A 57,671-nucleotide genomic window follows, 5' to 3' on the forward strand; every position below is an offset into this window, starting at 1 on the left:
AAACGTCCCGTGCGCATTGACGAAGTGGTTGATGGTCAAGCGCGCATTCTGCCTTTCCAGTTGGACGCCTTCGACCGCAGCGACCGCTTCCCCGACATTCCCGTTGGCGAAGACCTTGGCTTCTCCGGCTTCCGCCTGCGCACGGAAATGACGGAACCCGGCAAGAAGAACGAATTTTGCGTGTTTCAGGGCGCCAGCTATTTCCGCGCCATCGGTTACGGCCAGATCTACGGCCAATCGGCGCGCGGCCTTGCGATCAACACGGCCGAGCCCGAGGGCGAGGAATTTCCCGACTTCATCCATTTCTGGCTGGAAGCGCCTGCGCCGGGACAGCGCAACATGGTCGTGCATGCGCTGATGGACAGCCCCAGCCTGTCGGGCGCCTATCGGTTCGACATCCGGCCCGGCCCATCCTGCGTGATGGATGTTGAGGCCGTGATCTTTACCCGTGAACAGGTGAACAATATCGGCCTTGGCGCGTTGACCAGCATGTTCCTCTTCGATTCCGCTGATCGCACCCGCTTTGACGATTTCCGGCCCGCCGTGCATGACACGGATGGGCTGATGGTGTGGAATGGCGCGGGCGAGGCGCTGTGGCGCCCGCTGGCCAATCCGCGCCGGTTGCAGGTGTCGTCTTTTGTGGATCATATGCCGCGCGGCTTCGGCCTGATGCAGCGGGCGCGGGACCTGGCCGATTTCGACGATTTCGAGGCCAAGTACCACCGCCGCCCCGGCACATGGATCGAACCAAAGGGCGATTGGGGGCCGGGGTCGGTCACGCTGGTGGAAATCCCGGCGGACAAGGAAATATACGACAATATCGTGGCCTATTGGCGCCCGCGCGATGGTGTGCCAGCGGGCGAGCGAACGGAATTCGCCTATCGCCTGACGTGGGGCGAAGCGGCCCCCGTGGATACCGGCGTGGCGCGGGTCATGAACACCTCGACCGGGAAGGCACACGCGTGGTCGGAACATGAAAACGGCCGCATCGTCGCCATCGAATTCGAGGATCACCCCATGCTGGCCGACCCGCTGGACGATCTGACGCAGCGCGTCAGCTCGGGGCAGGCGGTGACGACCGACGGCGTGATCGAACGCAACCCCGAAACCGGCGCGGTGCGTCTGGTGTTCCAATTCGATCCGGGCGAGGCGCCCGAGGTCGAATTGCGCGCCCAGATCCGTCGCGGCGATAGCGCCGCAACAGAGGTCTGGCTGTACCGGTGGACCGCATGAGCGACCTGTCGATGATGCCGCCCGAGGCGCCACGCGCCATGCCGCAACAGGATTTCGCGCGCGCCTATCGCGATGCGCTGGCCCCGGCAGAACCGGCGGCGCAGGGCCTTGTGGGGCTATGGCGTGTCCTGGCATTCGTTCCCGCGCTGGGCATCACGGGCTGGCTCGCCTTCATCATGGTCGGCTGGTTTTCTGACGGCGGCATCAGCGTGGTCGAAGGCATCCTGCTGGCTCTGATCTGTTTCAACTTCTTCTGGATCGCCTTCACCGTCACCACTGTCCTGCTGGGCATGTGGTCTCTGTCACGGCAAGCGCCTCGTGTTCGGGGCAGCGCGGCGCGCCCGCTGGACGTGGCGCTGCTGATGCCGATCTACAACGAGGTGCCCTGGTACGTTCTGGGCAACGCCCGTTCGATGCTGGAAGAACTGCGCGCGCGCGGGGGCGGGCACCGCTTTGCCATGTTTATCCTGTCCGACACCCGCGACGATGCCATCGCGGCACAGGAACGCGCCAGCGTGCAGGCGCTGCGCGATGCGATGGGCCCCGAGTACGAACTGTATTACCGCCGCCGAGTGCAGAACACCGACCGAAAGGTGGGCAACATCCACGAATGGGTCACCCGCTGGGGCGGCGCGTGGGAGGCGATGCTGGTGCTGGACGCCGACAGCCTGATGACTGGTCGCGCCATCGTGCGGCTGGCCGATGCGCTGGCCCGCGATGACTCGGCCGGGTTGATCCAAAGTTTTCCGCAGCTGATCGGCGCGCAGACTGTCTTTGCCCGGATGCAGCAATTCGCAAATGGCGTCTACGGCGTGGCGCTGGCCGAAGGTTTGGCCCGCTGGTGCGGGCGCGAGGGGAACTATTGGGGCCACAATGCGATCATCCGCACCGCCGCCTTTGCCGCCTGCGCCGGGCTGCCGCATCTGCGCGATTTTCGTGGGCGCGAGCATCTGATCATGAGCCACGATTTCGTCGAGGCCGGGCTGCTGCGCCGCGCCGGCTGGGCCGTGCGGTTCCTGCCGCGCATCCGGGGCAGTTTCGAGGAAACCCCGCAGACGCTGATCGATCATATCCTGCGCGACCGGCGCTGGTGTCAGGGCAACCTGCAACACCTGTCGCTGCTGGGCACGCGCGGCCTGCGTGGCATTTCGCGGTTCCACATGTTCCACGGCGCCATCGGATACCTGCTGTCGCCGATGTGGTTTGCCCTGCTGGTGATGTGGGCGCTGATCGGGCAGGGCCGCGATGCCAGTGTTCTGACCTATTTCAGCCCCGACAACCCGCTGATGCCCACATGGCCCGTGCTGACCGAAGGGCGGCATGTTCTGATCATCGTGCTGATGTATGCGATGCTGCTGCTGCCCAAGCTGCTGGGCGTCGCCGCCCTGCCGATGACGGGGGCGAAGTTTTCCGAATTCGGCGGCAAGCGCCGGTTCGCCCGCGCCTTCCTGATTGAGGTGGTCCTGTCGATTGCCTATGCGCCCATCCTGATGGTGCAGCAGATGATCGCCGTGTTCCGCACGGTGACGGGGCTGCAAGGCGGCTGGTCACCGCAGGCGCGCTCTGGCGGGCAATACGGGCTGGGCACGCTGCTGAAATGCCACGCGCTGGAAACCGTCAGCGGCGTTGCGCTGCTCAGCGGCATGGCGGCGGGTCTGGTGTCGCTCTGGCTGCTGCCCATCGCGATCAGCCTTGCGCTGGCGGTGCCGCTGTCGGCGCTTTCGGGGCGCACTCTGGGTGGAGCGGCGCAGCGCCTGCTGGGCACGCGCGAAGATTACCGCGCTCCGCCGATCACGCTGGCCGCGCGCCATTATCGGAACGAGTTGAAGGCAATGCTGGAAGGCGCGGCGCCCATACGCACGGCGGCCGAATAGCTAGGGCCGGGGCAGCGCCTCGTACCAGTCCAGCATCATGTCGGACCAGCCGTCAGGAATGATATGACCGCCGGGAAACAGTGCAAATTCCAGCGCGCTGCCCGGGGCGCAGCCGGGCCAGCCTCGGCGCAGGAAATCCCCGGTCTGCCCAAGGGTTTGTGGCGCGTGGCTGTCACAGCCGTTGGTGTCGCGCCACAATTCCAGCCCGGCGAAAATGTCACCCTGAACAAACGCGCCACCACGCAGCGGACGGCCTTCAAGTGGCACTGTGCGATCCGTCCATCCATGGGTGTGGAACAGTCGAACCGGGGCGGCGCATTCCGTGGGTTGCGGGCGCCAGAACCCGCCTGCCACCGGCGCATAGGCCGAGAACAGGCCTGGCGTCTCGCACGCCAGATAGGTTGTCATGAAGCCGCCGGCGGAAAACCCCGCCAGCACCATGCGCGACCGGTCCAACCCGAACCGCGCCGCGGCATCGTCGGCGACAGCATTCAGAAACGCCGTTTCATCGCGCCCAAGCCATTGCCGCAGAAAGCCCCAGCTGGACCCTCCATTGCCGAAGCTGCGCCCGCCTGTGGGGGCAATTACCGCATATCCGCGCGCCAGAAGCGCGTCGATCACGCGTGCCCGGCCCATCATGCCCGCGCCGCTGCCCCCCGCGCCATGCAGCATGAAAACCGCAGGCCCATGCTCCACCCCGGGCACCCGGATGTGGTATTCGCCCGTGTCAATCTGGCAGGGGCCGGACGCCTCGGCACAATCGGCGCGCACCATTCCCGGGCAGGCCACGCTGGCCGCCGCTAAGGCGACCAGGCGCAAAAATTGCAAAGAGTAAGACATCACGCCGTTCCGCATGGGCAAACCCTGCGCCGCACCCGGGCGCAAAAGCAAGCCGTATCAATGGCCTTGGCACCTCACTTCCGCGTCAGCCCGTGCCTGCGACATTTTGTAAAATAGCGCCGGAACCGGCCCCCCTGTCGCCGACAGGTGGTGTCAAGGGTTTGACAGGGTAAAAAAATTCCTTACGCACTGTTAAGAGGTTCGACACATTCATCAAAACGGAGTGCCAGACTTGTCCCTGTTCCTGATCGCGGCCTTGCCGTTCCTGGGCGCGGTGTTTCCCGCTCTTCTGATCCGCGCGGGGCGCAATGCCTGTTCCTGGTCGGCGGGGCTGACCACGGCGCTGGCGCTGGTGGGGGTTCTGCTGCACGCGCCGGCCGTGATGCGGGGCGAGGTGATCCAGGCGCGGGCCGACTGGCTGCCCGGCCTTGGGCTGAACGCCAATTTCTTCATGGACGGGCTGGGGATGCTGTTTGCCATCCTGATCCTTGGGATTGGCCTGCTGATCATCATCTACGCGCGCAACTACCTGTCGCGCGAGGATCCGATGGGCAATTTCTATGCCTACCTGCTGTTGTTTCAGGGCGCGATGGTGGGGATTGTCCTCTCCGACAACATCCTGCTGCTGGTGATCTTCTGGGAATTGACCTCGCTATCTTCCTTCCTGCTGATCGGATACTGGCGGCACCTGCCCGAAGGCCGCCAAGGCGCGCGCATGGCGCTGGCGGTGACCGGGGCAGGGGGGCTGGCGCTGATTGGGGGCGTGCTGCTGCTGGGCCATATCGCGGGGAGCTATGACCTGACGGTGATCCTGCAACAGAAAGACGTGGTGCAAGAGTCGCCGCTGTACCTGACCGCGCTGATCCTGATCCTGCTGGGCTGTTTTACGAAATCCGCGCAATTCCCGTTCCATTTCTGGCTGCCCCACGCGATGGCGGCCCCAACGCCGGTGTCGGCCTACCTGCATTCGGCCACGATGGTGAAGGCCGGGCTGTTCCTGATGGCGCGGCTGTGGCCGGTGCTGGCAGGTACGCCCGAGTGGTTCTACATCGTTGCGACCGCCGGGTTGATCACAATGGTGCTTGGCGCGGTCATCGCGCTGTTCAAGGACGACCTGAAGGCGCTTCTGGCCTTTTCCACGGTCAGCCACCTAGGCCTGATCACGATGCTTCTGGGCTTTGGCACCACGGCGGCGGCCACGGCGGCGGTGTTCCACATCATCAACCACGCGACATTCAAGGCGGCGCTGTTCATGACCGCCGGCATCGTCGATCACGAGGCGCATACCCGCGACATCAAGCGCCTTGGCGGCTTGCGCAAGCTGATGCCGGTGACTTTCCTGCTGGCAACGCTGGCCGCGCTGTCGATGGCGGGCATTCCGCCGTTGAACGGCTTCCTGTCGAAGGAAATGATGCTTGAGGAAGCCTCGCACACCTATTGGCTCGACAATCACTGGCTGATCCCAGTGATGGTGACAATTGGCGCGCTGTTCTCGGCGGCCTATTCCTTCCGCTATGTGGTGCACACCTTCCTGGGACCGGTGCGCGACGACTACCCCCACCGCCCGCACGATCCGGGCGCGGGCATGTGGCTGTCGCCCGCGATCCTTGTGGCGCTGGTGGTGGCCATCGGTCTGTTCCCGCAGGCGATTGCCGGGCCGCTGGTGCATACGGTCGCTGATGCGGTGACGGGCCAGCAGCTGGACCATCACAAGCTGAAGCTGTGGCACGGCGTCACGCCGGCGCTGTACATGTCGGCGATCGCGGTGATCGGTGGGGCCATCCTGCTGGCAATGCATCGTCCGATGGATCGCGCCTGGATCGCGGCACCCCGCCCCGAGGCCAAAGCCATCTTCGACCGCTTGGTGGGCGCGCTGACCGCGTTGTGCCGGGGCGTGACCGACCGGCTGCACGACGGGGCGCTGGGCCGCTATGCCGCGATCTTCCTGGCGGTGATGCTGGTGCTGGGCGGCTATGCCTATGCCACGGGCACCACCATCGGCGCGACTCGCAGCGGGATGCCGGTGACTCTGCTGCCGCTGATCGGCTGGATCTGCCTCATCGGGTCCACCATCTGCGTGGTCTGGTTCCATCGCAACCGTCTGCTGACGCTGGTGCTGATCGGTGTTGTCGGGCTGGTGGTGTCGCTGTCGTTCAACTACTTCTCGGCGCCCGACCTTGCGCTGACCCAGCTGTCGGTCGAGGTGGTGACCATCATCTTGATGCTGCTGGCGCTGAACTTCATGCCGAAAACCACCCCGGCGGAAAGCTCGGGCGGGCGCAAGCTGCGCGACGCGGTTCTGTCGGTGGGCGGGGGGCTTGGCGTGGGCGGCCTGATCTATGCACTGCTGCGCGGCGACTCGGCCTTTCCCAGCATTTCGGCCTTTCACCTTGAGAATTCCTATAAGGGTGGCGGCGGTGACAACGTTGTGAACGTGATCCTCGTCGACTTCCGCGGCTTTGACACCTTCGGCGAGATCATCGTGCTGGGGATTGCCGCCGTGGTGATCTATGCCATCACCGAGGCCGTGATGCAGACCGGCGTACGCGCCAAGCTGCTGAACCGGGTGCCGGATCAGCCGGTGGCGGGCGACGCGCATCCGATGATGATGGTGGTGGTAACGCGGGTGATGATGCCCGTGGCGCTGATGGTGGCGGCCTATATCTTCTTCCGGGGCCACAACCAGCCGGGCGGCGGGTTCATCGCCGGCCTGATCGCCGCCATCGCGATCATCATGCAGTACATGGCTTCGGGCTATGGCTGGGCGACAGAACGCCAGCGCTATCCCTATCACGCGATCATCGGCTCGGGCGTTCTGGTGGCGGCGGCGACGGGCATGGGCGCATGGTTGAATGACCTGCCGTTCCTCACCAGCGCCTTTGGTTACATCTATCCGCCGGGTCTGGAAAAGTTCGAATGGGCCACTGCCGCGCTGTTCGATCTGGGCGTGTTCCTTGCCGTGGTGGGCGCGGTGCTTCTGGCGCTGGACAGCCTGTCGCGCTACGCGTGGAAACCCCATACCGACACGCCATACCCGATGGACATCAACCCTGCCCGAGACGAAGCTTTGGCCGAGGAGGGGCGGAAGGCATGAATATGGAACTGCTTGTCGCCTCGGCCATCGGGGTCCTGACCGCCGGAGGCATCTACCTGCTGCTGCGCCAGCGCACTTTCCCGGTGATCGTGGGGCTGTCGCTGCTGTCCTACGCGGTGAACATCTTTCTGTTCGCCACCGGGCGCCTGACCGTGGGCGCGCCGCCGGTGCTGCGGGACGGGGTCACCATCTATACCGACCCGCTGCCACAGGCGCTGGTGCTGACCGCCATCGTGATTTCCTTTGGCATGACGGCGGTGATCGTAATGATCGCCCTCAGCGCCTACCTCAGCGAAAATGACGACCGTATCGACATGACCGACCGCGTGGAAGACGACGCATGAGCCACTGGATCATCCTGCCCATCGTGCTGCCGGCGCTGCTGGCGCCCTTCATCCTGATGGTGATCCGGCACCACCTGGATCTGCAACGCATCTTTTCCGTCGCGGGCACCGTGCTGCTGGTGGCGATCACCGGCGGGCTGATGGCCCATGCCGCGACCGGTGAAATCACTGTTTACGAACTGGGCGACTGGCCCGCGCCCTTTGGCATCGTGCTGGTGCTGGACCGGCTCTCGGGGCTGATGATCGCCATGACGGCGGTGCTGGCGTTGATGGTGCTGATGTACGCGATCTGGTCGGGCTGGGACAATCGCGGCCGCCATTTCCATGCGCTGTTCCAGTTTCAGCTGATGGGCGTGCTGGGCGCTTTCCTGACAGGCGACGCCTTCAACCTCTTCGTGTTCTTCGAAGTTTTGCTGATCGCCTCTTACGGGCTGATGATTCACGGCGGCGGTGGGCGGCGCCTGCGCGCGGGCACGCAATACGTGGTCTACAACCTTGTCGGCTCGACCCTGTTCCTGTTCGCGCTGGGCACGATCTATGCCACCACCGGTACACTGAACATGGCCGACCTGGCAGTGAAGGCGGCCGAGATGCCCGCCGACCAGACCGCGCTGCTGCGGGTTGGCGCGGTGCTTCTGCTGCTGGTGTTCTGTGTCAAGGCGGCGGTGCTGCCGTTGCATTTCTGGCTGCCTGCCTCCTATGCCAATGCACCCGCCCCGGTGGCGGCGTTGTTCGCGATCATGACCAAGGTCGGCGCCTATTCGATCCTGCGGGTTTACACGCTGGTGTTCGGGCCCGATCTGGAGCTGACACAGGGGCTGATCGGCGAATGGCTGGTCATTGCCGCGCTGCTGACCGTGGTGGTCGGCATGGTCGGTATCCTCGGCTCGGCCTATATCGGGCGCATGGTGGCCTTTGCCACCATCGGATCGACCGGCACACTGTTGATCGCGATTTCGCTGTTCACGGGCGAGGCGACGGCGGCGGCGATCTACTACATGATCCATTCGACCTTTGCCGCCGCGATGATGTTCCTTGTGGCCGATCTGATCATCGAACGGCGCGGCGACACGATTTCGGCCCGCCCCCCGATGACTCATGGCGGCGTAATCTCGATTCTGTTCTTCATCGCCGCCATCGCCATGGCGGGGATGCCGCCGCTGTCGGGCTTTATCGGCAAGCTGCTGGTGCTGAACGCCAGCCGGGGCGCCGACCATGCGGTGGCGATCTGGGCGGTGATCCTGATCACCTCGCTTGTCGCGATCATCGGGCTGGCCCGCGCCGGCAGCCTTGTGTTCTGGAAGGCCCACGATACGGGCACCAAAGATCTGCCCTCGCCCGAGGGCACGCCGGACGAACCGCCCGAGGCCGACACGCCGTCGCCCGCGCGCCTGCCGATGGTGCCGGTCTTTGCGCTGGCCGGTATACTCGTGGCGCTGACCGTCTTTGCCGGGCCTGTGATGACCTATGCCGAGGCCGTGTCGGGCCAGTTGTACACGCCGTCCGATTATATCGACGCCGTCCTGAACAGGAGCCCTGAATGACCCTGTTTCGCCGCATCTTTCCGCATCCGCTGCTGACCGTGCTGCTGACACTGGTCTGGCTGATGCTGGTCAACCGCTTCTCTTGGAACTCGGTGATCTTCGGGTTCTTCCTTGGGCTGCTGATCCCCTTCGTGATCCGGCCGTATTGGCCGAACATGAGCCGGATGCGCCACCCCGGCAAGATTGCCGAATATGTCGCCGTCGTTCTTTATGATATCATCGTCGCCAATATCACCGTGGCGTGGCTGATCCTGTTCAAGCGCCGCGATCAGCTGCGGCAGGCGTGGATTTCCATCCCGCTGGAGTTGCGCACCCCCGAGGCGATCACCACGCTGGCGGCAACGATCACGCTGACGCCCGGCACCGTGTCCTGCGATATTTCGGACAAGGGGCACTACCTGCTGGTGCATTGCCTTCATGCCCCCGACCCGGACGCGGTGCGCGACGAAATCATCAACCGTTACGAACGCCGCCTGGTGGAGATTTTCGAATGATCGACTATGCGCTTTATTTCGCTTTCGCCTGCTTCGGGTCGGCCCTGCTGATGAACCTGTGGAAGATCGTGACCGCCCATGGCGTGGGCGATCGGGTTCTGGCGCTGGATACGATGGTGGTGAATTCCATCGCGATCCTTGTGCTGATGGGCATCTTTCAGGGCACCGAGGTGTTCTTTGAAGCGACCATGATCATCGCCATGCTTGGCTTTGTCTCGACCGTGGCCTTCGCGCGCTTCATGCTGCGCGGCAACATCATCGAATAGGGGTGGGGATGGAACAGATTTTCGATATCCTCGCGGCCATTTTCCTGGTCATCGGTGGCTTCTTCGGCTTCGTGGGGTCCTTCGGCCTGCTGAAACTGGGCGATCCCATGTCGCGCCTGCACGCGCCGACCAAGGCAACCACGCTGGGCGTGGGGGGCGTGCTGATCGCATCCCTGCTGCATTCCTTCGGGGCCGAGGGCTATGTCTCGGTGCACGAACTGCTGATCACGCTGTTCCTGTTCCTGACCGCGCCAATCACCGCGCTGTTCATCGCCAAGGCGCATATCCACCGCCACGGCGACGATTACGAGCTGCCCCCGACCGGCGGCGATGCCAGCTGGGCCGTGCTCAGCGACAGCGAGGAAGAGCCGGTCAAGACCGACTGATCACACGAACTTGCGGAAAATCCGGGTGGAATCGAAGATCGCTTCCAGCTGGTCCATTCGGTCGCGCGTCGCCTCCCACCGCAGGTCCTGCACGGCGGCAATCAGCGTTTCAGTCAGCAGCATCATCGATACGGTGCTGTCCCAGGCACTCGGCACCTCGATTCGGGCCTCGAAGGTATACCGCGCATGACGCGCGATGGGCGATTGCCACTGATCGGTCACCAGCACCGTCACCGCGCCACGCTCGGCTGCGATCTCGGCCAGCTTCAGCGTCGAATTCTCATAGCGACGGATGTCGTAGATCAGCACCACGTCATCTGGCTCCAGGTCCAGCAGCGCATGCGGCCAGGCGTTCGAGGTTGACCGGATGTGATGCACGCCCTTGCGCACCACCTGCATGTGCAGGTGCAGATATTCCGACAAGGCGTGGGTGATGCGCCCACCGGCAATGAACAGCGCGCGGTTTTCATCGGCCAGCAGGCGCGACACCGCGTCGAATTCATCCGGGTCCACATGGGCCAGCGTCTGGCGGATATTGCTCATCACCGCGTCGGTGAATCGATTCAGCAGATGTTCCTGCGGCGCCGATTGCGACCAGCGGTCGCGTTTCGCGATGGGGTTCGACACCTGCGCCTCAAGCTCGTCGCGCAGGGCGGCCTGGAACTCGGCAAAGCCGGAAAACCCCAGCTTTTGCACCATCCGCGCCACCGTGGGGGTAGAGACTCCGGCCTTTTCCGCCAGCCGCGTGATCGACCCAAGCCCCGACATCGGATAGTTTTCAAGGATCACATCGGCCAATTGGCGTTCGGCCCGGGTCAGGCTGTCGCTGATCTGTCTCACCCGTTGCTGTGCGGTGTCGCTCACGTGGCGCTGCCTCCGATGCTGCCGGTATTGTAAGCATAGTTTCAGGCCGTCCCGAAAAGAAGAAAAACTTTCAGAATTCCGGTTGACAGTCCGCCCCCCGATCAAGAAACCTGACCGCGACTGGGGGACGCATGACACTACGCCTGACAAGCACACGCGCCGCGATCAGCGAAGGCCCGATGACCAAGGGGCCGCTGCTGCTGATCTGCGAACATGCCTCTTGCGCGTTTCCGCCGGAATTCGGGGATCTTGGGCTGGCCGAGGACGTGCGCCGTAGCCATGTCGCCTGGGATCCGGGCGCGCTGGCGCTGACGCGCTACCTGGGCGACGCGCTTGGCGCGCCGCTGGTGGCGGGCAACGTCTCGCGGCTGCTGTATGATTGCAACCGCCCGCCCGAGGCGCCCGACGCCACGCCCGCCAAAAGCGAAGTCTTTGATATTCCCGGCAACACTGGGCTGGACGCCGCCGCGCGCAAGGACCGCGCCGACGCGATCTATCACCCGTTCAGCGCCGTCGTTGAAAGCGCCATTGCGCAGGTCAACCCCGCCGCCATCGTCACGATCCACAGCTTTACGCCCATCTACTTTGGCGCCCCGCGCGCGGTGGAAATCGGCGTGCTGCACGACGCCGACACGCGGCTGGCCGATGCGCTGCTGGCGGCGCTGCCGGGCACCCCGCCGCAGGTCGACCGCAATCAGCCCTACGGCCCGGAACACGGCGTGACCCATACGCTGAAGCGCCACGCGCTCCCCGACAACCGCCTGAACGTGATGCTCGAGGTGCGCAACGATCTGATCGCCGATGACGCAAGCGTGGCGCGGATTGGCGCGCTGCTGGCCCCGGCGCTGAAGGCGGCGTTGGCACAGGCTGGGCAGGGGGCGGCGCAATGACCGCGCTGATGGGAGCCTACGTCCGCGGCGTCGACGGCTTCAACCGCCGCATCGGGCGCTTCGTGATGTATGGCATCTTCGTCATGATGGCGATCCTGCTGTGGTCGTCGATTTCCAAGACCTTCTTCAACCCCTCGATGTGGACGCTGGAAATGGCGCAATTCGCCATGGTGGCCTATTACATTCTGGGCGGGCCCTATTCGATCCAGCTGGGCGCCAACGTGCGGATGGACCTGTTCTATGGCGATTGGTCGGTCGAGAAAAAGGCCTGGGTCGATGCCTTCACCGTGTTCTTCCTGCTGTTCTACCTTGTCATCCTGTTTCACGGAGCCATCGTTTCGACCGCCTATGGGCTGGGCTATTTCGGCGATGCGCCCTATGGCTATTTCGGCGGGCTGATCTGGGCCTTTGTCACCGGCGGCCCCGACGCGGCAGGCGAGGTGCTGGGCCATATGGAGCGCAGCCCGACCGCATGGCGCCCCTACCTCTGGCCGATCAAGATCATCATGATCTTCGGCTTCTTCCTGATGCTGTTGCAGGCGATTTCCGAGCTGCTGAAAGACATCGCAACCTTGCGCGGGGTCACGCTCTGATGTCGTATGAGATGATCGCCATCCTCATGTTCTCGACCATGATGCTGATGCTGTTCACCGGCCAGCGCGTGTTCGGGGCGATCGGATTCGTCGGGGTGATCTCGGCCGTGCTGCTGTGGGGGCCGGGAGGGTCCGATATCGGGTTTTCCGCCGCGATGAAGCTGATGAAATGGTATCCGCTGCTGACGCTGCCGATGTTCATTTTCATGGGCTATGTGCTGTCGGAATCCAAGATCGCCGATGACCTTTACAAGATGTTCCACGTCTGGATGGGGCCGGTGCGCGGCGGGCTGGCGATTGGCACGATCCTTCTGATGGTGCTGATTTCCGCGATGAACGGGCTGTCGGTCGCGGGCATGGCGATTGGCGCCACCATCGCGCTGCCCGAGCTGCTGAAACGCGGCTATGACAAGCAGATGGTCACCGGCGTGATTCAGGCCGGGTCGAGCCTTGGCATCCTTGTGCCGCCCTCGGTCGTGCTGGTGCTGTACGCGATGATCGCGCGTCAGCCGGTCGGGCAGCTGTGGCTGGCCGGGGTATTCCCGGGCCTGATGATGGCCGCGATGTTCATCGCCTACGTCGTGATCCGCTGCCGTATCCAGCCCGAACTTGGCCCTGTGCTGCCGCCCGAGGATCGCGACATCCCCCGCGCCGAAAAGCTGCGCCTGTTGCGCGCGGGTGTTCTGCCGCTGGTGATCTTTGCGGTGATGATGGTGCCCTTCATCAACGGCTGGACCTCGCTTGTCGAAAGCTCGGCCGTGGGCGCTCTGGCGGCCTTCCTGGCGGCCGTGCTGAAAGGGCGGATGACGCGCGAGGTGTTCGAAAACTCGGTCCGCAACACGCTGGGTATTTCCTGCATGTTCATGTGGATCATCCTGGCCGCGTTGGGCTTTGGCGCGGTGTTCGACGGGCTTGGCGCCGTGCGCGCGATTGAAAGCCTCTTCACCGATCAGCTGGGCCTGAGCCCCTGGATGATCCTGATCCTGATGCAGTTGTCCTTCATCGTGATGGGCACCTTCCTGGACGATACCGCCATGCTGGTGATCGTCGCGCCGCTGTACGTGCCGCTGGTCGATGCGCTGGGGTTCGACCTGATCTGGTACGGGGTGCTGTATACGATCACCACCCAGATCGCCTATATGACCCCGCCCTTCGGCTATAACCTGTTCCTGATGCGCGCCATGGCCCCGGCGGAAATCGGGCTGCGCGACATCTATCGCTCGATCGTTCCCTTTGTCATGGTGATGATCGTGGCGCTGACGATCGTGATGGCGTTTCCGCAGATCGCGCTTTGGCTGCCTGAATATGTTTACGGCAAATAACCCGCAAGAACTCTGACCCGCAGAGCAAGACCGACACAACAAGGAGAGACGAGATGACGACACGACGCAAGTTTCTGACCGGGGCGGCCGCCGCTGCCCCCGCCGCGCTGGCGACGCCTGCGCTGGCCCAATCCACCATCAAATGGCGGATGCAGACCTATGCGGGCCCGGCGCTGGCCGAGCACGTGATCGACCCGGCCATCAAGATGTTCAACACCATCGCCGGCGACCGGATGCAGATCGAACTGTTCTATGCCGATCAGCTGGTCCCGACCGGAGAGCTGTTCCGCGCCATGCAGCGCGGCACCATCGACGCGGTGCAGTCAGACGACGATTCGATGGCCTCGCCGACCGAAGTGACGGTGTTCGGCGGCTACTTCCCATTCGCCTCGCGCTATTCGCTGGATGTGCCGGTGCTGTTCAACCAGTACGGGTTGAACGAAATCTGGGACGAGGAATATTCCAAGGTTGGCGTGAAGCACATCAGCGCAGGCAGCTGGGACCCGTGCCATTTCGCCACCAAGGACCCGATCCGCAGCCTGAAGGACCTTGAAGGCAAGCGCGTTTTCACCTTCCCGACGGCGGGCCGCTTCCTGGCGCAGTTCGGCGTGGTGCCGGTGACACTGCCGTGGGAAGACATCGAAGTCGCGGTGCAGACCGGCGAGTTGGACGGCATCGCGTGGTCGGGCATCACCGAGGATTACACCGTCGGCTGGGCGGATGTGACGAACTACTTCCTGACCAACAACATTTCGGGCGCCTGGGCCGGCAGCTTCTTTGCCAACATGGACCGTTGGAACGAGTTGCCGGAAGACCTGCAAACCCTGTTCCGGGTCTGCTGTGACCAGTCTCATTACTATCGCCAGTGGTGGTACTGGGGCGGCGAGGCCTCGCTGCGGGTCGATGGCACCAAGATGGAGCTGACCACGATCCCCGATGCCGAATGGCAGACGGTCGAAGATGCGGCGGTGAAGTTCTGGGATGAAATCGCCGCCGAAAGCGAAACCAAGGCCCGGGTCGTGGAAATCTTCCGCAAATACAACTCGGATATGGCCAAGGCCGGGCGCCCCTACCGCTACGGCTAAGCCCTGCAGGCCGGGCAGACCCCGGGCCCGATGCACCATACCGCCGCTTCCTGCCGGGGCAGGGGCGGCCCCACCCGGGCCACACGCGGCCCGGGGCCACCCCCCGGCTCGGAGAGATTTATGCCCGGAAACCTTACACTTGACGCGCTGCGCACCCTGACCGAAACGGGCGAGATCGACACCGTTCTTGTCTGCGCCATCGACATGCAGGGCCGGTTGATGGGCAAACGCTTTCACGCCGCGCATTTCTGCGAAAGCGCGTGGAAGGAAACCCATTGCTGCAATTATCTGCTGGCGACCGACCTGGAGATGTGGACAGTGGACGGCTATGAATCGACCAGCTGGGAACGCGGCTACGGCGATTACACGCTGCGCCCCGACCTGGACACGCTGCGCCGCGCCGCATGGCTGGAAGGCACCGCGCTGGTGCTGTCGGACATCCTTGACCACCACGGGCACGCGCCGGTTGAACATTCGCCGCGTGCGCTGCTGAAGGCGCAGATCGCCCGCCTGGCCGAAATGGGCTATACCGCGACCACGGCGACCGAGCTTGAATTCTTTCTGTTCGAGCAGAGCTTTGACGCGCTGCGCAAGGATGGCTATCGCACGCTCGAGCCGATTTCCGGCTACAACGAGGATTACGCGATCTTCCAGACCACCAAGGAAGAAAAGATCATGCGCACCCTGCGCAACGGCTTGTACAAATCCGGCATTCCTGTGGAAAGTTCCAAGGGTGAGGCCGAGGCTGGCCAGGAAGAATTCAACATTCGCTATGCCGAGGCGATGGACACGGCAGACCACCACACGATTTCCAAACACGCCGCGAAAGAGGTCGGCTGGCAGCAAGGTCACGCCGTCAGCTTCCTGCCGAAATGGGCCCCTGACCGGGTTGGCTCGGCGGCGCATATCCATGTGTCGCTGCGCAACAAGGATGGCGATCCGGTGTTTCACGACCCAAAGGCCGAGCTGGGTATGTCCGAGCTGGCGCGCCATTTTCTGGGCGGTCTGCTGACCTATGCCGATGATATCACGTATTTCTTCGCGCCCTACGTGAACAGCTACAAGCGGTTCCAGAAAGGCAGCTTTGCCCCCACGCGCAAGGTCTGGTCGGTCGACAACCGCACCGCCGCCTTCCGTCTGTGCGGCGACAGTTCGCCCGCCGTGCGGGTTGAGTGCCGCGTGCCCGGCGCCGACATGAACCCCTACCTGGCCATGGCCGCGCTTTTTGCCGCGGGGATCAAGGGGATCGAGGAAAAACTTGATCCGGGCAAGCCGTCGGACGGCGACGCCTATGAGGGCACGAAGAAGGAAATCCCGACCACGCTGATGTCGGCCACGCTGGCGATGGCACAGTCGGAGATGCTGAAAGCGGCCTTTGGCGAGGCTGTCGTGCGCCACTATACCCGCGCCGCCGAGTGGGAGCAGGAGGCGTTCAACGCCGCCGTCACCGACTGGGAAATCAAGCGGGGGTTCGAGCGCGCCTGACGCGCCCGACCCCTGTGGATAATCGTGTGGACAACCCGGCAAAGCGCCGGAGTCCAGACGCTTGCACTGAAATGTTGATCCTCGTGGTCCGAGGATGGAGATGGAAATGACACAGGTTCTGAAATGTATCTCGCCGATCGACGGATCGGTGTTCGCCGAACGCCCCGCGCTGAGCGGCGAAGCCGCGCGCGCCGCAGTTGCCCGCGCCAGCAAGGCGCAAAAGGCCTGGGCGGCGCGGCCCTTGCAGGAGCGCGTTGATCTGGTGATGAAGGGCGTTGCCCGCATTGGAGAGATGAACGACGAGATCGTTCCCGAACTGGCCCACATGATGGGGCGGCCCGTGCGCTATGGCGGCGAATTCGGCGGCTTCAACGAGCGCGCAAGCTATATGGCCGAGATTGCCGAGCGCGCACTGGCGCCGATCAACATCGAAGACAGCGCCAAGTTCCGCCGCCTGATCAAGCGCGAACCCCATGGCCTCGTGCTGATCATCGCGCCGTGGAACTACCCCTACATGACGGCGATCAACGGCGTCGCGCCCGCGCTGATCGCGGGCAATACCGTGCTGCTGAAACACGCCACCCAGACCCTGCTGGTGGGCGAACGCATGGCGCGCGCCTTCCACGAGGCCGGTGTGCCCGAGGACGTTTTCCAGAACGTGTTCCTGGATCACGACACCACCTCTGGGTTGATCGCCGAAAAATCCTTTGGCTTCGTGAACTTCACCGGCTCGGTCGGGGCGGGGCAGGCGATTGAACGCGCCGCTGCGGGCACCTTTACCGGCGTCGGGCTGGAGTTGGGCGGCAAGGACCCGGGCTATGTGATGGAAGACGCGGACGTGCAGGCGGCCGCCGACACGCTGATCGACGGGGCGATGTTCAACTCGGGCCAGTGCTGCTGTGGGATCGAACGGATCTATGTGCATGAAAGCCTGTTCGACGATTTCCTTGGCCGCGCGCTGGAGATCGTGAACGGCTATACCCTTGGCAACCCGCTGGACCAAACCACGACCATGGGCCCGATGGCGCATGTGCGCTTTGCCGAACTGGTGCGGTCGCAGACCGCCGAGGCCGTCGCCGCAGGCGCCAAGGCCCATGTCGCGCCCTTTGCGGGCGACGACGGCGGCGCCTATCTGGGCCCGCAGATCCTCACCAACGTCGATCACACCATGCGCGTGATGCGCGAGGAAAGTTTCGGCCCTGTGGTCGGCATCATGCCGGTCAAATCCGACGAAGAGGCGCTGGCCTTGATGAACGACAGCGATTTCGGGCTGACCGCCTCGCTCTGGACACAGGACGTGGAGCGCGCCGAACGTCTGGGCGGCGCCATCGACACCGGCACCGTGTTCCTGAACCGCGCCGATTACCTTGACCCGGCGCTGTGCTGGACCGGCTGCAAATCCACCGGCAAGGGCGGATCGCTGTCGGAAATCGGCTATCACAACCTGACCCGCCCCAAATCCTACCATCTGAAAAAGGTGACACAATGAAACTGACCGGCAACTGGTCCTATCCCACGGCGATCAAATTCGGCGCCGGGCGCATCGCCGAACTGGCCGAGGCCTGCACCGCCTGCGGCATCACCAATCCGCTGCTTGTCACCGACAAGGGGCTGGCGGGCCTGCCGATCACGGCGCAGGCGCTTGATATCCTTGACGCCGCCGGCCTGGGCCGCGCGATGTTTTCGGACGTTGACCCGAACCCGAACGAGCTGAACCTGGCCGCCGGGCTGAAGGTGTACCGCGAAGGCGGGCACGACGGGGTGATCGCCTTTGGCGGTGGCTCGGGTCTGGACCTGGGCAAGATGGTTGCCTTCATGTCGGGCCAGTCGCGCCCGGTGTGGGACTTCGAAGATGTGGGCGATTGGTGGACGCGGGCCGACCCCGATGGCATCGCGCCGATCATCGCGGTGCCCACCACTGCCGGCACGGGCAGCGAAGTGGGGCGCGCCAGCGTCATCACCAATTCCGAAACCCATGTGAAGAAGATCATCTTCCACCCCAAGGTGCTGCCCTCGGTGGTGATTTCCGACCCGGAGCTGACCGTGGGCATGCCCAAGGCAATCACCGCGGGCACCGGCATGGATGCCTTTGCCCATTGTCTCGAGGCCTATTGCTCGCCGCATTATCACCCGATGAGCCAGGGCATCGCGCTGGAAGGGATGCGGCTGGTGAACGAATACCTGCCGCGTGCCTATGACGATGGTACCGACCTCGAGGCGCGCGCCCACATGATGAGCGCGGCAGCCATGGGCGCGGTGGCGTTCCAGAAGGGGCTGGGCGCGATCCATGCCCTGAGTCACCCGATCGGAGCGGTCTACAACACCCACCACGGCACCACGAACGCGGTGGTGATGGGCGCGGTTCTGGCCTTCAACCGCCCCGAGATCGAGGACCGTCTGGATGCGGCGGCGGCCTACCTGGGGATCCCGGGCGGCTATGCCGGGTTCTGCGACCATGTGGCGAACCTGTGCGCGCGGCTGAACATTCCCGAAGGGCTGCGCGCGCTTGGCGTGGGCGATGACCGGCTGGAAGAGTTGACCGAGATGGCGCTGCAAGACCCCAGTACCGGCGGCAACCCGGTTGAAATGACGCGCGAAAACACGCTGGCCCTGTTCCGCGCCGCGCTGTGACGTAACGATGATACCGGGCCGGGCATCGCGCCGCGGCCCGGTATCCCACGGCACCGTTGCCTTTCCTGTCCCGCCTCTGGCACAGTCGCCGGGGATGGATTGGAAAGGATACCGATGTTCACCGTTCACCACCTGAACAATTCGCGCTCGCAGCGCATCCTGTGGCTGCTTGAAGAACTCGAGCTGCCCTATGACCTGCGGAGGTATGAACGCGACGCGGTCACCAACCTTGCGCCGTCCGAGCTGGCCTCGGTGCATCCGCTGGGCAAATCGCCGGTGCTGGAACATGAAGGTCGCCGGATCGTCGAAAGCGGCGCGATTGTCGAATACCTCTGCGCGCGGCACGGGCGGCACATGCTGCCCCGCGTCGGCAGCGACGAGGCGATCACCCACCTTGAGCTGATGCATTTTGCCGAAGGGTCCGCGATGACGCCGATCCTGCTGGCTCTATACACACGCCGACTGGGAGAAGCCGCCGCGCCCCTGGGACCGCGCATCGAACAGCAGCTCAGCAGCCATTTCGCCTATATGGAACAGATGCTGCGCCCCTCGGGGCATTTCGTGCTGGATGACATTTCCGCCGTGGACGTGATGATGAGCTTTCCGGCCGAGATTGCCATCGCGCAGGGGCGGGGCAAGGTCTATCCTGGGCTCTCGGCATTTGTCGAGATGATCCACGCCCGCCCGGCCTGGCTGCGCGCGCTGGATCGCGGTGGCGCCTACAGTTTTGCCTGAATGCGGGCGGTGTTGCGTTCGCGCCCGGCGATGAACAGGCTGGCGCCAAAGATCACTCCGGCCCCGATCAGCGTGTAGCGGTCGGGGATTTCGCCGAACAGCCAGGCGCCCAGAAGTGCCGTCCAGATCAGTTTCAGAAAGTCGAACGGCAAAACGGCCGAGGCATCTGCTTCGCGGAAGGACTGGCTGATCGCCAGCTGCGCGATGGACCCGATGATGCCGATGAACACCAGTCCGCCCCATGCCGGCAGAGTGGGCCATTGCCAGACCCAGATCGCCGGACCGGCGGAAAAGACCGCAAGGAAGATGCTGGCCCAGGCCACGATTGTCAGGCTGCTTTCCGTGCGTGACAGCAGCTTGATGACAATCATCGCCAAGGCCCAGAGGGCGGCCGAAACCACCGCCAGAATGGCGCCCGTTTCGATCACCGCGAACCCGGGGCGCAGCACGATCAGCATGCCACCAAACCCCGCAAAGATCGCCGCGAACCGGTGAATCCGAAAGGTTTCGCCCAGAAGTACGACGCCAAGCGCTGCGGCAAAGATCGGGGCGGTAAAGCTGAGCGCGGTAACCTTGGCAAGCGGTGTCATGGCGATGGCAGAAAAGAACATCAGCATCGCCACGGCGTTGATCGCGCCGCGCAGGGCATGCATGGGGAACCGCTTGGTGCGCAGCTGCGCGAAACGCGCCGAAACCAGCATGGGCAGAAGGAAACAGAAACCGAAGACATTGCGCAGAAAGGCGATTTGCAGCGCTGGCAGCTCGGCCGACACCATCCGCACCACCGCGTGCATGGTGGCGAAGGCAACCGTCGAGGCGATCATCAAGAGCGCGCCGCGCATTGCCGGTGTCTGCTGGTCCCAGGCACCCCGGGCCGCGGTCATGTTCACATAGGCCATCTGTCTGTCGGCCTCCTTACGGGCCGTCTGTCACCGGTTTGCTTAACGTGGCAAGCATTCCTTGACCAGAGGTGTTTATATCGGAACGGAATTTCGTTCTGCGGAAAAACTGGCTGGCGCGGTCTTGTCTTTCCACCGGCTTTCCCTAAGGTTCGGCCGGAAATCTCACGACGGACGACACCGCAATGATCGATATTCGCCCCCCTCAGCCAGAGGCCCCGCCAACAGCCACAGTGGTTGACATGATCCGTGCCAGTGCCAGCAAAGATCCCGGGAAAGAGGCGGTGATTTGCGGCGATATCCGCCTGACATGGGCGCAGTTCGACGCGCGGGTGAACCGCGTGGCGCAGGCGCTGATTGCCACGGGTGTGCAAAAGGGCGACCGGGTGGCGATCCTGTCGCCGAATTCCATCGCCATGGCCGAGCTGTTCATCGGCATCATGCGGGCGGGCGGTGTGGTCACGCCGCTGTCGACAATGGCCTCGTCCGAGGCGCTGGAGAAGATGCTGGCGGATTGCGGTGCCAAGGCGCTGTTTCTGGCCGACCAATACCGCGCCCTGGTGGATCGCTTCATCGATGCGGCGCCGCTGAACCGGGTGGCGCTGGATTTCACCGCGCCGGGGTTTGACGATTATGAAACGCTGCTGGCCGCCGCGGATGACAGCGATCCGATGGTCCCGATCGCCATGTCGGATCCGGTGAACCTGATCTACTCCTCGGGCACCACCGGCACGCCCAAAGGCATCCTGCACAACCACTGGATGCGCGCGGCCCAGATGGACCGGGTCCACGCCAACGGCTATGACGACAACGCGCGCACGCTGCTGTCGACACCGCTTTATTCCAACACCACCATCGTGTCGTTCCTGCCGACGCTGGTGGGCGGTTCGACCGTTGTCCTGATGCCGAAATTCGAGGCCCGCCAATACCTTGCGCTGGTTCAGGCGGAACGGATCACCCACACGATGCTGGTGCCGGTGCAGTACAAGCGCATCATGGATGTGCCCGATTTCGACAGCTTCGATCTGTCGACGATGAAGGTGAAATTCTCGACGTCGGCGCCGCTGCGGGCCGATGTGAAAGCTGACGTTCTGGCGCGGTTTCCCGGCAAGCTGGTGGAATATTACGGGCTGACGGAAGGGGGCGGAGTCACGGTTCTGGTCGCCGACGAACACCCAGAAAAGCTGCATACCGTGGGCTTGCCTGCACCGGGCTGCGACATTCGCCTGATCGGCCCGGACGGGGCTGAAGTGGCGTCGGGGCAGGTTGGGGAAATCTGCGGCCGCTCACCTACGATGATGGCCGGGTATTTCGGCCGTGACGATCTGACGGAAGAGTACATCTGGACAGACGACGCGGGCAAAGTTTACTTCCGTTCGGGCGATATGGGCAGTTTCGATGCCGACGGGTTTCTTGTGCTGTCGGATCGCAAGAAAGACATGATTATCTCCGGCGGGCTCAACATCTTTGCCAACGATCTTGAATTGATCCTGCTGGCCGATCCGGATGTGACGGATGCGGCGGTGATCGGCGTGCCGTCCGAAGCTTGGGGCGAAACGCCGTTGGGTCTGGTTGTGCTGAGGCCCGGTGCGACGGCCTCGGCCGAAGATATTTGCGCCCGTGCCAATGCGCGCCTTGGCAAGAGCCATCGGCTGTCCAAGGTCGAACTGCGGGACGTGTTGCCGCGCAGCTCCATCGGGAAAATCCTGAAGAAGGAACTACGCGCCCCTTATTGGGAGAGCGCGTCGGCATGATTGCTGACAGGCCTATCGGGGTTCTGGGTGGCGGGCTGATCGGGCAAAGTTGGGCCAGCCTGTTTGCCGCGCAGGGCGCGCGCGTGATCGTTGTGGACCCGGCACCGGGGGCCGATGCCGCGATGGCCGCCTTCGTGCAGGCGGCCTGGCCTGATCTGTGCACGCTGGGCCTGGCGCAAGGCGAGGCGCCGGTGATCGCGGTAAGGGATGACATCGACGCCTTGCAAGGTGTTCACTTCGTTCAGGAAAATCTGCCCGACCGACTCGACATCAAGCACTGCGAAATCGCGCGGCTGGAGGGGGTGATCGGGGCAGACACCATCATCGCGTCGTCGTCGTCGTCGCTGATGCCCAGTGAGATTCAGGAGGGCGCCACCCATCCCGGCCGCATTCTTGTGGCCCATCCGATGAACCCGCCGCATCTGGTACCGATGGTCGAACTTGTCGCCGGGCGGCAGACCGCGCCGGAAACGGTGGACAGGGCCGAAGCCGTCTATCGCGCGATGAAGCGCGTCACCATTCGCGCCCGGAAAGAGGTGCGCGGCCATATCGCCAACCGCCTGACCAGCGCGCTGTATCGCGAGGCGGTGCATATGGTGGCCGAGGGGATCGCCGACGTGGCCGATATCGACCATGCCATCGCCTATGGTCCGGGGATGCGCTGGGCGCTGATGGGGCCGCATCTGACCTATCATATGGGCGGGGGTGCGGGTGGCTATCGCCACTACCTGACCCATCTTGGCCCCACGCAGGAAACCCGCTGGGCCGAGCTGGGCCAAAGCGCGCTGACGCCGGAACTGATTGACCAACTGGTCGCAGGCGTCGAGCACGAACTGGCCGAGATGGACCCAGACACACTGACCCGCCGCCGCGATGCCGCGCTGGTGGCGCTGAACCGATTGAAGACAGACCATCGGCTGTAGCGTTGTGCGCAGCCGCCAGAAAGGAAAGACGATGAACGGAGCCGAAAGCCTTGTCCGCAGCCTGATTGCCAGCGGGGTCGACACCTGTTTCACCAACCCCGGCACGTCGGAGATGCATTTCGTTGCGGCGCTGGACCATGTGCCGGGCATGCGCTCGGTGCTGGCGCTGTTCGAAGGCGTGGCAACCGGGGCCGCCGATGGCTATTGGCGCATGTCGGGCAAACCGGCCTGCACGCTGCTGCACCTTGGGCCAGGGCTCGCCAATGGCATCGCCAACCTGCACAACGCGAAAAAGGCGGGCTCGGGCGTGGTGAACATTGTCGGCGAACATGCCGAAACCCACCGCGCGCTGGATGCGCCCTTGATGTCCGACATCGAAGGGCTGGCGCGGCCTGTGTCGCATTGGGTACATACCTCGGTCAGCGCAGCGGACGTGGGGCGCGACGGGGCGGCGGCGGTGACGGCCGCGCGGCAGGCGCCGGGGCAGGTGGCGACGCTGATCCTGCCGTCCGATACCGCCTGGACAGACGGCGGCCCGGTGACCGAGGCCGAGGCGCCCGATGCGCGCACTTCGATTGACGCGGCGACCATGGAACAGGCTGCCCGCGCGCTGTCGGGGCCGGACAGCCTGCTGCTGCTGGGCGGCGCCGCTTTGGAGGCAGATACGCTTGAGATGGCCGGCAAGATCTCGGCGCAAACGGGCTGTGCGCTGCTGTCGGAATGGGCCAATGCGCGGCAGGAACGCGGGGCGGGCCGGGTGGCCGTGAACCGCGTGCCATATCCGATTGATGCGGCGCTGGACGTGCTGAGCAAATTCAAGCGGATCGTGCTGGTTGGCGCGCGTGCGCCCATCGGGTTCTTCGCCTATCCGGGCAAGCCCGCCCATCTGACCGCGCCGGGCACCGAGATCATCGCGCTGGCTGATGCCGGTGGCGACTTGGTCGCCGCGCTGGACGGTCTGATGCAGGAAACCGGCGCGGCCGGGGTCACGCCCGCCCATGTATCGGACCGCGCTCAGGTCACCGTGCCCTCTGGCCCGACGGAACCCCGATCCATCGCCAGCGCCATTGCCGCCACGCTGCCCGAAAACGCCATCGTCGTGGACGAGGCGATCACCACGGGCCGCGCGTTCTTCCCGGCGACCCATGGCGCCGCACCGCACAGCTGGCTAAACAACTGTGGCGGGTCCATCGGCTATGGCCTGCCGGTCGCCATCGGGGCCGCTGTGGCCCAGCCGGATCGCAAGGTGCTGGCGATGATCGGCGACGGCTCGGCCATGTATACGGTGCAATCGCTGTGGACCATGGCGCGTGAGGGGCTGGACGTGACGGTGCTGATATTTGCCAACAAGACCTATCAGATCCTGCGGGGCGAGCTGACCAACGTGGGTGTCGGCAACCCGGGGCCGCGCGCCATTGACATGCTCTCGCTGGATCGCCCGGCGCTGAACTGGGTCGACATGGCACGGGGAATGGGGGTCGAGGCCGAGCGCGTGGACGAAGCCACCGATCTGGCCCGCGCGATCAAGGCCGGCCTGTCCAGCGGCGGGCCCTACCTGATCGAAGTCACCTGTTAAGGCTGTCGCGCCCGGGGGCAGCTCCGGGCGCGCATCGGTTCAGAACCGGAAATAGCCGCCGTCGATCTGCAACAGCTGCCCGGTGTGATAAGCCGAGGCATCGCTGAGCAGATACACCGCGATCCCCCCGAAATCCGCCGGCTCGCCCCAGCGGCGCACGGGGATACGCTTGCCTGCCGCCTCGGCGAACTTGGCGTTGTCGCGCGCGTCCTCGGTCATGTCGGTGGCGATCCAGCCCGGCAAGATCGCATTCGCCGTGATGCCGTAGCGGGCAAATTCCACCGCCAGCGCATAAGTCATCGCGTTCAGCGCGCCCTTCGAGGCGGCGTAATGTTCCGCCCGCGCCGCGCCCGAGACCGAGGCCAGCGAAGACACGCAGGCCAGCCGTCCGCCCGGGTCGCCCGCATTGGCACGATCGACCATGTGGCGCAGCGCCGCCTGATAAGTGTGGTACACGCCGTCAAGGTTCACCGACATCACCCGCCGCCATTCATCGGGCGTGATCTCGAGGAACGACCGCGCCCCGCGCCCCGAGACGCCCGCATTGGCGAAACAGCCGTCGATCCGCCCGAAATCCTCCAGAGTGGCGGCCATCTGCGCGTCGACCTCGGCGCGGTCGGCCACGTTGCAGCTATAGGCCTTCACGCGCGTGCCATGGCCGCCCAGCTGCTCGGCTGCTGCTGCGTTCTTGTCGGGATTGGTGCCCCAGATCGCGATGTCGGCCCCGGCGGCCGCCATCGCGTTGGCCATGCCAAGCCCGATGCCGCCGTTGCCGCCGGTGACCAGCGCGACCTTGCCGGTCAGGTCGAATTGAGGTTTTGTCATGTGTGTGTCCTCTCCCTTGTCTTGCTCTGCGGTTCGGCGATGCGCCCCATCGCCTCGGCTGCAATCTCGAACGAGCGCAGCCGTGCAGCGTGGTCGTGAATTTGCCCGTTGAAAATGATCTCGTCCGGCGCGTATCGGTCGATCAACTCGGTGATCCCGCGATGAACGCTGTCAACGGGCCCCGATACAGACACCGACAGCGCCTGATCGACCATCCGCAGCATCGCCGGGTCGACATGGTCGGCGATATTGTCGACAGGCCGGGGCAGGGGGCCGGGCTGGCCACTGCGCAACCGCGCGAAGCCCAGTTGCATCGAGGATTTAAGATAGCGCCCCGTGGCCTCGTCCTCGGCGCCAAAAACGTTAACGGCCAGCATGAAATAGGGCGCGTCCAGCACCGCCGAGGGTTTGAAATGCTGGCGATAGACCTGCACCGCACTGTCCAGCGCGGCGGGCGCGAAATGCGAGGCAAAGGCATAAGGCAGCCCCAGTTGCGCCGCAAGTTCCGCGCCATACAGGCTGGAGCCAAGGATATACACAGGAACCCGCGTGCCCGCGCCCGGGAAGGCGCGCACCGGCTGATCGGGCGCGGGATCGCCCAGGAACCCCATCAGTTCCACCACATCGCGGGGGAAATCGTCCTGCTGGCTCATGTTGCGGCGCAAGGCCCATGCGGTACGCCCGTCGGTGCCGGGCGCGCGCCCGAGGCCCAGATCGACCCGGTCGGGGTACATCGTGGCAAGCGTGCCGAATTGCTCGGCGATCACCAGCGGGGCGTGGTTGGGCAGCATGATGCCGCCCGCGCCCACGCGGATGCGGTCGGTATGGGCCAGCACCTGCCCGATCACGACCGATGTCGCGGCGCTCGCAATGCCGGGCATGTTGTGATGTTCAGCCAGCCAATAGCGCGTGAACCCCAGCGCTTCGGCATGGCGGGCCAGCGCGACGGTATTGGACAGCGATGTCGCTGCGCTCCCGCCTTCACTGACCGGAGAAAGATCGAGTACGGAAAATCGCGGCATGAGCTGGCTCCTGTCTGAGGGTCGCAACCTATCAGCCTTTTCCCGGCAGACCAGAGCGTTTCGCGGCGCGACCGACGGTGTTCGGCACCGACTGCGCGGGCATTGAAAATTTTCATCGATTTTCTCCGATTTCGGGCTTGCCCCTGCCGGGCGACTGCTGCGTCAAAGCCACGACACAAGGCCATGCAAAACAACGGCTTGATCCGAAAATTGCAGGCCCTTTCCTGAAAAGGACGTGGATTCGGCACCTCGAAAATGCCGTGTCCGATTTCATCGAAAGTTAATGTCTGACCGTCAGTTTGCCGCTCTGAAACACTTGATCAGCAGCATCGGACATCTTGTCATGAAACAGCTTCTTCTCTCCTCGATCGCGGTCTGCTTGGCCAGCACTGCTATGGCTGCGGAACCGCAGGATTCCATGATCGCCTACGTGAATGACAATGTGCGACAGTTCTTCATGACGGGGCCGGTTCAATCCGCTGTCCGGTTTTCCGGGGCGAAACATGCAGATTTGGGCGACTCTGATATCGCCGCGCTGGATCAGCGCTGGCGACTGGAAATCGGACAGGCGGACCAACCGACCGTATCGGAAGTCGCCGAAAACGAACTGTCGCACAGCCTGCAGTCGATGGTGGAAGACAGCGGTGGGATCATCACGGAAATCATCGTGATGGACAACCGTGGCATGAATGTCGCCGTCAGTTCCGTTACCTCGGATTTCTGGCAAGGGGACGAAGCCAAGTTTCAGCAAACCTATCTTGTCGGCCCGGACGCCGTGCATGTGTCTGACGTCGATTTGGACGAGTCCAGCCAGACCTATCAGGCGCAGGTGTCTTTTGTCATCGTCGACAAGATGTCCGGCAGCCCAATCGGGGCCGTCACCGTCGGCGTCAACGCGGAAGCGTTCTGACAGCCTCGCAGCGCCTCCCAGTGTTCAAGTAATCGGAGACCTATTTCATGTCGATGTCCAAAGGCGGTCGAAAGATCGGTTCCATCTTCTTCACGATTGCAATTGTCATCACGGTCGTGATCGCCTCGGTTGTCGGCACGACATCCTTCATCGAGATGCGATCAGGCGCCGAATTGTCGGAAGAATTCGTCGCCGACATGGCTCGCCTTGAAAGCACGCTGGTGGCCGACAATCTGGCCGGCGCCGTCAAATTCGGCAAGGTAGAACCGATCCAGCAAACCTTCTACGATATTGCGCATGACTCTCAGGGGCAGGTGATCGGAACCCTCGCCATGTCAGCCGATGGAACTGTGCTGGCCGTCTCGGACGACGGCCGCCAGATCGAAGCCGGGCTGGTCGAGTCGGCAGAACAGGCTCTTGCCTCAGGCGAAATTGCGACGGCTCAGGGTGGTCACTGGATTGCCGTTCCAATTCGATATGGCGCAAACAATGATGTAATCGGTGTGATTTCGAATGCCTGGTCGCCTGAATTTCTTCAGGAGCGTTTTAACGAAAAGCTGGTGTTCGCCCTGTTGATGGCGGGCTTGGCATCGGTCCTGGCTATCGCAGCTGCGCTCTTTGTTTTCGGGCGCTTGATCGTCCGGCCTTTGACGCAAAGCCGCAAGGTCATCGTAGCCATCAGCGACTCTGATTATTCAGTAGAGATAAGTGGCGAAAAGCGAAACGACGAAATCGGCGATATCAACCGCGCGGTAAGCGTTCTTCGCGACAAGCTCGCCAAAGCGCACGCTGGACAAGAAGAAGCGTTGTTCAAAAGCACTGCTTTCATGGGCTGCAACTCGTCCATCATGATCGTCGATCCCGATCTCGTGATCCGCCATGCCAACGACAAGATGTACGAGCTGTTTGATAACCTCTCGGACGCGATGGCAAAGATGGCGCCCAAGCTTGATATCAAGAACCTTGTCGGGCAGTCTGCGGGCGTCTTCCACAAGAATACGCAGAACATTCGCAGCCTGCTTGAAAACCAGGGCGGTAAGCCTCTGTCGACCATCATCAAGTTTGGCGAAAGCCGAATTTCACTCACCATCAGCGCGATCGACTCTGAAGACGGCGTGCGCGCGGGCTATGTTCTTGAGTGGGCTGACATCACAACGAACTGGTACAATGGCGCCGTGATCGACGCGATTGATGCGAACCAGATGAAAGCCGATTTTGATATCTCCGGCGCATTCATCGCTGCCAATGCACCTTTCCTTGAGGCGGTCGAAGCGTCTCAAGACTCACTGAACGGTACCAAACTGTCTGGTATTGCAACGCCGACGGACTCGGGCATGACCATTGATGCGGTGACCCGTACGGTTCTGGAAAGCGGCGCCTTTGCAGGTAAGATCAAGTTCCAGTCCAAAAACGGCCCGGTCATTTGCTCGGACGGCAGCCTGACCTGCGTCCGCGACCATACCGGAAAGCCAATCCGCTTCCTTTGGCTCGGGCGCGATGTGACAACCGCCGAGAACGAGATCGAGGCCGCCCGGGCACAGCGCCGCGAAGCGGAACGCAATCAAACCGAAGTCGTAGAGGCGCTCCGCGTAGGGCTGAGCAAACTGAGCGGTGGAGATCTTACCGCGTCAATCGATAAACCCTTCTCGGGAACTTATGAGGAGCTTCGCGGCGACTACAACCGCACAGTCGAAACTCTCGCCAACGCTCTGGGCGAAATCGCCAAGAATGCCGAGAATATTCACAACGAAGCCAGCGAAATCAGCAGCACGGCTGATGGCTTGTCGCGCCGGACGGAAAGCACCGCGGCAACGCTCGAGCAGACTGCAGCTGCGCTCGACGAACTGACCTCCTCTGTCAACGCCGCCGCAAGCGGAGCTGCCCGGGCGGATGAAGCCGTGACGGCCGCCAAGGCGAACGCTGAGGACAGTGGCAAAGTGGTCCTTGATACTGTTTCGGCCATGGATCAGATCGCTGAGTCCTCTGACCGGATCACTTCGATTATCAAGGTGATCGACGACATCGCGTTTCAGACCAATCTTCTTGCCCTCAACGCCGGGGTCGAAGCCGCACGCGCTGGCGATGCCGGTCGGGGCTTCGCGGTGGTCGCCTCGGAAGTACGGGCACTTGCCCAGAGGTCGTCGGATGCCGCGCGTGAAATTAACGATCTAATCGCGAAAAGTGGCACTCAGGTTAAAACAGGCGTGGATCTTGTGGGTCGAACCGGCAAGGCACTGCAACAAATCGTAGAATCCGTTTCCGAGATTTCCAGCCTGGTATCTGATATCGCGACGTCGTCACGTCAGCAGTCGGCAAGCTTGTCTGAAATCAACAGCTCGGTCGCAGACCTCGATCAGTCGACGCAGCAGAACGCAGCACGGCTCGAGGAAACGACGGCGGCCAGTGAGTCCCTTCGTAATGACTCGGTAAAATTGGTTGATACGGTTTCTCATTTCAAGATTTCGAGCTCCACACGCGAGACCAATGGTGTTGTGAGCGGAGCCAATCGCCAGCCCCGCGATACCAACCGCTCAGGCCACGAAGCCAGCGAAACGCGTGCGCCCGCGCCGAAAAGAGTGGTCGGCGCTCAGGCCACAAGCGCGCAATGGGAAGATTTCTAATGCCTATGTCGCTGAAGCAGATGGTAGACGAATTGTTCAAACGCTCCACACAGCGAGAGCTTTGGCCGAAAGATAGAGCGAGCTTCGCGATATGCGCATCGAACACGTAATTCAAGGAGAGTTCAAGGCGTCCGACGATCCTGAGGTCACACTTACGACTATTCTCGGATCTTGTGTTTCAACATGCCTTTTTGATGCAATAGCGGGTGTAGGGGGAATGAATCATTTTCTGTTGCCAAAAGGTGATAGCGGAGCATCTGTTCAAAATCGTTACGGACTTCTTGCAATGGAGCTCTTGATAAACGAGCTTTTGAAAATGGGTGCAAGCAAATCGCGGCTTCAGGCCAAGCTATTCGGTGGTGCAATGATGGATAGTCGTCTTGGCCGAATAGGAGATGAAAACGGAAGATTTGCACTGGCATTTCTGGAGAATGAAAATATTCCTTGCATTTCCTCCAGTCTTGGGGGGACGGCTGCTAGGCGTGTGCGATTTACTCCTTCGAGTGGTGCGGCTCAACAAATGCTTATCGCTGACCATGTCGAGAAGGTTCCGGAACCAGTTGTCGAAGTTGGTCGGGCGGTCGATAGCGATATCACATTGTTCTAGGAGATCCGAATGAGTGTTTCAAAGATCGAACTAAGTGAAAAACTCGACCAGCGTAGCCTCCAGAGTTTATTCTTTAACTTAAAGGCGAAGGTCGGGCAGCCGGTTGAACTGGGCACAAGTCAGGTCCGGCATCTTGGCGGGCAATGCGCACAGGTATTAGTCGCCGCGGTGCGCAAGTGGAGCGCAGATGGTATCGAACTTTCGTTTGAAGAAACCGAAAGCTTTGTATCTATCGTCAGAAATCTTGGTCTTGAAGACGAGATTTTTCTGAAAGGAAGTGAGAGATGAGCACAAAAGTTTTGGCGATCGACGACTCGAGAACCATCCGCGAAATGTTGAAGCACACTCTATCAAGTGGTGGCTTCGATGTTCTATTGGCCGAAGACGGTCTGGACGGTGTTGAGAAGTTGGAAAATTTTAATCCGGATTTGGTCATAACGGATATTAATATGCCGCGCATGGATGGTTTTGGTGTGATAGAAGCAATTCGCCGTACTGAGAAGTTCAATGGCCTTCCGATATTGGTGCTGACTACCGAAAGCGCCCAGGAACTTAAAGAACGAGCGAAAAAGAGTGGTGCGACGGGTTGGATTGTCAAGCCATTTGATGATGAAAAACTGATTGGAACAATTCGCCGGATTACGGTGTAGGAGATTGAGATGAGTGCTTCGGCAGAAATTCGCCAGACCTTCTTCCAGGAGTGTGATGAGCTTTTAGAAGCGCTTGATGACGGTTTGTACGAAATCGACCAAGGCGTCGCAGATGGAGAAGTTGATGCCGAAACTGTAAATGCGGTGTTTCGATCTGTTCATTCAATAAAGGGTGGTGCTGCAGCATTTGGGTTGGATGACCTTGTGCATTTCGCACATCAATTCGAAACAGTTCTCGATGTGATGCGCGATGGCCAGCTTGTCCCAAATGAAGATGTGATGAAGGTGTGCCATCGCGCAGCCGATCATCTGAGCGATCTCGTCGCAGCAGGCCGTGATGAACGTGTGCTTGAAGGAAGCACGGGCGCTGATCTAATCAAGAAGCTGTCTGAGATTGGTGGACGTGAGGCGACAACTGGCAGCTCGGAGCAGCAATCCGTGGACGCCGGCGTCAGCTTTCAACCACTTGGCTTGTCTTTGCCGATGGATTTTACTTTTGAGGAGCCCGCTGAAAATGATTTCTCGATACAATTAATTCCTAGCGCCAGCCTTTATTCCAGTGGAAACGATGTTTCATTCCTACTTCGCGAGCTGATCGAACTGGGCGAAGTGAAAGTTTCTGTCGATACATCGGAGCTTCCCGATTTCGATGAGATGGATTGCAGTGATGCCTATTTTAAATGGTCGATCGACTTGCGTACAACGGAAGCCGCTTCGTCTGTTCGGGATGTTTTTGAGTTCGTCGATGGCATGTGTGAACTGGACGTTACGTCGCGGGAGCCAAGCGCGAAGCCGTCTGGAGAGACAGAAGAAGAAGATGATGACGGCCCGCCGGCGCTACCTTTGCTTAATGGCGCGAGCGAACCCGACGCTGTCGAACCGCCGAGACAACAGTCCGGCAGAAGCGAAGGTAAGGACAAGACCGGCGCTCAATCCGGGCCGAAAGCTACGGTACGGGTCAATCTCGATCTTGTTGACCGTCTCATTAATATGGTTGGGGAGCTTGTTATCAATCAGGCAGTTCTAACCCAGTGCATCGACGATGCTGGGTTATTGGACCGAGGCGATCTAGCCACGAGCCTTGCCGAATTCAAAAATCTCGCCCGTGACATCCAAGAGAGTGTCATGGCCATCCGGGCACAGTCTGTAAAGCCGCTCTTCCAAAGGATGGCACGAATTGTACGCGAAGCTGCGGAGTTATCGGGCAAGGATGCTGATTTCCAGACCGAAGAAGAAACTACCGAAGTCGATAAAACGATCATCGAACGTCTGGTAGATCCGCTGACTCACATGATCCGAAATGCTGTGGACCATGGCCTTGAATCCCGTGACGACAGGATCGCCGCTGGAAAGCCGGATCAAGGAACGATCATGTTGTCTGCCGCGCACCGTTCCGGTCGTGTCCTGATCGAGGTCTCCGATGACGGAGCCGGGATCAACCGACCCAAGGTTCTGAAAATCGCAACCGAAAAAGGCCTGGTTTCCCCTGATGCCCAGTTGAAGGATTCGGAGATTGACAATCTATTGTTCATGCCGGGCTTCTCAACCGCAGACAAGGTGTCGAACTTGTCCGGGCGCGGCGTTGGCATGGATGTGGTCAAAAGCGCGATCCAGAAGCTGGGTGGGCGGGTGAATATTCAGTCCACGCCGGGGAAGGGAACGACGATGTCGATCAGCCTTCCGCTGACGCTGGCTGTTCTGGACGGAATGGTTGTTGATGTGGCTGGGCAGACGATGGTTGTTCCGATCACGGCGATCGTCGAAACGCTTCGACCGAAGGCGGGCGACATTCACAGACTAGGTGCGGAAACATCTGTGGTCTCGGTGCGCAATAACCTTGTGCCGATCATCGATTTGGGCGTGGTTTTCGGACATCGATCTCAACCTATGGCCATCTCTGACATGGTCCTTTTGCTCGTCGAGTCAGACAACGGTACAAGTTGGGCGCTCGCCGTCGATCAGATTTTCGATCAGAGGCAGGTTGTTATTAAGGGTCTTGAAACGAACTACGGGCATGTTCCCGGTGTCGCCGCGGCCACGATATTGGGTGACGGTAATATCGCATTGATCATCGATCCCGAGGAAACCGCGCATCGCAACGGACCAGTGATCGATCAGCGTGATTTGGCTCTTTTTGACGAGGTATCTTGATGTCGGACCCTGCAGTATCGAACAACTCTCTTCGGGAACTGGTTACGTTTCGGGTGGGTGATCAGGATTTCTGTATCGACATCATGATGGTACGGGAAATCCGTGGGTGGACGCCTGCTACTCTCCTGCCGCATGCGCCAAGCTATGTACTTGGTGTGATCAACTTGCGCGGTTCGGTGGTGCCCATCGTGGATCTTGCCGCTCGGCTTGGCCTTGCACCCTCTGTGCCCGACCCCCGCCATGTCATAGTGATCGCCGTTGTGGGCACGCAGACTGTTGGATTCCTGGTAAATGCGGTGTCGGACATCATGGGGATTGATCAGGCTGACGTGCAACCAACCCCGGATGTGACATCAGAGGTTACACGCGCCTTTATCGAAGGGGTTATCGTGACGGATGAACGTATGCTGAGGGTCATCGACATCAAGACTGTGCTGCCCAAATGCATGGAGAGTGAAGACGCGCAATGACGAGCGTACCCGCTATCTCTGCCGAGCCCGCTCTGGCACGCGATGTGGAATACACATCTGGCGATTTTCAGCGGATCGCCAATCTTTTGAGGGAGCTTTCCGGGATCAGAATGCCTCCCTCGAATGAGGCACTGGTTTTCTCGCGCCTGTCAAAGCGTGTCAAACGGCTTGGGTATACGAGGTTTTCTGACTACGTCGACTTGATTGCAGGCGATGCCGAAGGCGAAGAGCGCGACGCCATGATTGAGGCTTTGACTACGAACACGACGCGATTTTTTCGCGAGGCGCATCACTTCGAGACCGTTGAAAGCGACTTGATGCCGGAAATTGTTCAAAGGTTAAAGCAAAACGACCGAATTCGCCTCTGGTCGGCTGGGTGCTCTTCCGGAGAAGAGCCGTATAGTTTGGCTGCGACCGTCGTGAAGTCATGCGCTGATGTGGCACAGTTCGATTTAAAAATTCTCGCGACGGATATTGACAGAAGTGTGATCAAAAAAGCCACCGCGGCACAATATCGTTCGGATAGCTGCTCTGCCGTTCCTGAAGAATACGCCAAAATCCTGTTCGATGGCCCCGTTGCCGAGCGTGACTACGTCGGCATTCACCCTCAGGTCAAATCCATGGTCACTTTCCGTTATCTGAACTTCATGGAGCCTTGGCCCGTACGGGGGCCTTTCACCGCGATTTTTTGCAGGAATGTAATGATTTACATGGAAGAAGAAACACAGGCGCAGGTTTGGTCGGGGCTTGCATCTGTACTGGAACCAGGCGGTTACCTGTTTATCGGACATTCCGAACGGGTAGGCCCAGAACTCAAAGGGTCACTCGAAATGATCGGCACAACAACGTTTCGCAAGATTTGATGCAGCGGCTGCAAAAGGAAGAAAATTAATGGCCCTTCGCGATTCTCTCTCGATCCTTATCGTTGATGACATGTCGACCAGCCGTAGTCTCATAATTATGGCGTTGGAAGAAATCGGGTTGAAAAAGCTTGATTTCGCCAAGGATGGTAAGGACGCACTTCAATCCCTCGCCAAGCGCCCGGCGCATCTTATCATTTCGGATTACAATATGCCTGGAATGGATGGACTCCACCTGTTGCAAGCTCTGCGTCAGAACCGGGCGACCCAGGGCATTGGGTTCATCTTGGTGAGCGGAAAGGTCAATCAGACGATCATCGATACCGGACGTAAACTCGGCATGAATAACTTCATACAAAAGCCGTTCACAACCGCGCAAATGCGTGACTGCATACAAGCGGTTACCGGGCCACTGTAATCGTGACGCATGGTCCGAACATTGGCCCAAGACCACTGTCATTTTTCCTGACCCGGTTTGCGGAAGAATTGCGCATTCTAAAGTCTGAAGGGCAGACGGTCGAAGAGGCAATCGGCGAATCGCTCCTTGAAGGGGTGGCGAACCCGCGCGACACACTCGCCAACCTTCAGAAGATTGATCTGGTCGTGCAGTCGCTGGGTGAACTGTCGACCTATCTAGAGACAATGGTAATCTCTTTGCCCATCGATCCAGAGCTGAACATGGACGATGCATTCAGACAGATCACCCTGCGTGATCTTGCGCGGACTTTGTCTGGTGGGTGGCGAAAGCCTGTGGTGGATTCTGCCGGCGAGACAACAGGCGAGGTAGAGTTGTTTTAACTTGCGGGGCTAGAATCAGGGCGCCAATATCCAAATTTTGTTTGTCTGCCTTGGCTGTTCCGTTGGGAGGCGTCGCTTGCCCTGTTAGCTTGTTTCACGTCTGCCTTCCCATACCCGATATTCAACAGAAAAACTTTTGGGCCAAATCACAAAAAACGCGATAATAACCGTATGATTGGAATTTTATGTGAATTGGGTGCCGCTATACTCAAGCATTTTCCTTTGGTCTTGCGCGGGGGTGAGGGTGGTATCACCTTCTCCCCTTAGAGTCCGCGTTCAAAAGTTAGCTGTTTTCAGGGTTTGGTCCTCTTCCGACCGTTTGTGAAACTTCCGCGGGGTAAGCCCGTCGAGGCTGGTGTGGTGGCGGTGGTGATTGTAGTCGTCGCGCCAGGCCGAGATAAGCTCCCGGGCGTGGCGCAGGTTGGCGAACAAGTGCTCGTTGAGGCACTCGTCCCTCCAGCGGCCATTGAAGCTCTCGACGACGCCGTTCTGCATGGGCTTGCCCGGCACGATGTAATCCCATTCCGCTTGGCGATCCTCTTGCCATTTCAGCATCGCGTTCGAGGTCAGCTCGGTTCCGTTATCGCTGAGCACCATGCAAGGATGGCCGCGCATCCCGGCGCTCCGATCCAGTTCGCGGGCAACGCGGTGTTCCGACAGCGAAGTGTCGACCACAGTCGCCAGGCATTCTCGGCTGAAGTCGTCGATCACGCAGAGGATGCGGAACCTTCGGCCGTCCGACAGCGTGTCTGATACAAAGTCGAGCGACCATCGTTGGGTTGGCCCGTGCGGGATTGTCATGGGCGCGCTGGTCCCGATCACGCGCTTGCGTCCGCCCCGTTTGCGGACGGTTAACCCTTCCTCGCGGTGGAGCCGGTAGAGCTTCTTCCAGTTCGCCTCCCAGCCCTCGCGCTTCAGCAGGATATGCAGGCGGCGATACCCGAACCGTTGCCGCTCGGACGCCAGCTCCCTCATCCTGACGCGCAGCTCCGTGTCAGCCGGATGCTTCGATGTGCGCCGATAGACACGCGGATCGATTCCTGCCAGCGCACAGGCGCGCCGCTGCGAACAGCTATTCTCTTTCATGGCCCCTCCTCTCGGCAGATTTGGCTTTGCCAAATCGCCTGCCGGGCACCTCGCACAGCCTTCCTCCTCGAACATTCGCCATTGTCGCACGGACCAATGGCGCGACAAGGCTCAACCTCACAAATATTTTCCGAGCATCTCTTTCAGTGCTGCCACATCCATCATCTGCTCGGCCAATATCTTGTTGAGCTTCGTGTTCTCGGCTTCGAGCGCCTTCAGCCGCTTCGTTTCGGCGACCTCCATGCCGCCCTACTTGCACCGCCAGTTGTAGAAAGTCGCGTCGCTGATCCCGTGCTTGCGGCACAGATCCGGCGCGCTCATGCCTGCCTGATGCTCCTTCAGAATACCAATTATCTGCGCTTCGCTGAACCGCGATCTCTTCATCGTCTGTCTCCTCAGTGGGAGAACAGGCTAACCTCAAATCGAGAACTTTTCAGGGGAGCATGTCAGGACGGCAACCCTGTGCGTTGCCCTCAGAAATCGCAATCCTCGCCAGCGGCGTGTGCGGATGGTCGCTTGGCTGGAATACACCTGTCTCGCATCGAATATCGTATCGAGTTTGCCGCGCAAATCGGCAGGTCGTTTTCGGTTTCGGTCCAGATTTGCGTGTCGTGAATATCAACCGGCGACGGATACGTTCGCGTGCGCCTTTGTTGTCATACACGAATGGGGTGCGGCGGAAGCTGCGGAAGACCCGGCGACCAAGCGTTTTCACGAAGGCTGCCTCTGCCATACATGATCTGGTTAGGCGGAACCGAGTCTGGGCAACCGGGTCGGGCTGCCTAGCCTCAGGCGGTAAACGGATCTTCTGGGTAGCCGACCGATTGCAGGTACAGCCCCTGCGGTGGGCAGACGGGGCCACATGCCGCCCGGTTCCGGGCCTCCAGCGCCGCGGTTACATCGTCCGGGCTCCAGGCGCCTGCGCCGACGCGCTCTAACGTGCCGACAAAGCTGCGCACCTGGTTGTGCAGGAAGGACCGTGCGCGCAGTTCGAACCGGGCTTCGGGGCCCGAGACGCCCTGGGAAAGCGAAACAGTGAAGGAATCCAGCGTCTTGACCGGGCTGGCGGCCTGGCAGATCGACGACCGGAACGTGGTGAAATCGTGCCGCCCGATCAGCCGGTCGGCGCCGGCCTGCATCGCCGCGATGTCCAGCTCACGTGAAACCTGCCAGACCTGTCCCGCATCGTGCACGGCAGGGGCGCGCCGCATCAGCAGGCGGAACAGGTAGCGCCGTTCCACGGCCGAGAACCGCGCGTGCCAGTCCTCGTTTACGGCGGCGCAGGCGGTGATCGCGACCGGCGCGGGTTTCAGGTGGAAATTCAGCGCCTCCGACAGGCGGAACGGATCCCAGTCGCGGGCCATGTCGCAATGGGCTACCTGGCCGATGGCATGCACGCCTGCATCGGTGCGCCCGGCCGCGGCGATGGTATGGGCACGCGGTTCCAGACGCGCCAGCGCGGCCTCGATCGCGCCCTGAACCGAGGGCTGATCGGCCTGACGTTGCCACCCGGCAAAGGGCGCGCCGTTGTATTCGATTTTCAACGCATAGCGGGGCATTGCGTCGACGTATCGCGGGGCGCGGTGCGGGGCAAGCCCGCTAAGGGCTGGCATCGGTCGCACGCAGGCCCTATTTACCGGGGAACGCGAAGGCAAACCAACCGGGGCAGGGCGCAGCAGGTGGGACTATCGACACTGGCCGACACGGTGCTGCGCAGCGCCGGCAACCTGGGCGATGGGGTCGCGGGCCTTGTGGGCGACACCACGATCCGGCTGGGCGTGACCGGGCTGGCGCGCTCGGGCAAGACGGTGTTCATCACCTCGCTGGTGGCCAACCTGATCGAACGGGGCCGGATGCCGGGGCTGGTGGCGGCGCAGGACGGGCGCATCGTCGCGGCCTATCTGCAACCCCAGCCTGACGATACTGTCGCGCGGTTCGCCTACGAATCGCATCTGTCGGACATGACGGGGCCTGATCCGCGCTGGCCCGACAACACCAAGGCGATTTCGGAACTTCGCCTGTCGCTGCGGGTGCGCCCTTCGGGGTTGCTGGCCGGGGTTCAGGGCGCGCGCACGGTGCATCTGGATATCGTGGATTACCCGGGCGAGTGGCTTCTGGACCTGGGACTGCTGGACACCAGCTATGCCGATTGGTCGCGCGACAGCCTTGCCCGTATGGGCACCCAGCCCGAAGCGCGCGATTTCATGGCCCAGGCCAAAGCGGTGGACGCGTCAGAGAAGCTGGACGAACCCCGCGCCAAGGCGCTCGCGCAGGCGTTCACCGAGGCGCTGGACCAAGCACAGCAAGCTGGCCGCGCTCATGCCACGCCGGGTCGGTTCCTGCTGCCGGGCGATCTGGCGGGGTCGCCGGTGCTGACATTCGCGCCCGTGCCAAGGCCCGAGACCACGCCGCGCGGCTGCCTCTGGCTTGAGATGGAGCGCCGGTTCGAGGCGTATAAATCCAAGGTGGTGATGCCGTTTTTCCGCGATCATTTCGCACGGATCGACCGGCAGGTGGTGCTGGTCGATGCACTGGGGGCGATCCGGCGCGGGCCCGAGGCGGTGGCCGAGATGCGCCGTAACCTGGCCGACCTGCTGCGCGCCTTCCGGCCCGGGCGCAACGGGTTCCTGTCGCGCCTGCTGCGCGGGCGGCGGGTTGACAAGATCCTGTTCGCCGCCACCAAGGCCGACCATCTGCACCACACGCAGCACGCCCAGCTGACCGCGATTGTCGAAACGCTGGTGCGCGATGCCCGGGAACGCGCGCGCTTTGCCGGGGCCGAAACGGGGGCCATGTCTCTGGCCTCACTCCGGGCCACGACGGAAGAGATGCGCCAACACGATGGCCGCGAATTGCCCTGTGTGCGCGGGCGGTTGCAGGATGGCCGACAGGCCGCGCTTTACCCCGGCGCCTTGCCCGAGGATCCGAATGCGATTTTCCACGACAATGCGGGCGATTGGCTGGATGGCTTCGACGCACTCGATTTCGCGCCCGCCCCGCTGACGTTGCGCCCCGGCGATGGCCCGCCGCACATCCGGTTGGACCGGGCGGCGCAATTCCTGTTCGGAGATCAGCTATGACCCCGAATTTGCGCGCCGCCCGGGCCGAAGACGCGAGTGCGCTGGGCCAGATCCTGTTTCAGTTCCAGCATCAGCACGATTGGATGCCCGAGCTGTATACGCAGGACGATTGCGAACATTTCTGCGCCACGATGATCGCGCGCGGCTGGGTGACTGTGGTGTGCTCCGGACACGATGTACGCGGGTTCATGGCGCGCGACGGGGCCGAAATTTGCGCGCTGTATCTGGCCGGGCGCTCCACCGGGCGGGGCATTGGCACCGCGCTGATTGACCATGCCAAGGCGACCGAGACGCAGCTGTGGCTGCGCTGCGCGGCCGCCAATGCCAGCGCCTGCCGGTTCTATCGTCGGCACGGGTTTGTCGAGGCCGCCCGCAGCGGAGGCGAAAGCAATGAAGAAAACATCCCCGACATCCTGTACGTCTGGCCGCGCGAGGCCCTGGCATGAGTAAGGGGCCGGTGATCTTCGATCTGGACGATGCGCCGCGTGATGATGCGGCGGATGTGGTCACGGCGCCTGCCGTTCCGGACGAACCGGGCGGACCACAGGGGCAGGCAGTGCAGATGGCGGCGCGGCTGGCGGTGCGGCGCCCGTCGCGGCTGCTGCGCTGGGCGTTCGGGCTGGCAGGGGCGGCGCTGGGGGCGGTGATCTCGGTCGCGGCGTGGGATTTCGTGCTGGGCCTGCTGGCGCGGGCGCCGGTGCTGGGCTGGATCGTCTCGGCCATCCTTGCGGCGCTGCTGCTGGTGTTGCTGGTCATCGCCCTGCGCGAACTGGCCGCGCTGGGGCGGCTGGGCCGCATCGACGGGTTGCGGCAGGCCGGCGCAATGGCGCGCGCAGATGCCGACCTCGACGGCGCGCGCCGCGTTGTGGACCGGCTGGTCGCTTTTTACGCGGGGCGCGATGATGTGTCCTGGGGGCGTAACCGGCTGCGCGAACGCGCCGCCGACCAGTTCGATGCCGATGCCCTGCTGAACCTGGCCGAGGCCGAGCTGCTGGCCCCGCTGGACGCCGCCGCACAGCGCGAGGTCGAGGCGGCGGCGCGTCGCGTTGCCACCGTGACGGCGCTGGTGCCGCTCGCGCTGGCCGATGTGATGGCGGCGCTGACATCGTCGCTGTCGATGATCCGGCGCATTGCCGAAATCTATGGCGGGCGCTCGGGGCTTGTGGGCAGCTGGCGGCTGACGCGGGCGGTGTTTGCCCATCTGGTCGCCACGGGCGCAGTGGCTGTCGGTGACGATCTGCTGGAGCCGGTTCTGGGCGGAACCGTTCTGGCGCGGCTTTCGCGCCGCTTTGGCGAGGGGCTGGTGAATGGCGCGCTGACCGCGCGGGTCGGCGTGGCCGCGATGGAAGTCTGCCGCCCTTTGCCGTTCAGCGAAACCCGCCAACCCCGCGCGCGCAGCATCGTGCGCCGCGCGCTGACGGGGCTCTTCGCGCGCGAATAGGGCGCGCAGGCGCCAAGGCAAATTCAGCCTGGCGAACTTTTCGTGATCGAAAAAAGTGAAACTCGGCCCTCCCGGCCTGCGTGACTGCGCGTGCATACACACAAACAGGGAGCATCCTCATGGCCCATCTGGCCTCATCCTTTTCATCCTACAGCACATTCCTTGAAGGCGCCGATGCGTATTGGTCGGTCGACCTTGGCGCGATGAACAACTCGGGCATCACGGGCACCGCCGTGCTGGCCGTGAACACCGAAGACGACGGCACCCGCTATCTGAACATTTCGATCGCGGCCGAAGGGCTGACCCCGAACGTGCAGCACGCGCAGCACGTTCACGGCACCTTTGATGGCACCGGCACCCCGACCGATGCGCGGATGCCCGACCTGACCGACGATGCCGACAAGGATGGGTTTGTCGAGGTATTCGAGGGGCTTGGCGCCTATGGCGACATCCTCTTGCCGCTGGTGAACAGCAGCGGCGCGCTGCCGACGACCGACGCGAACGGGCAGCTTGTGTTCATCCAGAGCTACGAGCTGGGCGATGACAGCAACTTTTTCAGCCCGGTGACCGGGAATGACTATACTGCGGATGATCTTATGCCGCTGGAGTTCCGCGAAATCGTTCTGCACGGCCAGAACGTCGGGTCGGGATTTGGCGCCGGTACCACCGGCGAGATCGATGGCACGCAGGATGGCTATGTCGGCCTGTTGCCCGTGGCCGCGGGCGAGATCGAGAGCACCAACAAGGCGCAGGCCGTCGACATGCTGGAGGATCAGTTCCAGATCGCTTCCGACACCTTCCGCCTGGCCGGCGGCAATGACGATCTGGATGCAGGCGCAGGGAATGACCGGATTTTCGGTGGCAAGGGAACGGATCGCCTGAATGGCGGTGCGGACGATGACCGGCTGTTCGGTGGCGCAGACAATGACATCCTGCGCGGCGATTCCGGCGATGACTTTGCCAAGGGCGGCGCGGGCAACGACCGTGTCGAAGGCGGTGACGGCAATGACAGGCTGTCCGGTCAGCAGGGCGCCGACACCATTCTGGGTGGTTCGGGCAATGACGTGATCCGGGGCAACCGAGGCTCGGACGAACTTGGCGGCAACGGCGGGGCGGACCGTCTGTTCGGCGGCGCCGGAAACGACTTCATCACCGGCGGCAATGGCCGCGACATCATGGCCGGTGGCGGTGGCTGGGATGAATTCATCTATAACGACATGTCCGAAGGCAACGATGTGATCCGCGACTTCGATGACGTGATGGACCTGATCAACGTGTCGGCGCTGGGCATCGGGTTCGACGACATCACCGTCACGTCGGCCGAGGCGGATGCCTCTTCGATGCTGAGCTTCGGCTCGACCACGATCCTGTTGCAGGGCATCACAACCGATATGGTGGATGCTGGCGATTTCGTCTTCTGATCGCGATTGACCCGGCACAAAGTAGCCGCCGCGCGTCATGGCGCGGCGGCTGTTTTTTGTCTTTGTGGTGCGTCAGCCGCGCGCCGCCGCCACTTCCAGATCCAGATGCCCCTGCAAACCCTGCGCAATCGGCAGTTCGCGGGCCAGTTTATCCAGATACATCTTTTCCTCGGGCGTGTCAGGGTCGATGGCCAGCGCCGAGGCCATGTAGATTTCGGCCCGCTGTTCATCGGTCCGCGCCATGCGGGCCAGCGCCACCGGGTCGGCAGGGGCCGAGAAGTAATCGAACAGCGCGGTCTTTTCCGCCGCACCCAGACCCAGCGTTTCGATCTGCTCGCGGATGCGTCGGTGTTCGTCGGCGTCGATATGATCGTCGCTGTTTGCCGCCGAAATCATCGCCCGCATTAGCACAAGGCGGAAATCATCGCCATCGGCGCCGGTGTCGTGATCGGGGTCGAACCCGCTGTCGGCGGGGGGCTTGGGCAGGGCAACGGGGTCGGCCGGGGTGGTCTGGGCCACCGATTTGCCTGCCTGCCAGTCGCTATAGGCTTTGTAGGCCAGCCCGCCAACGGCGGCCATGCCACCGTATTTCAACGCCTTGCCACCCAGCTTGCGGCCCTTTTTGGTGCCCAGCATCAGCGCCATCAGCCCGCCGGCAGCCGCGCCGCCCACCAGCCCTTGCGGCATTCCGCCAGCTTTTTTGCCCTGATCGGATGGGCCTGCGCCGCCCCCAAGAAACGAATTGATAAGTCCGCCGACATCCATCGCCTGATCCCCTTGAAACTGTTGCATTCAGTCCGAGCTAGGAAGGCGTCGGGCCCGTTGCAACCGCCCCCGCGAGGATGTGAGCGCGCCTTGCAAAAATACGCCGCCCGCGCGGGCTGGACGCCCTGCGCGACCGGGTGTACAAGCGCGCCCATGTTCGGCCCTGATGCGCGCTTCATTCGAATTACAGGCCCGGCGCTCTGATCAGAGCTGCCGGGACAAGGCGTATGGAAGACCGCGCCGCGCTTGCCTTATCTCCTCTCACGACCCATCCGAAGGACGCCCGACATGAGCGCCGAAACCCCCGATTATAAATCCACGCTGAACCTGCCGAAAACGGAGTTTCCGATGCGCGCGGGCCTGCCCAAGCGCGAACCCGACTGGCTGGCACGCTGGGAAAAGATCGGCGTCTATGACCGCCTGCGCGAAAAACAGGGCCGCCCCGATTTCGTGCTGCACGATGGCCCCCCCTATGCCAACGGGCACCTGCACATCGGCCACGCGCTGAACAAGACGATCAAGGACATGATCGTGCGCAGCCATCAGATGATGGGCCACGACAGCCGCTATGTGCCGGGCTGGGATTGCCACGGCCTGCCGATCGAATGGAAGATCGAGGAACAGTACCGCGCCAAGGGCCGCGACAAGGACGACGTGCCGATCGTCGATTTCCGCCAGGAATGCCGCAAGTTCGCCGAGGGCTGGGTCGACATCCAGCGCGAGGAATTCAAGCGCCTTGGCATCACCGGCAACTGGGCCGATCCCTACCTGACGATGAATTTCCACGCCGAGGCGGTGATCGCCGAGGAATTCATGAAGTTCCTGATGAACGGCACGCTCTACCAGGGCTCGAAGCCGGTGATGTGGTCACCCGTCGAGGAAACCGCCCTGGCCGAGGCCGAGGTGGAATACCACGACAAGGAGAGCTTTACCGTCTGGGTGAAGTTCAAGGTGGTCGCGCCCGCCGATCACAAGCTGTCCGGCGCGCAGGTCGTGATCTGGACCACGACGCCCTGGACCATGCCTTCGAACAAGGCCGTGGTGTACGGCGAAGGCATTTCGTACGGCCTCTACAAGGTGACCGATACGCCCGAGGAATGCTGGGCCAACGTGGGTGATACCTATCTGCTGGCCGACAACCTTGCGGCCGATGTGTTCAAGCGCGCGCGCCTTGGCGAAGATCAATATACCCGCGTCGGCGACGTGACGGCGCAGGACATGGCCGGGATCGGCCTTGCGCACCCCCTCGCCGGGGCCGAGGGCGCAAACGGCGAATGGGATGACATCCGCGATTTCCGCGCCGCCGATTTTGTGACTGACACCGAGGGCACCGGCTTCGTGCATTGCGCGCCCAGCCACGGGATGGAGGAATACGAACTCTATCGCGGGCTGGGGATGCTGGAACAGGTCATCACCTACAACGTGATGGACGATGGCACCTTCCGCCCCGATCTGCCGTTCTTCGGCGGCAAGGCGATCCTGCGGAACAAGCCCAAGAACGGCAGCTGGGAAGGCGATGCCAACGCCGCTGTCATCAGCAAGCTGGCCGAGGTTGGCGGGCTGTTGGCGCGCGGCAAGATCAAGCACAGCTATCCGCATTCGTGGCGCTCGAAGGCGCCGGTGATCTATCGCAACACGCCCCAGTGGTTTGCCGCCATCGACCGCAAGATCGACGACGGGCAGGGCACCCATGGCGACACGATCCGCGAACGCGCGCTGACCAGCATTGACGAGCTGGTGCAATGGACCCCGAAAACCGGGCGCAACCGTCTGCATTCGATGATCGAATCCCGCCCCGACTGGGTGCTCTCGCGCCAGCGGGCCTGGGGCGTTCCCCTGACCTGTTTCACGAAAAAGGGCGCGCTGCCGACCGACGCGGATTTCCTGCTGCGCAACCCGGATGTGAACGCCCGTATCGCGGCGGCCTTCGAGGAAGAAGGCGCCGATGCCTGGTATGTCGAGGGCGCCAAGGAACGCTTCCTCGGCGACAGCGTGAACCCGGATGACTACGATCAGGTGTTCGACATTCTTGATGTGTGGTTCGACTCTGGCTCGACCCATGCCTTTGTGCTGCGCGACCGCCCCGATGGCACGCCCGACGGCATCGCCGATGTCTATATGGAAGGCACCGACCAGCACCGCGGTTGGTTCCATTCCTCGATGTTGCAGGCCTGCGGCACCAAGGGCCGCGCGCCCTATCGCAACGTGGTGACCCACGGCTTCACGCTGGATGAAAAAGGCGCGAAGATGTCGAAATCTTTGGGCAATACCATCGTGCCCGAAGAGGTCATAAAGCAATATGGCGCCGACATCCTGCGCCTCTGGGTGGCGCAGACGGATTACACCGCCGACCAGCGGATCGGGCCGGAAATCCTGAAAGGCGTGGCCGACAGCTATCGCCGGTTGCGCAACACCATGCGCTACATGCTGGGCTCGCTGGCGGATTTCTCCGAGGCGGACCGCGTCGATCCGGCCGAGATGCCCGAACTTGAACGCTGGGTGCTGCACCGCCTGGCCGAGTTGGACAAGGTGGTGAAAGACGGCTACCGCGCCTTCGATTTCCAGGGCGTGTTCAGCACAGTGTTCAACTTTGCCACCGTCGATCTGTCGGCCTTCTACTTCGATATCCGCAAGGATGCGCTGTATTGCGATGGCGACACGCTGCGCCGCCGCGCCGCGCGCACGGTGCTGGATCTGCTGTTCCATCGGCTGACCACATGGCTGGCGCCTGTGCTGGTGTTCACGATGGAAGAGGTCTGGCTGGAACGGTTCCCGGGCGATGACAGCTCGGTCCATCTGGTCGACATGCCCGACACGCCCACCGACTGGCTGAACCCCGATCTGGCCACCAAATGGGCCGCGATCCGCCGCGCGCGCCGCGTGGTGACCGCCGCGCTCGAGGTACAGCGCACCGACAAGGTGATCGGCGCCTCGCTCGAGGCTGCGCCGGTAGTGCATGTTGCCGATGCCGAGGCACTGGAGGCGCTGAAATCGGTGTCGTTTGACGATCTCTGCATCACTTCGGGCATCGTGCTGACCGCCGATCCGGCCCCGGCCGAGGCCTTCCGCCTGCCCGAGGTCGAGGGCGTCGGCGTGGTGTTCGAACGCGCCGAGGGCGAGAAATGCCAGCGCTGCTGGAAAATCCTGCCCGACGTGGGGCAGCACGCGCATCCCAATGTTTGCGGACGCTGCGACAGCGCGCTGGGCTAAGGCCAGAGAATAGAAACGGGCGCGAGGGGGAACCTTCGCGCCTTTTTCCTTATAGCTGCGGGTCTTGACCGCATGGTCCCGCGCAGTGCGACCGCGCGTCGCTTGTGCCGGTTCGGTTCCTGCACAATAGTCGGCACGACATGGGCGACGCATTCTCCTTCCGACACGACCCGCAGGTTCCGCCGTTTGACGACAGCGCGCCGCTTGCCGTGATGGATGCCGACTGTGCGATCTGCAGTTGGGGCGCGCGCATGGTCCACCGGCTGGATACAAGCGGCAGGGTGCGCATCTGTCCGATCCAGACTCCGCTTGGCGCGGCCCTGTTGCGCCACTACGGGCTTGAACCGACCGATCCCTCAAGCTGGCTGTTCATCGACGAAGGGCGCGCCTTTCAGGATTTCGACGGCGTAATCCACGCGGCGCGGCGGTTCGGCGGATGGGGGCGGCTGGCGACTGTGCTGCTGATCCTGCCGCGACCGTTGCGCGATTGGCTGTACCAGCGGCTTGCGCGGAACAGATATGCCATCTTCGGGCGGGGGGATATGTGCGCGCTGCCGGACCCCGCGTTTCAAAAGCGCCTGCTGCGGTGAAGATCCTCGTTCTTGGCGGGTATGGCGTGTTCGGCGCCCGGCTGGCAAAGCTGCTTGTCGCCGACGGGCACGATGTGTGCATCGCCGGTCGGGATTTGGAACAGTCCCGATCCTGCGGGCGCGCGTTTGGGTGCCGGGCCATCCGGATGGATCGGTCGGGCAGCCTTGAGGCGCTGGCAGACTATGGCGTTGTTGTCGATGCCGCCGGGCCGTTCCACGCCTACGGGGATGACCCTTATCGCCTTGCCCGGGCGGCGATTGCGGCTGACGTCCACTACCTCGACCTGTCTGACAACGCGGATTTCTGCGCCGGTATAACGGCCCTGGATGCGTGGGCGCGACAGGCCGGGTTGTGCGTTGTCTCGGGCCTGTCGTCCGTTCCGGCGCTGTCCTCGGCTGCGGTGCGGGCGCTGTCCGGAACGGACGTGCCTGTGGTCATCGATACTGCCATTCTTCCGGGAAACCGCGCGCCCCGGGGCATGTCGGTCATGCAGTCGATCCTGTCTCAGGCGGGGCGGCCCATGCCAGCGTGGATCGGCAACCAGTGGGAACGCACGTTCGGCTGGTCGGACCCGGCGAATTACACCCTTCCCGGTGGATTGGTCCGGCAGGGTTGGCAGATCGAGGTGCCAGACCAGCGCCTGTTTCCTGCGCATTTCGGGGCGGAAACCGTGCGATTCCGGGCCGGGCTTGAGCTGGGCATCATGCGTTATGGGCTTGCCGTGTTTGCCATGCTGTGCCGCATTGTGCCGGTCCCCGTGACGCGGCCGGTTGTCCGTGGTTTCAAGGTGCTGGCCGATCTTCTGGCGCCACTTGGCAGCGGCCGCGGGGGCATGTCCGTCACGGTCACCACACGCCACGAACACCGAAGCTGGCGGTTGTTGGCCGAAGATGGCGACGGCCCCTTTATCCCCGCCGTGGCGGCCCGTGCCTTGCTGCGCCGCGCCGAATTGCCGGTTGGCGCCCGTCCCGCGATCGAAGCCATCACATTGGCCGAGGCCGAAGCCGCGATGGCGGATTTGCGCGTGGTGACCGAACGCAGCAGCGCGCCGACCACACCCATCTTTCCGCGTGTCCTGGGGAAGGATTTCGACGCTTTGCCCGGTGCGGTGAAAAACACCCACCAGACGCTTGGCACGTCGCGCTGGGTGGGGCGGTGCAAGGTTCAGCGCGGCAAGGGGGCTTGGGCGCGGCTTCTATGCGCGCTTTTCCGGTTTCCTGATGCGGCATCAGACGCCGAGGTTGAGGTCACCAAAACCGTCACGCCCCGTGGTGAAACTTGGACCCGGCGGTTTGACCAAGCCAGGTTCCGTTCGCATCTCTCGGTCGGACCAGAGGGGATGCGCGAACGGTTCGGCCCGTTCACCTTCTTGATCGGTTTGCAGGTTGACAAGGGCGCGCTGCACTATCCAGTCACCGCCGGGCGGCTGGGGCCGATCCCTTTGCCAAGGTGGATGCTGCCACTATCCGAAGCGCGCGAATTTGCAGAAGACGGCAGCTTTCATTTCGACGTGGCAATCCATGCGCCGCTGACCGGGTCGCTGATGGTGCGCTACAGCGGTGTTCTGGCGGCCAAGCGATCAGGAGACGCAACAAGGCCTCCAAAGCCGATTACTCTGTGACGCGCCTGCAACCGCCAAAGCAACTGTGCACCAATGAAAAGGGCGCGAAGGTTGCCCCTCGCGCCCTTCGTGTTTCTATCGAGCCGCGCCTAGTCCCAACAGCTGATCAGCACGGTCATGCCGGTGGCGATGCGGTTCATCTCGGCCGGGGGGATTGACCCGCGCTCGCCGCTTTGCGCGGGTGCAATTCCGGCGCGGTCCAGCACGGCGCGCAGGGCGGTGGCATCGGCGGCCAGGCTCACGTTCGCGGGCAGCTGCTGATTTTCGCCACCGGGGGCGGGCAGCAACATGCCGACCACGCCGCCGCTGATGTCGATCACCGGGCCACCGGCATCGCCGGGCTGCGCGTTCAGCGCCAGCCGGGCAAGTTCGGTTTCGCCTTGCAGGCCCTTGATGTCGGCCAGCGTGCCAAAGGTCAGCGTGGGCGCGCCCAGAACGCCGCCGTAGGAAAAGCCCGACACGGCGATATCCGATTGCAGCCGGGGCGCATCGTCGCGCAGCGCGGCCACGGCCAGCGGGGCCAGCGGACGGTTCGGTTTCAGTACGGCCACGCCAAGGCGGTCGTCACTCGCCACAACGCTCAGGTCGAAATCGTCATCGGCGGTCAACCGGGTGCAGCCCTGCAGCACTTCGGTGGTGGTCACAACGGTGCCCGCCGTGTCGATGAAGAAGCCCGAGCGCGACAGGCGTGGCTTGCGGATTTCCAGCCCCGAGATCAGGTCGATATTCTGCTCGGCATCGCCTCCGGCCGCCGGGTCCAGTACGCCTTCGGTGCGGGCAAAGCTGGCTTTCATCGCGGCCAGAACCCGGTTGCGGCGGGGTTCGTCATTGGTCGGCCAGATCAGCGTAAAGCCCTTGATCTGCCCGTTCTCCAGCGCCGCCTGCGTGTAGGACACGATGCTGCCATTGCGCCCTTCGATGGTGAAACTGTCGCCACCGCGTTCACGCGGGCCGTTCAGCGGCACGATTTCCAGCGTCTGCATGATGTCATAAAGACCATACAGTGTTGCCTGCGTGCCGGGCTGGCTGATCTGCAGAACACGGGCGCCCATGTCGCCAGTTGCGTCATAGTGGGCAAACGGCGGCTCGTAACGGGCGAATGCGACTTCGCCCATCGGCATGTCCATCGCGATTCCGGCCTGCGCATCCCTGTGCGGCGCCATGCCGACCGAGATCAACGGCGCGTTATAGTCGTCCATCAGCATCTGGCGCTGCATCGTGGTCAGCACGCCGGTCTGATCCAGACCTTTCGAGCCCTGCCATTCCGCCATCGAACCACGGGTGCCGCGCCCAAAGGCGCCATCAATGGCCGCGTTGTAAAACCCGGCCGCCTGCAACGCCACCTGAAGCTGCATCCGCTCTTCGCGGGACAGCAGGCTTTCGCTGCGCCGCGCGTCCGACACCGATTCCGGGTCAATCACAGGGGCAGGGGCCTGCGGGGCGGTTTCGGCCACCTGCGCGGGCTGCTCGGGTTGCTGTTCGGGTTCGGGCGTGGGCTCGGCCACCTGCTCGGGCTGCGTCTGGCCCGGCGCAGGCACGGCACCCTGACCCAGAACATTCGCGCCCACGGGCCAGAACTGCTGGCCCAGGTTCGACGAGAACGCGATAAAGGCATCCTGCGGAATCTGGCGCTCGGATTTATAGACACGCAGCGCCTGTTCCGCATCTTCGCGGGTGTAGGGGCCCAGCACGATACCGTACCAGTTTCCGCCCAGCGAAAAGCCGTTCACATCGGCCAGCGCACCGGCATACAGCCGCGCGCGTTCCTGCGCGACACGCAGGCTTGGATGGGCCTCGATCTGGAGCCAGACAACCTCCTGTTGGGCGGCGGCTGGTCGTATCAGAACGGCCAGGGCGAACAATAGGGAAAGGGCTAAGCTCTTCATCGTGCCTCATCTCAAATGGGTATCATCAGATCTGCGGCAGATAATCAGGAATGCAGGGTGAAATCCATGCCAATTGCGCACCATCAACGCGAGTTTTGCGGCGTTGACCCCATCCGGTCACAGGCATAGGAAAGGGCCCAAGCAAAAGCCCCCGGGGCCGGTGCCCCTGGCCCCCGTTGCGATGGCAGAAACGGAAGATGACATGATCGACAGCGCGCCGCGTTCATTCCAGGAAATCATCCTGCGGCTTCAGGCATATTGGGCCTCGAAAGGCTGTGCCGTGCTGCAACCCTATGACATGGAGGTCGGTGCCGGCACGTTCCACCCGGCCACCACGCTGCGCGCGCTTGGCTCGAACCCCTGGGCGGCGGCCTATGTTCAGCCCTCGCGCCGCCCGACCGACGGGCGGTACGGTGAAAACCCGAACCGGCTGCAACACTATTACCAGTACCAGGTGCTGATCAAACCCAGCCCGCCCGACCTGCAAGACCTGTACCTTGGATCGCTCCGCGCCATCGGCATCGACATGGATCTGCACGACATCCGCTTTGTCGAGGACGACTGGGAAAGCCCGACGCTGGGCGCTTGGGGCCTGGGCTGGGAAGTCTGGTGCGACGGCATGGAAGTGTCGCAGTTCACGTATTTTCAACAGGTTGGCGGCCATGACTGCGCGCCCGTCTCGGGCGAGCTGACGTACGGCCTGGAACGGCTGGCGATGTATGTGCTGGGGGTCGAGCATGTGATGGACATGCCCTACAACGACCCGGGCGCGCCGATCCCGCTGTCCTATGGCGACGTGTTCCGCCAGACGGAAGAGGAATACGCGCGCTGGAACTTCGACGTCGCCAATACCGAGGTGCTGCTCGATCACTTTGTCGAGGCAGAGGCCGAGTGCAAGGCGATCCTGGATCAGGACGACACCGACCCGAAAACCGGCAAGCGTATCGTGATGGCGCATCCGGCCTATGACCAGTGCATCAAGGCCAGCCACATCTTCAACCTGCTGGACGCGCGCGGTGTGATTTCCGTCACTGAACGGCAGGCCTATATCGGGCGGGTCCGGGCGCTGGCCAAGCAATGCGCCGATGCCTTCGTGCGCACCGGTGCCGGTGGATACGAGGCATGAATGGCAAGGCGATTGTTGCGGTGCTGACGCTGTCTGCGGCCCTGGCTGGCGGGGCGTTGTATTACCTTCAGGTCTACGGCTATTATCACGAGGTTGAGGCCAAGCCCGACCCCGTGTCGCTGGTGCTGCTGGCCGACAACCTTCCCGAACCGATCCTGGCCGAGAACTTTCAGGCGATTGACGCCGACAGTTCTCCGATCCGCTATCGCGCCTGTTTCACCACGCCTATGACGGTGGCAGTGCTTAGCGAAACCTATGTGATGGTCGACAACCCCAAACCGCTGAACGCGCCGGGCTGGTTCGATTGCTTCAACGCCGAAGCCATCGGCGCCGAGCTTGAGGCAGGCACCGCACTGGCCTTTCTGGGCCAGAAAAACGTGCATTTCGGGGTCGATCAGATTGTCGCCATCACCGACGACGGTCGCGGCTATATCTGGCACGAGCTGAACGAATGCGGCGAAAAATCCTATGACGGCACCGTGGTGGGCGAAGCCTGCCCCGATCGCCCCGCCGGAGTGTCGCAGTGAGCCTGACCGACGCCGAACGCAAAGCCCGCCGCAAGGCGCGCCGCCGGCTGGCCCGCGCTCGGGCCGAAGGCATGTTGTCCGGCGTCGTCTCGATGCTGCGCCCCGGAGATGTGGCGGTGGATTGCGGCGCCAACGTGGGCGAGGTCGCGGCGCAGCTGGCAGCAACTGGCGCCCGCGTTCATGCGTTCGAACCCGATCCGCTGGCCTTTGCCGCCCTGTCGGATCGGCTGGGCAAAGCCGACAACGTGACGCTGCATTACGCCGCCGTCGGCCCCGAGGCCGGGCAGGGCGCCCTGCATCGCGCTACCGATTTCGCCGACGATCCCACCGCGCGCACCACCCGCAGCACATTGGTGCCGGGCGGGGCGGGTATGGACAGCGCCGATACGCTGCCGGTTCAGGTGGTCGACCTGCCGGATTTCCTGCGGACCTGCTTGAAATCACACGATGATATCGCCTTTCTCAAGCTCGACATCGAAGGCGCCGAACTGGCGCTGCTCGACCGGCTGGACCGCGACGGGCTGTTGCACCGCATCCGCCTGACCGTTGCCGAAACACACGAGGGCAAGTTTCCGGCCCTGCGCGCCAGCTACAAGGCGCTGCGCGACCGGATCGCTGCCACCTACCCGAAAACCCGCGTCAACCTTGAATGGACATGACGCCGCCGCCTGACGAGGGATACCGCCCATGCCCGATTTGCTGATCGAACTCTTCTCCGAGGAAATCCCCGCGCGGATGCAGACCCGCGCCGCCGAGGATCTGAAAAAGCGCATGACCGATGCGCTGGTCGAGGCCGGGCTGACCTATGCGGGCGCCGCCTCCTTTTCCACGCCGCGCCGTCTGGTGCTGACGGTGGGCGGGTTGCTCGCGGCCTCGCCCGCGCAGCGCGAAGAACGCAAGGGCCCCCGCTTCGATGCGCCCGAAAAGGCAATCGAAGGCTTCCTGCGCGGGGCAGGCGTGACACGCGAGGCGTTGATTGAACGCGACACGCCCAAGGGCGCGGTGTTCTTTGCCGTGATCGACAAGCCGGGCCGCCCCGCCGCCGAAATCGTGGCCGAGGCGCTGGAACAGGTGATCCGCGATTTCCCCTGGCCCAAGTCGATGCGCTGGGGCAGCGGCAGCCTGCGCTGGGTCCGGCCGCTGCATTCGATCCTGTGCATCCTGACGGATGAGGCAGGTGCCGAGGTGGTGCCGCTGAACATCGACGGCATCCCGTCGGGCAATACCACGCGCGGCCATCGCTTCATGGCGCCGGACGCGTTTTCTGTTTCGTCGTTCGAGGATTACGAGGCGAAGCTCAAGCGTGCCCATGTCACGCTCTCGGCGCAGGAACGCGCCGATCAGATCAAATCCGACGCCGAAAACCTGGCCTTCGCCGCCGGGCTTGAAGTGGTCGAAGATGCCGCGCTGCTGGCCGAAGTCGCCGGGCTGGTCGAGAAGCCCGTCGTGCTGATGGGTGACATCGGTGCCGATTTCCTGACCCTGCCGCCCGAGGTGCTGCAAACCAGCATGCGTGAGCATCAGAAATTCTTTTCCGTGCGCAACGCGAAAACCGGTCGGATCGAGAAATTCATTACCGTCGCCAACCGCGAAACCGCCGACAATGGCGCAACCATCCTTGCGGGCAACCAGAAGGTGCTGGCGGCGCGGCTGTCGGACGCGAAATTCTTCTGGGAAAACGATCTGCGCGTTGCCAAGGCCGACATCAACGCCTGGGTGCAATCGCTTGAAAACGTGACCTTCCACAACAAACTGGGCAGCCAGGCCGAGCGCATTTCCCGCATCGCCGCGCTGGCGCGGGAACTGGCCCCGGTGACCGGTGCCGATGCCGAGGCCGCCGATCAGGCCGCGCGACTGGCCAAGGCCGATCTGTCGTCGGAAATGGTCTATGAATTCCCCGAACTTCAGGGGCTTATGGGGCGGTATTACATCGAATCCGCAGGCCTTCCGGAAGATGTGGCCGCCGTGGCCCAGGATCACTATTCCCCGCTCGGCCCGTCCGACACCGTGCCGACCGCGCCCTTGTCGGTCACGGTCGCGCTTGCCGACAAGCTCGACACGCTGGCCGGGTTCTGGGCGATTGACGAAAAACCGACCGGCTCCAAAGACCCCTTCGCCCTGCGCCGCGCCGCGCTGGGGGTGATCCGGCTGGTGCTGGAGAACGGGTTGGCGCTGTCGCTGGGCGAGGCGATTGCTCGGGCCAACTCGGGTGCCGATGTGGCTGATCTGACAGGGTTCTTCCACGACCGCCTGAAGGTCTACCTGCGCGATCAGGGAATCCGGCATGACATCATCGACGCCTGCATCGCGATGCCGGGCAATGACGATCTGGCCTTGCTGGCGCGGCGGGCGCAGGCGCTGAGCGACGTGCTGAAAACCGAAGACGGCGAAAACCTGTTGCAAGGGTTCAAGCGTGCCAACAACATCCTCAGCCAGGCCGAGGCCAAGGACGGCGTGGAATATTCCTTTGGCGCCGACCGCAAACTGGCGCGCGACCCGGCGGAAGTGGCTTTGTTCGATGCGCTCGATGCCGCCGAGGCGCGGATTGCCCCGGCGCTCAAGGCGCAGGATTTCGCCGAGGCGATGGCGGCAATGGCCGCCCTGCGCGGGCCGGTTGACGGGTTCTTTGACGCGGTGATGATCAACGATGAAAACGACATCGTTCGCCGCAACCGTCTGAATCTGCTTAGCCAAATTCGCCAGACTTGCACCCGCGTCGCCGACCTGACCAAGATCGAGGGGTGAGGCGCGTCCCGGAAACGCTCCAGTGGAGCGTTCCAGCGCCGAACGGGCGGAGCCCAGGGGTCAAGGCGCGCCCGGAAACGCTCCAGTGGAGCGTTTCAGCGCCGAACGGGCGGAGCCCAGCGAGGCGCTAAAGCACCCCTTTAGCCCTACCTGATGTCATTTTCGTAACGGTCAGCGTGGGCTCCCCCTTGCGTCGGCAAGTGTCTGGCCTATTCTGCCCGCATCACGAAAGGTGCTGCAGTGCAGAATTCTCCTGATGTCATGCCGATCACGGCCAAGGCCAACCTCGCGACCGACTCTCACGGCGGGCGGGCGAAATGCCTGCAGCGTCTGGTCCGGCTTGATCTGCCGGTGCCGCATTCGGTCGCGTTGTCCTTTGACGCGGTGCACGCCATCGCCAACGGTGTGATGCCGGATATCGCGGGAATTGTGGGGCAGTTCACTTCGGGTGCGCTGCTGTGTGTGCGGCCCTCGTCGGCCGATCCCGATTGGGGCGGGCCGGGTGCGGTGCTGAACGTGGGTATGAATGATGCCCAGCACGTGCGCCTCAGCAACACGCTCGGCCACGATGCGGCGACGGCACTCTATTCACGGTTTGTTCAGGCATACGGGATACATGTGGCCCGGCTGGACCCGGATATCTTCGACGATTTCAGCGGCACGGATGAAGATACGCTGCGCGACATTCTTGCCGCTTACGAGGCAGAGGCCGACGAAAGGTTTCCGCAGGATATCGAAACTCAGCTGACTGGGGTGCTCCGGTCGATGGCGCGGGCTTGGGATGGCACCTCGGCCCGGCTGCTGCGGGCTGCGCGTGGCGCGCCACCCGACGCGGGGTTGGGGCTGGTGGTGCAGCAGATGATCTCTGGCTTTGGGCAGGGGGAATGCGGGTCGGGCGTGTTCCAGCTGGTCAATACCAGCACCGGCGCCGCGCAGATCACGGGCCGTTACCTCAGCCAAAGCCAGGGCCGCGAGGCGCTGGGCGCAGGGGCGGGCGCGCTGTATCTCGAACGGGATGAACGGGGCCGGTCTTTGGAAGATGCCGCACCGGGGGCGTTTGCCGCGCTCAAGGCGCATGCGGCGTTGATGCGGCAGAAGCTGCGCGAAGAGATGCAGATCGAATTCGTGATCGCAGACGGGAAGGTGCATATTCTGGACGGCGTTCGCGTGCCGCGCTCGGCCCATGCGGCGGTGCGGATCGCTGTGCGGCTGGCGAGTGACGACATCATCACCCCGCAAGAGGCGGTGATGCGGGTGGAACCCAACATGCTCACCGAATTGTTGCACCGGCAGGTCGACCCCGAGGCCGAGCGCGATGTATTGGGCACCGGCATCGCGGCCAGCCCTGGCGCGGCGACCGGGCGCATCGTGTTCAGCGCGATCGAGGCGCAGGCGAGTGCGGCCCGCCGCGAGCCCTGCGTGCTGGTGCGGCGCGAAACCTCGCCCGAGGATGTGCGCGGCATGCATGCCTCTGTGGCCGTGTTGACGGAACGTGGCGGGATGACCAGCCACGCCGCCGTGATCGGGCGTGGGATGGGTCTGCCCTGTATCGTGGGCGCGTCGTCCTTGCGGTTCGATACACGCGCGGGGCAGATCATCGCGGCTGACGGGCGCGTGCTGAAAGCGGGTGACATTATCACCATTGACGGCAGTTCAGGCGAAATCCTTGCCGGGTCGCCCAGCATGTTGGAGCCCGCGCAGGACGATGCGTTCCAGCGGTTGATGGCCTGGGCCGACGCGGAACGCGATATCGGCATCCGCGCCAATGCCGACACACCCGAAGACGCGCAGACCGCGCGCAACTTCAACGCGCAGGGCATCGGGCTGTGTCGGACCGAGCATATGTTCTTTGATCCCGCGCGCCTGATCGTGATGCGCGAGATGATCTTTGCCGAAACCAGTTCGGGCCGCGCCTCGGTTCTGGAACGGCTGCTGCCGATGCAACGTGATGATTTCACGCAGCTTTTCCGCATCATGGAAGGGCAGCCGGTGTGTATCCGTCTGTTCGATCCGCCGTTGCACGAATTCCTGCCCACCACCCGCGATGGTCAGCTGCAACTGGCCGAGGCGCTGGACATCCCGATCAGCGCGGTGACGCGGCGCGTGGACCAGATGCGCGAACACAATCCCATGCTGGGGCTGCGCGGTGTTCGGCTGGGCGTGACGGTGCCGGAAATCTATGACATGCAGGCGCGCGCCATCTTCGAGGCGACGATCGAAGCCAGCCGCGATGGCGCCCCGGTGGTGCCCGAGATCATGATCCCGCTTGTGTCGGCCAAGCGCGAGGTCGAGCTGGTGAAATCCCGCATCGACGCGGTGGCCACCGCCGTGCGGTCCGAGCGCGGGCAGGATTTCGACTATCGCCTTGGCGTGATGGTGGAAACGCCGCGCGCCGCGTTGCGGGCGCAGGACATCGCGGCCCACGC

49 protein-coding genes and 1 pseudogene (2 of these 50 only partly in view) are annotated in these 57,671 nt (G+C 62.9%); 41 read left to right on the forward strand and 9 right to left on the reverse strand.

Annotated elements, in window-relative coordinates; all coding sequences use genetic code 11:
* Both FGK64_RS08935 and mdoH read left to right on the forward strand, forming a co-directional pair.
* On the forward strand, positions 1-1,233 hold the 3' portion of the coding sequence (locus tag FGK64_RS08935; protein WP_138863469.1) for an OpgD/OpgG family glucan biosynthesis protein. 294 nt of this gene lie to the left of the window's left edge; 1,233 of the gene's 1,527 nt are visible here — the last part of the coding sequence; the start codon falls outside the window, past its left edge; it ends in the stop codon at positions 1,231-1,233.
* The gene (mdoH, locus tag FGK64_RS08940) at positions 1,230-3,107 is read left to right on the forward strand and encodes a glucans biosynthesis glucosyltransferase MdoH (protein WP_138863470.1); all 1,878 of its coding nucleotides are present in this window, start codon (positions 1,230-1,232) and stop codon (positions 3,105-3,107) included. The genes FGK64_RS08935 and mdoH overlap by 4 nt, the downstream gene beginning before the upstream one ends.
* On the opposite strand, the gene FGK64_RS08945 is transcribed toward mdoH, so the two are convergent.
* Positions 3,108-3,947, reverse strand: a complete 840-nt coding sequence (locus FGK64_RS08945) for a CE1 family esterase (RefSeq protein WP_138863471.1) — start codon at positions 3,945-3,947, stop codon at positions 3,108-3,110. It lies immediately after the preceding gene.
* 232 nt (positions 3,948-4,179) lie between these two features.
* Here FGK64_RS08945 and FGK64_RS08950 point away from each other — a divergent pair, with 232 nt between their 5' ends.
* Genes FGK64_RS08950 through FGK64_RS08975 form a run of 6 tightly spaced genes read left to right on the forward strand, consistent with a single transcriptional unit; the run spans position 4,180 to position 10,075 of the window.
* Positions 4,180-7,041: a monovalent cation/H+ antiporter subunit A gene (locus FGK64_RS08950; protein WP_138863472.1), complete on the forward strand. Its 2,862-nt coding sequence runs from the start codon at positions 4,180-4,182 to the stop codon at positions 7,039-7,041.
* A 2-nt stretch (positions 7,042-7,043) separates the two neighbouring features.
* Entirely contained in the window at positions 7,044-7,385 is a 342-nt protein-coding gene (locus FGK64_RS08955; protein WP_138864267.1) for a Na+/H+ antiporter subunit C, read from the forward strand.
* Positions 7,382-8,929: a monovalent cation/H+ antiporter subunit D gene (locus FGK64_RS08960; protein ID WP_138863473.1), complete on the forward strand. Its 1,548-nt coding sequence runs from the start codon at positions 7,382-7,384 to the stop codon at positions 8,927-8,929. Before FGK64_RS08955 ends, FGK64_RS08960 begins: the two co-directional genes overlap by 4 nt.
* Positions 8,926-9,423: a Na+/H+ antiporter subunit E gene (locus tag FGK64_RS08965; RefSeq protein WP_138863474.1), complete on the forward strand. Its 498-nt coding sequence runs from the start codon at positions 8,926-8,928 to the stop codon at positions 9,421-9,423. The genes FGK64_RS08960 and FGK64_RS08965 overlap by 4 nt, the downstream gene beginning before the upstream one ends.
* Entirely contained in the window at positions 9,420-9,689 is a 270-nt protein-coding gene (locus FGK64_RS08970) for a K+/H+ antiporter subunit F (protein WP_138863475.1), read from the forward strand. Before FGK64_RS08965 ends, FGK64_RS08970 begins: the two co-directional genes overlap by 4 nt.
* An 8-nt stretch (positions 9,690-9,697) precedes the next feature.
* Positions 9,698-10,075, forward strand: coding sequence for a Na+/H+ antiporter subunit G (locus FGK64_RS08975; protein WP_138863476.1), 378 nt, complete (start codon positions 9,698-9,700; stop codon positions 10,073-10,075).
* On the opposite strand, the gene FGK64_RS08980 is transcribed toward FGK64_RS08975, so the two are convergent.
* A complete protein-coding gene (locus FGK64_RS08980; RefSeq protein WP_246057715.1) occupies positions 10,076-10,939 on the reverse strand; it encodes a MurR/RpiR family transcriptional regulator in 864 nt (287 codons plus the stop codon).
* A gap of 131 nt (positions 10,940-11,070) precedes the next feature.
* On the opposite strand from FGK64_RS08980, the gene FGK64_RS08985 reads away from it, so the two are divergent.
* The 8 genes from FGK64_RS08985 to FGK64_RS09020 all read left to right on the forward strand — a co-directional run bounded on the left by FGK64_RS08985 (position 11,071) and on the right by FGK64_RS09020 (position 19,680).
* Entirely contained in the window at positions 11,071-11,829 is a 759-nt protein-coding gene (locus FGK64_RS08985; protein ID WP_210236555.1) for an N-formylglutamate amidohydrolase, read from the forward strand.
* Positions 11,826-12,422 carry a TRAP transporter small permease subunit gene (locus FGK64_RS08990; RefSeq protein WP_138863477.1) on the forward strand — a complete coding sequence of 199 codons (597 nt, stop codon included), beginning with the start codon at positions 11,826-11,828 and terminating at the stop codon, positions 12,420-12,422. Before FGK64_RS08985 ends, FGK64_RS08990 begins: the two co-directional genes overlap by 4 nt.
* Positions 12,422-13,744: a TRAP transporter large permease gene (locus FGK64_RS08995; protein ID WP_138863478.1), complete on the forward strand. Its 1,323-nt coding sequence runs from the start codon at positions 12,422-12,424 to the stop codon at positions 13,742-13,744. The genes FGK64_RS08990 and FGK64_RS08995 overlap by 1 nt, the downstream gene beginning before the upstream one ends.
* 53 nt (positions 13,745-13,797) lie before the next feature.
* Positions 13,798-14,829: a TRAP transporter substrate-binding protein gene (locus FGK64_RS09000; RefSeq protein WP_138863479.1), complete on the forward strand. Its 1,032-nt coding sequence runs from the start codon at positions 13,798-13,800 to the stop codon at positions 14,827-14,829.
* Between the two features lie 120 nt (positions 14,830-14,949).
* A complete protein-coding gene (locus FGK64_RS09005; RefSeq protein ID WP_138863480.1) occupies positions 14,950-16,314 on the forward strand; it encodes a glutamine synthetase family protein in 1,365 nt (454 codons plus the stop codon).
* 106 nt (positions 16,315-16,420) lie between these two features.
* Positions 16,421-17,803, forward strand: a complete 1,383-nt coding sequence (locus FGK64_RS09010) for an aldehyde dehydrogenase family protein (protein WP_138863481.1) — start codon at positions 16,421-16,423, stop codon at positions 17,801-17,803.
* The gene (locus FGK64_RS09015; protein ID WP_138863482.1) at positions 17,800-18,945 is read left to right on the forward strand and encodes an iron-containing alcohol dehydrogenase; all 1,146 of its coding nucleotides are present in this window, start codon (positions 17,800-17,802) and stop codon (positions 18,943-18,945) included. Before FGK64_RS09010 ends, FGK64_RS09015 begins: the two co-directional genes overlap by 4 nt.
* A gap of 114 nt (positions 18,946-19,059) precedes the next feature.
* The gene (locus FGK64_RS09020; protein ID WP_138863483.1) at positions 19,060-19,680 is read left to right on the forward strand and encodes a glutathione S-transferase family protein; all 621 of its coding nucleotides are present in this window, start codon (positions 19,060-19,062) and stop codon (positions 19,678-19,680) included.
* On the opposite strand, the gene FGK64_RS09025 is transcribed toward FGK64_RS09020, so the two are convergent.
* Positions 19,665-20,579, reverse strand: a complete 915-nt coding sequence (locus FGK64_RS09025) for a DMT family transporter (protein WP_210236556.1) — start codon at positions 20,577-20,579, stop codon at positions 19,665-19,667. The genes FGK64_RS09020 and FGK64_RS09025 overlap by 16 nt on opposite strands.
* Positions 20,580-20,764: 185 nt before the next feature.
* Here FGK64_RS09025 and FGK64_RS09030 point away from each other — a divergent pair, with 185 nt between their 5' ends.
* From FGK64_RS09030 to FGK64_RS09040, 3 genes are read left to right on the forward strand one after another with little or no spacing between them, the layout of a single operon-like run.
* Positions 20,765-22,333, forward strand: coding sequence for a class I adenylate-forming enzyme family protein (locus FGK64_RS09030; RefSeq protein WP_138863484.1), 1,569 nt, complete (start codon positions 20,765-20,767; stop codon positions 22,331-22,333).
* Entirely contained in the window at positions 22,330-23,256 is a 927-nt protein-coding gene (locus tag FGK64_RS09035) for a 3-hydroxyacyl-CoA dehydrogenase NAD-binding domain-containing protein (protein ID WP_138863485.1), read from the forward strand. The genes FGK64_RS09030 and FGK64_RS09035 overlap by 4 nt, the downstream gene beginning before the upstream one ends.
* Positions 23,257-23,287: 31 nt before the next feature.
* Positions 23,288-24,832, forward strand: coding sequence for an acetolactate synthase large subunit (locus FGK64_RS09040; protein WP_138863486.1), 1,545 nt, complete (start codon positions 23,288-23,290; stop codon positions 24,830-24,832).
* A 39-nt stretch (positions 24,833-24,871) separates the two neighbouring features.
* Here FGK64_RS09040 and FGK64_RS09045 read toward each other — a convergent pair whose 3' ends face one another.
* A complete protein-coding gene (locus tag FGK64_RS09045; protein ID WP_138863487.1) occupies positions 24,872-25,657 on the reverse strand; it encodes an SDR family NAD(P)-dependent oxidoreductase in 786 nt (261 codons plus the stop codon).
* Positions 25,654-26,679, reverse strand: coding sequence for an LLM class flavin-dependent oxidoreductase (locus FGK64_RS09050; protein ID WP_138863488.1), 1,026 nt, complete (start codon positions 26,677-26,679; stop codon positions 25,654-25,656). The genes FGK64_RS09045 and FGK64_RS09050 overlap by 4 nt, the downstream gene beginning before the upstream one ends.
* A 343-nt stretch (positions 26,680-27,022) precedes the next feature.
* Here FGK64_RS09050 and FGK64_RS09060 point away from each other — a divergent pair, with 343 nt between their 5' ends.
* The 10 genes from FGK64_RS09060 (at position 27,023) to FGK64_RS09105 (ending at position 35,746) form a co-directional block, all read left to right on the forward strand.
* The gene (locus FGK64_RS09060; protein ID WP_138863490.1) at positions 27,023-27,589 is read left to right on the forward strand and encodes a hypothetical protein; all 567 of its coding nucleotides are present in this window, start codon (positions 27,023-27,025) and stop codon (positions 27,587-27,589) included.
* A 47-nt stretch (positions 27,590-27,636) separates the two neighbouring features.
* Positions 27,637-30,210, forward strand: coding sequence for a methyl-accepting chemotaxis protein (locus FGK64_RS09065; protein WP_138863491.1), 2,574 nt, complete (start codon positions 27,637-27,639; stop codon positions 30,208-30,210).
* A gap of 91 nt (positions 30,211-30,301) precedes the next feature.
* A complete protein-coding gene (locus FGK64_RS09070; RefSeq protein ID WP_138863492.1) occupies positions 30,302-30,817 on the forward strand; it encodes a chemotaxis protein CheD in 516 nt (171 codons plus the stop codon).
* Between the two features lie 9 nt (positions 30,818-30,826).
* Positions 30,827-31,105: a hypothetical protein gene (locus tag FGK64_RS09075; protein ID WP_138863493.1), complete on the forward strand. Its 279-nt coding sequence runs from the start codon at positions 30,827-30,829 to the stop codon at positions 31,103-31,105.
* Entirely contained in the window at positions 31,102-31,467 is a 366-nt protein-coding gene (locus tag FGK64_RS09080) for a response regulator (RefSeq protein ID WP_138863494.1), read from the forward strand. The genes FGK64_RS09075 and FGK64_RS09080 overlap by 4 nt, the downstream gene beginning before the upstream one ends.
* Before the next feature lie 9 nt (positions 31,468-31,476).
* Positions 31,477-33,618 carry a chemotaxis protein CheA gene (locus FGK64_RS09085; RefSeq protein WP_138863495.1) on the forward strand — a complete coding sequence of 714 codons (2,142 nt, stop codon included), beginning with the start codon at positions 31,477-31,479 and terminating at the stop codon, positions 33,616-33,618.
* Positions 33,618-34,088 carry a chemotaxis protein CheW gene (locus tag FGK64_RS09090; RefSeq protein WP_138863496.1) on the forward strand — a complete coding sequence of 157 codons (471 nt, stop codon included), beginning with the start codon at positions 33,618-33,620 and terminating at the stop codon, positions 34,086-34,088. The genes FGK64_RS09085 and FGK64_RS09090 overlap by 1 nt, the downstream gene beginning before the upstream one ends.
* Positions 34,085-34,951 carry a CheR family methyltransferase gene (locus tag FGK64_RS09095; protein ID WP_138863497.1) on the forward strand — a complete coding sequence of 289 codons (867 nt, stop codon included), beginning with the start codon at positions 34,085-34,087 and terminating at the stop codon, positions 34,949-34,951. The genes FGK64_RS09090 and FGK64_RS09095 overlap by 4 nt, the downstream gene beginning before the upstream one ends.
* 28 nt (positions 34,952-34,979) lie before the next feature.
* The gene (locus FGK64_RS09100; RefSeq protein ID WP_138863498.1) at positions 34,980-35,366 is read left to right on the forward strand and encodes a response regulator; all 387 of its coding nucleotides are present in this window, start codon (positions 34,980-34,982) and stop codon (positions 35,364-35,366) included.
* A gap of 2 nt (positions 35,367-35,368) precedes the next feature.
* Positions 35,369-35,746 carry a hypothetical protein gene (locus tag FGK64_RS09105; RefSeq protein ID WP_138863499.1) on the forward strand — a complete coding sequence of 126 codons (378 nt, stop codon included), beginning with the start codon at positions 35,369-35,371 and terminating at the stop codon, positions 35,744-35,746.
* 276 nt (positions 35,747-36,022) lie between these two features.
* On the opposite strand, the pseudogene FGK64_RS09110 reads toward FGK64_RS09105, so the two are convergent.
* Both FGK64_RS09110 and truA read right to left on the reverse strand, forming a co-directional pair.
* Positions 36,023-37,216: pseudogene (locus FGK64_RS09110) on the reverse strand (IS3 family transposase).
* Positions 37,217-37,620: 404 nt separating this feature from the next.
* On the reverse strand, positions 37,621-38,391 hold the full coding sequence (truA, locus tag FGK64_RS09120; protein WP_138863501.1) for a tRNA pseudouridine(38-40) synthase TruA: 771 nt from the start codon (positions 38,389-38,391) through the stop codon (positions 37,621-37,623).
* A gap of 120 nt (positions 38,392-38,511) precedes the next feature.
* Here truA and FGK64_RS09125 point away from each other — a divergent pair, with 120 nt between their 5' ends.
* The 4 genes from FGK64_RS09125 (at position 38,512) to FGK64_RS09140 (ending at position 42,774) form a co-directional block, all read left to right on the forward strand.
* Positions 38,512-39,912 (forward strand): YcjX family GTP-binding protein, encoded by a 1,401-nt coding sequence (locus FGK64_RS09125; RefSeq protein WP_138863502.1) that lies wholly within the window; start codon positions 38,512-38,514, stop codon positions 39,910-39,912.
* On the forward strand, positions 39,909-40,358 hold the full coding sequence (locus FGK64_RS09130; RefSeq protein ID WP_138863503.1) for a GNAT family N-acetyltransferase: 450 nt from the start codon (positions 39,909-39,911) through the stop codon (positions 40,356-40,358). The genes FGK64_RS09125 and FGK64_RS09130 overlap by 4 nt, the downstream gene beginning before the upstream one ends.
* Positions 40,355-41,353 carry a YcjF family protein gene (locus FGK64_RS09135; RefSeq protein WP_138863504.1) on the forward strand — a complete coding sequence of 333 codons (999 nt, stop codon included), beginning with the start codon at positions 40,355-40,357 and terminating at the stop codon, positions 41,351-41,353. Before FGK64_RS09130 ends, FGK64_RS09135 begins: the two co-directional genes overlap by 4 nt.
* 119 nt (positions 41,354-41,472) lie before the next feature.
* Positions 41,473-42,774 (forward strand): calcium-binding protein, encoded by a 1,302-nt coding sequence (locus FGK64_RS09140; RefSeq protein WP_138863505.1) that lies wholly within the window; start codon positions 41,473-41,475, stop codon positions 42,772-42,774.
* Between the two features lie 72 nt (positions 42,775-42,846).
* Here FGK64_RS09140 and FGK64_RS09145 read toward each other — a convergent pair whose 3' ends face one another.
* Positions 42,847-43,566, reverse strand: coding sequence for a tellurite resistance TerB family protein (locus FGK64_RS09145; RefSeq protein WP_138863506.1), 720 nt, complete (start codon positions 43,564-43,566; stop codon positions 42,847-42,849).
* 261 nt (positions 43,567-43,827) lie between these two features.
* Here FGK64_RS09145 and ileS point away from each other — a divergent pair, with 261 nt between their 5' ends.
* The 3 genes from ileS to FGK64_RS09160 all read left to right on the forward strand — a co-directional run bounded on the left by ileS (position 43,828) and on the right by FGK64_RS09160 (position 48,961).
* Positions 43,828-46,749, forward strand: a complete 2,922-nt coding sequence (ileS, locus tag FGK64_RS09150) for an isoleucine--tRNA ligase (protein ID WP_138863507.1) — start codon at positions 43,828-43,830, stop codon at positions 46,747-46,749.
* Positions 46,750-46,889: 140 nt separating this feature from the next.
* Positions 46,890-47,339 (forward strand): thiol-disulfide oxidoreductase DCC family protein, encoded by a 450-nt coding sequence (locus tag FGK64_RS09155; RefSeq protein ID WP_138863508.1) that lies wholly within the window; start codon positions 46,890-46,892, stop codon positions 47,337-47,339.
* Positions 47,336-48,961, forward strand: coding sequence for a saccharopine dehydrogenase family protein (locus FGK64_RS09160; RefSeq protein WP_138863509.1), 1,626 nt, complete (start codon positions 47,336-47,338; stop codon positions 48,959-48,961). Before FGK64_RS09155 ends, FGK64_RS09160 begins: the two co-directional genes overlap by 4 nt.
* 89 nt (positions 48,962-49,050) lie before the next feature.
* On the opposite strand, the gene FGK64_RS09165 is transcribed toward FGK64_RS09160, so the two are convergent.
* The gene (locus FGK64_RS09165; RefSeq protein ID WP_138863510.1) at positions 49,051-50,847 is read right to left on the reverse strand and encodes a serine protease; all 1,797 of its coding nucleotides are present in this window, start codon (positions 50,845-50,847) and stop codon (positions 49,051-49,053) included.
* Positions 50,848-51,049: 202 nt separating this feature from the next.
* Here FGK64_RS09165 and FGK64_RS09170 point away from each other — a divergent pair, with 202 nt between their 5' ends.
* The 5 genes from FGK64_RS09170 to FGK64_RS09190 all read left to right on the forward strand — a co-directional run.
* Positions 51,050-51,973, forward strand: coding sequence for a glycine--tRNA ligase subunit alpha (locus FGK64_RS09170; protein ID WP_138864271.1), 924 nt, complete (start codon positions 51,050-51,052; stop codon positions 51,971-51,973).
* Entirely contained in the window at positions 51,970-52,500 is a 531-nt protein-coding gene (locus FGK64_RS09175) for a DUF6446 family protein (protein ID WP_138863511.1), read from the forward strand. Before FGK64_RS09170 ends, FGK64_RS09175 begins: the two co-directional genes overlap by 4 nt.
* Positions 52,497-53,159 carry an FkbM family methyltransferase gene (locus FGK64_RS09180; RefSeq protein ID WP_138863512.1) on the forward strand — a complete coding sequence of 221 codons (663 nt, stop codon included), beginning with the start codon at positions 52,497-52,499 and terminating at the stop codon, positions 53,157-53,159. Before FGK64_RS09175 ends, FGK64_RS09180 begins: the two co-directional genes overlap by 4 nt.
* A 28-nt stretch (positions 53,160-53,187) precedes the next feature.
* Positions 53,188-55,245 (forward strand): glycine--tRNA ligase subunit beta, encoded by a 2,058-nt coding sequence (gene glyS / locus FGK64_RS09185; RefSeq protein ID WP_138863513.1) that lies wholly within the window; start codon positions 53,188-53,190, stop codon positions 55,243-55,245.
* 261 nt (positions 55,246-55,506) lie between these two features.
* A protein-coding gene (locus FGK64_RS09190; RefSeq protein WP_138864272.1) for a putative PEP-binding protein crosses the window boundary here: on the forward strand, positions 55,507-57,671 show its 5' portion. The gene runs 415 nt beyond the window's last position; the window shows 2,165 of its 2,580 coding nt (coding positions 1-2,165); it begins with the start codon at positions 55,507-55,509; its stop codon lies off the right edge, out of view.

It is taken from the genome of Arenibacterium halophilum, assembly GCF_005938225.1.
GTDB classification, from domain to species: Bacteria; Pseudomonadota; Alphaproteobacteria; order Rhodobacterales; family Rhodobacteraceae; genus Arenibacterium; species Arenibacterium halophilum.

Excerpts from the sequence above, each read along its gene's own strand:
- FGK64_RS09100 (WP_138863498.1), top strand. The coding sequence starts at position 34,980 with ATGGCCCTTCGCGATTCTCTCTCGATCCTTATCGTTGATGACATGTCG.
- FGK64_RS09130 (WP_138863503.1), top strand. The coding sequence starts at position 39,909 with ATGACCCCGAATTTGCGCGCCGCCCGGGCCGAAGACGCGAGTGCGCTG.
- FGK64_RS09035 (WP_138863485.1), top strand. The coding sequence starts at position 22,330 with ATGATTGCTGACAGGCCTATCGGGGTTCTGGGTGGCGGGCTGATCGGG.
- glyS (WP_138863513.1), top strand. The coding sequence starts at position 53,188 with ATGCCCGATTTGCTGATCGAACTCTTCTCCGAGGAAATCCCCGCGCGG.
- FGK64_RS09075 (WP_138863493.1), top strand. The coding sequence starts at position 30,827 with ATGAGTGTTTCAAAGATCGAACTAAGTGAAAAACTCGACCAGCGTAGC.
- FGK64_RS09030 (WP_138863484.1), top strand. The coding sequence starts at position 20,765 with ATGATCGATATTCGCCCCCCTCAGCCAGAGGCCCCGCCAACAGCCACA.
- FGK64_RS09025 (WP_210236556.1), bottom strand. The coding sequence starts at position 20,579 with ATGGCCTATGTGAACATGACCGCGGCCCGGGGTGCCTGGGACCAGCAG.
- truA (WP_138863501.1), bottom strand. The coding sequence starts at position 38,391 with ATGCCCCGCTATGCGTTGAAAATCGAATACAACGGCGCGCCCTTTGCC.
- FGK64_RS09140 (WP_138863505.1), top strand. The coding sequence starts at position 41,473 with ATGGCCCATCTGGCCTCATCCTTTTCATCCTACAGCACATTCCTTGAA.
- FGK64_RS09095 (WP_138863497.1), top strand. The coding sequence starts at position 34,085 with ATGACGAGCGTACCCGCTATCTCTGCCGAGCCCGCTCTGGCACGCGAT.
- FGK64_RS09040 (WP_138863486.1), top strand. The coding sequence starts at position 23,288 with ATGAACGGAGCCGAAAGCCTTGTCCGCAGCCTGATTGCCAGCGGGGTC.
- FGK64_RS09000 (WP_138863479.1), top strand. The coding sequence starts at position 13,798 with ATGACGACACGACGCAAGTTTCTGACCGGGGCGGCCGCCGCTGCCCCC.
- FGK64_RS08995 (WP_138863478.1), top strand. The coding sequence starts at position 12,422 with ATGTCGTATGAGATGATCGCCATCCTCATGTTCTCGACCATGATGCTG.
- FGK64_RS09175 (WP_138863511.1), top strand. The coding sequence starts at position 51,970 with ATGAATGGCAAGGCGATTGTTGCGGTGCTGACGCTGTCTGCGGCCCTG.
- FGK64_RS09155 (WP_138863508.1), top strand. The coding sequence starts at position 46,890 with ATGGGCGACGCATTCTCCTTCCGACACGACCCGCAGGTTCCGCCGTTT.
- FGK64_RS08985 (WP_210236555.1), top strand. The coding sequence starts at position 11,071 with ATGACACTACGCCTGACAAGCACACGCGCCGCGATCAGCGAAGGCCCG.
- FGK64_RS08955 (WP_138864267.1), top strand. The coding sequence starts at position 7,044 with ATGGAACTGCTTGTCGCCTCGGCCATCGGGGTCCTGACCGCCGGAGGC.
- FGK64_RS09080 (WP_138863494.1), top strand. The coding sequence starts at position 31,102 with ATGAGCACAAAAGTTTTGGCGATCGACGACTCGAGAACCATCCGCGAA.
- FGK64_RS09020 (WP_138863483.1), top strand. The coding sequence starts at position 19,060 with ATGTTCACCGTTCACCACCTGAACAATTCGCGCTCGCAGCGCATCCTG.
- FGK64_RS09005 (WP_138863480.1), top strand. The coding sequence starts at position 14,950 with ATGCCCGGAAACCTTACACTTGACGCGCTGCGCACCCTGACCGAAACG.
- FGK64_RS08965 (WP_138863474.1), top strand. The coding sequence starts at position 8,926 with ATGACCCTGTTTCGCCGCATCTTTCCGCATCCGCTGCTGACCGTGCTG.
- mdoH (WP_138863470.1), top strand. The coding sequence starts at position 1,230 with ATGAGCGACCTGTCGATGATGCCGCCCGAGGCGCCACGCGCCATGCCG.
- FGK64_RS09015 (WP_138863482.1), top strand. The coding sequence starts at position 17,800 with ATGAAACTGACCGGCAACTGGTCCTATCCCACGGCGATCAAATTCGGC.
- FGK64_RS09045 (WP_138863487.1), bottom strand. The coding sequence starts at position 25,657 with ATGACAAAACCTCAATTCGACCTGACCGGCAAGGTCGCGCTGGTCACC.
- FGK64_RS09070 (WP_138863492.1), top strand. The coding sequence starts at position 30,302 with ATGCGCATCGAACACGTAATTCAAGGAGAGTTCAAGGCGTCCGACGAT.
- FGK64_RS09085 (WP_138863495.1), top strand. The coding sequence starts at position 31,477 with ATGAGTGCTTCGGCAGAAATTCGCCAGACCTTCTTCCAGGAGTGTGAT.
- FGK64_RS09170 (WP_138864271.1), top strand. The coding sequence starts at position 51,050 with ATGATCGACAGCGCGCCGCGTTCATTCCAGGAAATCATCCTGCGGCTT.
- FGK64_RS08945 (WP_138863471.1), bottom strand. The coding sequence starts at position 3,947 with ATGTCTTACTCTTTGCAATTTTTGCGCCTGGTCGCCTTAGCGGCGGCC.
- FGK64_RS09145 (WP_138863506.1), bottom strand. The coding sequence starts at position 43,566 with ATGCAACAGTTTCAAGGGGATCAGGCGATGGATGTCGGCGGACTTATC.
- FGK64_RS09090 (WP_138863496.1), top strand. The coding sequence starts at position 33,618 with ATGTCGGACCCTGCAGTATCGAACAACTCTCTTCGGGAACTGGTTACG.
- FGK64_RS08970 (WP_138863475.1), top strand. The coding sequence starts at position 9,420 with ATGATCGACTATGCGCTTTATTTCGCTTTCGCCTGCTTCGGGTCGGCC.
- FGK64_RS09050 (WP_138863488.1), bottom strand. The coding sequence starts at position 26,679 with ATGCCGCGATTTTCCGTACTCGATCTTTCTCCGGTCAGTGAAGGCGGG.
- FGK64_RS08990 (WP_138863477.1), top strand. The coding sequence starts at position 11,826 with ATGACCGCGCTGATGGGAGCCTACGTCCGCGGCGTCGACGGCTTCAAC.
- FGK64_RS09060 (WP_138863490.1), top strand. The coding sequence starts at position 27,023 with ATGAAACAGCTTCTTCTCTCCTCGATCGCGGTCTGCTTGGCCAGCACT.
- FGK64_RS09065 (WP_138863491.1), top strand. The coding sequence starts at position 27,637 with ATGTCGATGTCCAAAGGCGGTCGAAAGATCGGTTCCATCTTCTTCACG.
- FGK64_RS08975 (WP_138863476.1), top strand. The coding sequence starts at position 9,698 with ATGGAACAGATTTTCGATATCCTCGCGGCCATTTTCCTGGTCATCGGT.
- FGK64_RS09135 (WP_138863504.1), top strand. The coding sequence starts at position 40,355 with ATGAGTAAGGGGCCGGTGATCTTCGATCTGGACGATGCGCCGCGTGAT.
- ileS (WP_138863507.1), top strand. The coding sequence starts at position 43,828 with ATGAGCGCCGAAACCCCCGATTATAAATCCACGCTGAACCTGCCGAAA.
- FGK64_RS09010 (WP_138863481.1), top strand. The coding sequence starts at position 16,421 with ATGACACAGGTTCTGAAATGTATCTCGCCGATCGACGGATCGGTGTTC.
- FGK64_RS08960 (WP_138863473.1), top strand. The coding sequence starts at position 7,382 with ATGAGCCACTGGATCATCCTGCCCATCGTGCTGCCGGCGCTGCTGGCG.
- FGK64_RS09165 (WP_138863510.1), bottom strand. The coding sequence starts at position 50,847 with ATGAAGAGCTTAGCCCTTTCCCTATTGTTCGCCCTGGCCGTTCTGATA.